The 57671-nt window shown below is 36.5% G+C and carries 52 protein-coding genes and 1 riboswitch (2 of these 53 cut by a window edge); of the genes, 27 read left to right on the top strand and 25 right to left on the bottom strand.

Going from position 1 to position 57671, the window contains the following annotated elements; translation table 11 throughout:
• Both tatC and N9R04_RS00885 read right to left on the bottom strand, forming a co-directional pair.
• Positions 1-524, bottom strand: partial view of a twin-arginine translocase subunit TatC gene (tatC, locus tag N9R04_RS00890; RefSeq protein ID WP_262853716.1) — the 5' portion only. 163 nt of this gene lie to the left of the window's left edge; the window shows 524 of its 687 coding nt (coding positions 1-524); its start codon is at positions 522-524; its stop codon lies beyond the left edge, outside the window.
• 31 nt (positions 525-555) lie between these two features.
• A complete protein-coding gene (locus tag N9R04_RS00885; protein WP_262853657.1) occupies positions 556-780 on the bottom strand; it encodes a twin-arginine translocase TatA/TatE family subunit in 225 nt (74 codons plus the stop codon).
• Positions 781-961: 181 nt separating this feature from the next.
• On the opposite strand from N9R04_RS00885, the gene N9R04_RS00880 reads away from it, so the two are divergent.
• Positions 962-1474, top strand: coding sequence for a GNAT family N-acetyltransferase (locus tag N9R04_RS00880; protein ID WP_262853656.1), 513 nt, complete (start codon positions 962-964; stop codon positions 1472-1474).
• Positions 1475-1843: 369 nt separating this feature from the next.
• Here N9R04_RS00880 and N9R04_RS00875 read toward each other — a convergent pair whose 3' ends face one another.
• Together N9R04_RS00875 and N9R04_RS00870 are read right to left on the bottom strand one after the other, a co-directional pair.
• Positions 1844-3529: a CDP-glycerol glycerophosphotransferase family protein gene (locus N9R04_RS00875; protein ID WP_262853655.1), complete on the bottom strand. Its 1686-nt coding sequence runs from the start codon at positions 3527-3529 to the stop codon at positions 1844-1846.
• Between the two features lie 170 nt (positions 3530-3699).
• Positions 3700-4845: a glycosyltransferase family 4 protein gene (locus tag N9R04_RS00870; RefSeq protein ID WP_262853654.1), complete on the bottom strand. Its 1146-nt coding sequence runs from the start codon at positions 4843-4845 to the stop codon at positions 3700-3702.
• Positions 4846-5205: 360 nt separating this feature from the next.
• On the opposite strand from N9R04_RS00870, the gene mqo reads away from it, so the two are divergent.
• Positions 5206-6687 (top strand): malate dehydrogenase (quinone), encoded by a 1482-nt coding sequence (gene mqo / locus N9R04_RS00865; protein WP_262853653.1) that lies wholly within the window; start codon positions 5206-5208, stop codon positions 6685-6687.
• A gap of 211 nt (positions 6688-6898) precedes the next feature.
• Here mqo and N9R04_RS00860 read toward each other — a convergent pair whose 3' ends face one another.
• Positions 6899-8269 (bottom strand): sensor histidine kinase, encoded by a 1371-nt coding sequence (locus N9R04_RS00860; RefSeq protein ID WP_262853651.1) that lies wholly within the window; start codon positions 8267-8269, stop codon positions 6899-6901.
• Complete coding sequence (locus tag N9R04_RS00855) at positions 8262-8939, bottom strand: response regulator transcription factor (RefSeq protein ID WP_262853648.1); 678 nt, start codon at positions 8937-8939, stop codon at positions 8262-8264. Before N9R04_RS00855 ends, N9R04_RS00860 begins: the two co-directional genes overlap by 8 nt.
• Positions 8940-9085: 146 nt before the next feature.
• Between N9R04_RS00855 and N9R04_RS00850 the strand changes: the two genes are divergently transcribed.
• Positions 9086-10141 (top strand): ABC transporter permease, encoded by a 1056-nt coding sequence (locus tag N9R04_RS00850; protein WP_262853645.1) that lies wholly within the window; start codon positions 9086-9088, stop codon positions 10139-10141.
• A complete protein-coding gene (locus N9R04_RS00845) occupies positions 10138-10809 on the top strand; it encodes an ABC transporter ATP-binding protein (protein ID WP_262853644.1) in 672 nt (223 codons plus the stop codon). The genes N9R04_RS00850 and N9R04_RS00845 overlap by 4 nt, the downstream gene beginning before the upstream one ends.
• A 477-nt stretch (positions 10810-11286) precedes the next feature.
• Here the strand turns inward: N9R04_RS00845 and tcaR are convergent, their stop codons facing one another.
• Positions 11287-11742 (bottom strand): MarR family transcriptional regulator TcaR, encoded by a 456-nt coding sequence (gene tcaR / locus N9R04_RS00840; protein ID WP_262853715.1) that lies wholly within the window; start codon positions 11740-11742, stop codon positions 11287-11289.
• A gap of 223 nt (positions 11743-11965) precedes the next feature.
• On the opposite strand from tcaR, the gene N9R04_RS00835 reads away from it, so the two are divergent.
• Together N9R04_RS00835 and bioB are read left to right on the top strand one after the other, a co-directional pair.
• Positions 11966-12934 carry a YdcF family protein gene (locus tag N9R04_RS00835; protein ID WP_262853642.1) on the top strand — a complete coding sequence of 323 codons (969 nt, stop codon included), beginning with the start codon at positions 11966-11968 and terminating at the stop codon, positions 12932-12934.
• A 434-nt stretch (positions 12935-13368) separates the two neighbouring features.
• Positions 13369-14370, top strand: a complete 1002-nt coding sequence (gene bioB / locus N9R04_RS00830; protein ID WP_262853640.1) for a biotin synthase BioB — start codon at positions 13369-13371, stop codon at positions 14368-14370.
• A gap of 216 nt (positions 14371-14586) precedes the next feature.
• Here the strand turns inward: bioB and N9R04_RS00825 are convergent, their stop codons facing one another.
• Complete coding sequence (locus N9R04_RS00825) at positions 14587-17088, bottom strand: MMPL family transporter (RefSeq protein ID WP_262853638.1); 2502 nt, start codon at positions 17086-17088, stop codon at positions 14587-14589.
• A gap of 731 nt (positions 17089-17819) precedes the next feature.
• On the opposite strand from N9R04_RS00825, the gene tcaA reads away from it, so the two are divergent.
• The 3 genes from tcaA to N9R04_RS00810 all read left to right on the top strand — a co-directional run bounded on the left by tcaA (position 17820) and on the right by N9R04_RS00810 (position 21659).
• On the top strand, positions 17820-19184 hold the full coding sequence (gene tcaA / locus N9R04_RS00820) for a membrane-associated protein TcaA (protein WP_262853636.1): 1365 nt from the start codon (positions 17820-17822) through the stop codon (positions 19182-19184).
• A 219-nt stretch (positions 19185-19403) separates the two neighbouring features.
• Entirely contained in the window at positions 19404-20606 is a 1203-nt protein-coding gene (gene tcaB / locus N9R04_RS00815) for a putative multidrug effflux MFS transporter TcaB (protein WP_262853635.1), read from the top strand.
• A 120-nt stretch (positions 20607-20726) separates the two neighbouring features.
• Positions 20727-21659 carry an ABC transporter substrate-binding protein gene (locus N9R04_RS00810; protein ID WP_262853633.1) on the top strand — a complete coding sequence of 311 codons (933 nt, stop codon included), beginning with the start codon at positions 20727-20729 and terminating at the stop codon, positions 21657-21659.
• A 126-nt stretch (positions 21660-21785) separates the two neighbouring features.
• On the opposite strand, the gene N9R04_RS00805 is transcribed toward N9R04_RS00810, so the two are convergent.
• Positions 21786-22337, bottom strand: coding sequence for a TetR/AcrR family transcriptional regulator (locus N9R04_RS00805; RefSeq protein WP_262853631.1), 552 nt, complete (start codon positions 22335-22337; stop codon positions 21786-21788).
• 129 nt (positions 22338-22466) lie between these two features.
• Here N9R04_RS00805 and N9R04_RS00800 point away from each other — a divergent pair, with 129 nt between their 5' ends.
• A complete protein-coding gene (locus N9R04_RS00800; protein WP_262853630.1) occupies positions 22467-23114 on the top strand; it encodes an HlyD family secretion protein in 648 nt (215 codons plus the stop codon).
• Positions 23115-23126: 12 nt separating this feature from the next.
• On the top strand, positions 23127-25037 hold the full coding sequence (locus N9R04_RS00795; protein ID WP_262853628.1) for a DHA2 family efflux MFS transporter permease subunit: 1911 nt from the start codon (positions 23127-23129) through the stop codon (positions 25035-25037).
• 145 nt (positions 25038-25182) lie between these two features.
• Here N9R04_RS00795 and N9R04_RS00790 read toward each other — a convergent pair whose 3' ends face one another.
• Positions 25183-25839: a hypothetical protein gene (locus N9R04_RS00790; RefSeq protein ID WP_262853627.1), complete on the bottom strand. Its 657-nt coding sequence runs from the start codon at positions 25837-25839 to the stop codon at positions 25183-25185.
• Between the two features lie 229 nt (positions 25840-26068).
• Between N9R04_RS00790 and N9R04_RS00785 the strand changes: the two genes are divergently transcribed.
• Entirely contained in the window at positions 26069-26965 is an 897-nt protein-coding gene (locus N9R04_RS00785; protein ID WP_373316331.1) for an alpha/beta hydrolase fold domain-containing protein, read from the top strand.
• 33 nt (positions 26966-26998) lie between these two features.
• On the opposite strand, the gene N9R04_RS00780 is transcribed toward N9R04_RS00785, so the two are convergent.
• Positions 26999-27466, bottom strand: coding sequence for a thioesterase family protein (locus N9R04_RS00780; RefSeq protein ID WP_262853626.1), 468 nt, complete (start codon positions 27464-27466; stop codon positions 26999-27001).
• Positions 27467-27927: 461 nt separating this feature from the next.
• Between N9R04_RS00780 and fni the strand changes: the two genes are divergently transcribed.
• Entirely contained in the window at positions 27928-28971 is a 1044-nt protein-coding gene (fni, locus tag N9R04_RS00775) for a type 2 isopentenyl-diphosphate Delta-isomerase (RefSeq protein WP_262853624.1), read from the top strand.
• A 223-nt stretch (positions 28972-29194) separates the two neighbouring features.
• On the opposite strand, the gene gltS is transcribed toward fni, so the two are convergent.
• Positions 29195-30403, bottom strand: a complete 1209-nt coding sequence (gene gltS / locus N9R04_RS00770; RefSeq protein WP_262853623.1) for a sodium/glutamate symporter — start codon at positions 30401-30403, stop codon at positions 29195-29197.
• A gap of 402 nt (positions 30404-30805) precedes the next feature.
• Here gltS and N9R04_RS00765 point away from each other — a divergent pair, with 402 nt between their 5' ends.
• Positions 30806-32134 (top strand): Na+/H+ antiporter NhaC family protein, encoded by a 1329-nt coding sequence (locus N9R04_RS00765; RefSeq protein WP_262853622.1) that lies wholly within the window; start codon positions 30806-30808, stop codon positions 32132-32134.
• 83 nt (positions 32135-32217) lie between these two features.
• On the opposite strand, the gene N9R04_RS00760 is transcribed toward N9R04_RS00765, so the two are convergent.
• Complete coding sequence (locus N9R04_RS00760) at positions 32218-32829, bottom strand: DNA-3-methyladenine glycosylase (RefSeq protein ID WP_262853620.1); 612 nt, start codon at positions 32827-32829, stop codon at positions 32218-32220.
• 245 nt (positions 32830-33074) lie between these two features.
• Here N9R04_RS00760 and N9R04_RS00755 point away from each other — a divergent pair, with 245 nt between their 5' ends.
• On the top strand, positions 33075-34085 hold the full coding sequence (locus N9R04_RS00755) for an aldose epimerase family protein (RefSeq protein WP_262853618.1): 1011 nt from the start codon (positions 33075-33077) through the stop codon (positions 34083-34085).
• Between the two features lie 177 nt (positions 34086-34262).
• Positions 34263-34952, top strand: coding sequence for a ribose 5-phosphate isomerase A (locus N9R04_RS00750; RefSeq protein ID WP_262853713.1), 690 nt, complete (start codon positions 34263-34265; stop codon positions 34950-34952).
• Between the two features lie 208 nt (positions 34953-35160).
• On the opposite strand, the gene N9R04_RS00745 is transcribed toward N9R04_RS00750, so the two are convergent.
• Positions 35161-35778 (bottom strand): LysE/ArgO family amino acid transporter, encoded by a 618-nt coding sequence (locus N9R04_RS00745; RefSeq protein ID WP_262853711.1) that lies wholly within the window; start codon positions 35776-35778, stop codon positions 35161-35163.
• A gap of 110 nt (positions 35779-35888) precedes the next feature.
• On the opposite strand from N9R04_RS00745, the gene N9R04_RS00740 reads away from it, so the two are divergent.
• Positions 35889-36092 carry a hypothetical protein gene (locus N9R04_RS00740; protein ID WP_262853617.1) on the top strand — a complete coding sequence of 68 codons (204 nt, stop codon included), beginning with the start codon at positions 35889-35891 and terminating at the stop codon, positions 36090-36092.
• A 3-nt stretch (positions 36093-36095) separates the two neighbouring features.
• Here the strand turns inward: N9R04_RS00740 and sdpC are convergent, their stop codons facing one another.
• Positions 36096-37280 (bottom strand): peptidoglycan release complex CPBP-like subunit SdpC, encoded by a 1185-nt coding sequence (gene sdpC / locus N9R04_RS00735; RefSeq protein ID WP_306439772.1) that lies wholly within the window; start codon positions 37278-37280, stop codon positions 36096-36098.
• Between the two features lie 251 nt (positions 37281-37531).
• Here sdpC and hutG point away from each other — a divergent pair, with 251 nt between their 5' ends.
• Complete coding sequence (hutG, locus tag N9R04_RS00730; protein ID WP_262853616.1) at positions 37532-38467, top strand: formimidoylglutamase; 936 nt, start codon at positions 37532-37534, stop codon at positions 38465-38467.
• A gap of 52 nt (positions 38468-38519) precedes the next feature.
• Here hutG and N9R04_RS00725 read toward each other — a convergent pair whose 3' ends face one another.
• The 3 genes from N9R04_RS00725 to N9R04_RS00715 form a co-directional block, all read right to left on the bottom strand.
• Positions 38520-38825, bottom strand: a complete 306-nt coding sequence (locus N9R04_RS00725; protein WP_262853615.1) for a hypothetical protein — start codon at positions 38823-38825, stop codon at positions 38520-38522.
• Positions 38734-38994: a hypothetical protein gene (locus N9R04_RS00720; protein WP_262853614.1), complete on the bottom strand. Its 261-nt coding sequence runs from the start codon at positions 38992-38994 to the stop codon at positions 38734-38736. The genes N9R04_RS00725 and N9R04_RS00720 overlap by 92 nt, the downstream gene beginning before the upstream one ends.
• A gap of 114 nt (positions 38995-39108) precedes the next feature.
• Complete coding sequence (locus tag N9R04_RS00715; protein WP_262853709.1) at positions 39109-39981, bottom strand: LysR substrate-binding domain-containing protein; 873 nt, start codon at positions 39979-39981, stop codon at positions 39109-39111.
• A gap of 375 nt (positions 39982-40356) precedes the next feature.
• Here N9R04_RS00715 and hutU point away from each other — a divergent pair, with 375 nt between their 5' ends.
• The 4 genes from hutU (at position 40357) to N9R04_RS00695 (ending at position 45741) form a co-directional block, all read left to right on the top strand.
• Positions 40357-42018, top strand: coding sequence for a urocanate hydratase (gene hutU / locus N9R04_RS00710; protein WP_262853613.1), 1662 nt, complete (start codon positions 40357-40359; stop codon positions 42016-42018).
• Complete coding sequence (hutI, locus tag N9R04_RS00705) at positions 42018-43256, top strand: imidazolonepropionase (protein WP_262853612.1); 1239 nt, start codon at positions 42018-42020, stop codon at positions 43254-43256. Before hutU ends, hutI begins: the two co-directional genes overlap by 1 nt.
• A 422-nt stretch (positions 43257-43678) precedes the next feature.
• Positions 43679-44800, top strand: a complete 1122-nt coding sequence (locus tag N9R04_RS00700) for an amidohydrolase (RefSeq protein WP_262853610.1) — start codon at positions 43679-43681, stop codon at positions 44798-44800.
• A 59-nt stretch (positions 44801-44859) separates the two neighbouring features.
• Positions 44860-45741: an SDR family oxidoreductase gene (locus N9R04_RS00695; protein ID WP_262853608.1), complete on the top strand. Its 882-nt coding sequence runs from the start codon at positions 44860-44862 to the stop codon at positions 45739-45741.
• A gap of 117 nt (positions 45742-45858) precedes the next feature.
• On the opposite strand, the gene N9R04_RS00690 is transcribed toward N9R04_RS00695, so the two are convergent.
• Positions 45859-45987 carry a hypothetical protein gene (locus N9R04_RS00690; RefSeq protein WP_262853606.1) on the bottom strand — a complete coding sequence of 43 codons (129 nt, stop codon included), beginning with the start codon at positions 45985-45987 and terminating at the stop codon, positions 45859-45861.
• A gap of 724 nt (positions 45988-46711) precedes the next feature.
• Positions 46712-46811, top strand: a riboswitch (SAM riboswitch).
• Between the two features lie 74 nt (positions 46812-46885).
• Here N9R04_RS00690 and N9R04_RS00685 point away from each other — a divergent pair.
• The gene (locus N9R04_RS00685) at positions 46886-48193 is read left to right on the top strand and encodes a Na+/H+ antiporter NhaC family protein (protein WP_262853604.1); all 1308 of its coding nucleotides are present in this window, start codon (positions 46886-46888) and stop codon (positions 48191-48193) included.
• Positions 48194-48775: 582 nt separating this feature from the next.
• Positions 48776-49282 (top strand): SRPBCC family protein, encoded by a 507-nt coding sequence (locus N9R04_RS00680; protein ID WP_262853603.1) that lies wholly within the window; start codon positions 48776-48778, stop codon positions 49280-49282.
• 282 nt (positions 49283-49564) lie between these two features.
• Here N9R04_RS00680 and N9R04_RS00675 read toward each other — a convergent pair whose 3' ends face one another.
• The gene (locus N9R04_RS00675) at positions 49565-50092 is read right to left on the bottom strand and encodes a hypothetical protein (protein ID WP_262853601.1); all 528 of its coding nucleotides are present in this window, start codon (positions 50090-50092) and stop codon (positions 49565-49567) included.
• Between the two features lie 603 nt (positions 50093-50695).
• Between N9R04_RS00675 and N9R04_RS00670 the strand changes: the two genes are divergently transcribed.
• Together N9R04_RS00670 and N9R04_RS00665 are read left to right on the top strand one after the other, a co-directional pair.
• Positions 50696-51340 (top strand): HAD family hydrolase, encoded by a 645-nt coding sequence (locus N9R04_RS00670; protein WP_262853600.1) that lies wholly within the window; start codon positions 50696-50698, stop codon positions 51338-51340.
• A 2-nt stretch (positions 51341-51342) separates the two neighbouring features.
• Positions 51343-51537, top strand: a complete 195-nt coding sequence (locus N9R04_RS00665) for a hypothetical protein (RefSeq protein ID WP_262853598.1) — start codon at positions 51343-51345, stop codon at positions 51535-51537.
• A gap of 119 nt (positions 51538-51656) precedes the next feature.
• On the opposite strand, the gene N9R04_RS00660 is transcribed toward N9R04_RS00665, so the two are convergent.
• Positions 51657-51842, bottom strand: coding sequence for a hypothetical protein (locus N9R04_RS00660; RefSeq protein ID WP_262853596.1), 186 nt, complete (start codon positions 51840-51842; stop codon positions 51657-51659).
• Complete coding sequence (locus N9R04_RS00655; protein WP_262853594.1) at positions 51839-52198, bottom strand: hypothetical protein; 360 nt, start codon at positions 52196-52198, stop codon at positions 51839-51841. The genes N9R04_RS00660 and N9R04_RS00655 overlap by 4 nt, the downstream gene beginning before the upstream one ends.
• A 524-nt stretch (positions 52199-52722) precedes the next feature.
• Between N9R04_RS00655 and N9R04_RS00650 the strand changes: the two genes are divergently transcribed.
• Complete coding sequence (locus N9R04_RS00650) at positions 52723-54114, top strand: amino acid permease (RefSeq protein WP_262853592.1); 1392 nt, start codon at positions 52723-52725, stop codon at positions 54112-54114.
• Positions 54115-54603: 489 nt separating this feature from the next.
• Here the strand turns inward: N9R04_RS00650 and N9R04_RS00645 are convergent, their stop codons facing one another.
• From N9R04_RS00645 to murQ, 3 genes are all read right to left on the bottom strand, one after another.
• Entirely contained in the window at positions 54604-55479 is an 876-nt protein-coding gene (locus tag N9R04_RS00645) for a MurR/RpiR family transcriptional regulator (RefSeq protein ID WP_262853591.1), read from the bottom strand.
• A gap of 1 nt (position 55480) precedes the next feature.
• Entirely contained in the window at positions 55481-56908 is a 1428-nt protein-coding gene (locus tag N9R04_RS00640) for a PTS transporter subunit EIIC (protein ID WP_262853590.1), read from the bottom strand.
• Positions 56909-57140: 232 nt separating this feature from the next.
• Positions 57141-57671, bottom strand: the 3' portion of a protein-coding gene (gene murQ, locus N9R04_RS00635; RefSeq protein WP_262853589.1) for an N-acetylmuramic acid 6-phosphate etherase. It continues 354 nt past the right edge of the window; 531 of the gene's 885 nt are visible here — the last part of the coding sequence; the start codon falls outside the window, past its right edge; its stop codon occupies positions 57141-57143.

The raw sequence follows: 57671 nt of genomic DNA, 5'->3' as shown, positions 1-57671 counted from the left end.
AGTTGATAAACGTCGATGATTTGAAAGTATGCTAAACCTTTGAAGAGGACAGGCAGTTGAAACAGTACACCGAACGTAAGTAACCATCTTATGAGCTCGTTCAAATATTGTTTTAATCCAATTAAAGGTTGAACGTGCATGATATGTGATAAGTTGTTGGCCCAATTTATGATATATGGATAAACGATGAAAAATGCGCATAGCACACCGATAATAAATAATATCAGAGATGCCACTCCGTATTTTAAAATATAATATCTTTCCTTGCCTTCAAGACCAGGGATGATGAAAGCCCATATATGATAGAAGATGACTGGTGTACATACACATAAGCTTATGAAAAAGATGACTTTAATATAAATTTGTATTAATTCAGTGACACCGAAAGCATGTAAATCGATTGATGGCGGAAGAATGAAATGTAACACATGAGGTAACCACCAATTTGAGAGTAAATATAAGATTACGATAACGATGACTAATGTTCCTGCAATGACAATTAAGCGTTGTCTTAATTCTTCTATATGTTGTGAAAGGGTTAGCTCATCGCGTCGACTAACGTTGCTGCTTTGAGGGTCTACTGGGCGTTTCTAATGAGTCAGTTTTCTCATCGTCTTCATCAGTGAGATGTTTTGTCGCCGATTTAAATTCACGCAATGTTTCTCCAATTGAGCGACCTAGTTGAGGAAGTTTCTTTGGTCCAAAGATAATTAAAGCAATAACACTAATGATGACTAAACTAGTTGGACCGGTCATGCCAAGTATGATTAAATTCTCCATGTTGTATAGTACCTCTTTTCTGAACTATGATCTTTATTAACTATATGTTAATTGATAATTATTATCAACTATAAACACTCCTTTAAAAAAGAATTTGTTATCATATCTTAAGAAAATAAGCGTAGTGGTAACTTTATATTTTTAGTATAATATAGAGAACATGATTTAGGGGGACGATAATATGGGAGAATTTGTGAAAGTTAAAGAAGATGAGGTGGAACAGCTTAGAAAGATAGCCATTGAAACCTTCGACAAAACATTTGGGTATGCTTATACTACTGAAGATCTTCAGCATTATTATGATAGCGAACTCAGTGTGAGTCAATTACTCCAAGAGTTACGCAATGACGATTCATGGATTTATTTCTATAGAGAAGAAGATGAGGTACTCGGGTACTTCAAGTTCAATATTAACGACGCCCAAACTGAACCGATGGGTCAAGCTTACCTACAGGTACAACGTATTTATTTACTTCCTCAAGTTCAACGAGGAGGTATAGGTAAACAGATTATCGACTTTGCAGAACGAGAAGCTCGACGGTTGAACAAAGTGAAAATATGGCTAGGAGTATGGGATCAGAATGATAACGCGATCAGCTTCTACAAGGGACGTGGTTTTATTCACACTGGAACGCATGAGTTCCGCACAGGTAGTGTCATTGATCATGACCTTATTATGGAGAAGGATCTTTAAATAATAGCGATAAGCTAAGTTGAGTTGGGGGCCACGTATATAATAAGCAGTTACTGTTAAGAACATTCATCACTTACATGCGAAAGTGTTTGTACTGAGCAACATAGTCTGTACGCCACCCTCCTTGTGATAATGCCAACTTTATCTCTTTAGGTTAACTACTATGACAATTGTTCGATATCATAGGTTCATAATTAAATTCATAAGTAAAGCTAACAATTCGCTTGCTGCTGTGAAAAAGTAAGGGGGGAGCGGGACAGAAATCTTTTTATTCAAATTAGATTTCTGTTCCGCTCCCTTTTATTTTTACATTTATTATAGCGTTGTTAGCGAACAATTAATGACTGACCACAGTCAAGCGAATCTGCCCTAATTCTTCATTATACTATCAATTAAAGTAGATATCTGTTCATAGGATTGATTATTCGTATTGATAAATGGATTGGATTTTACGGTTGTCATTTGATGACTTATTAAGTCGTTATGCAATGCTTTTTTATCACTATACCGTACGGTAGATAGTGATTGCATCACTTCTTCATATACACCGCGCTGTTGATCAAAGACCTCTTGATTTGGTGTATACTGACAAATTGTTTTATCTGCCGTTAGAGCATCAAATATGAGTGATGAATAATCGGTTAAGACGAAGTCCGCCACTAAGATGAGATCTTGCGTTTCAATGTTACTTGGCGCTGTGATAACTTGTTCAGGTTCAAAAGTACCCTCGTTATCAGGATGAGGTCGATAGATGATATTATATTTCTTAACTAAGCCATCGCTCACTGGTAAGATATCGTCATGATTATCGTGTGTGTGTTTCGTTGGTGCATATAGCAAAGTTTGTTTATTTGGATCGAGTTTCAATTCTTTCTGTATGAATGATAAATAAGGCTTATCGTCGACTTTATCTAACAAATAGCGCACTCTTGGATAACCACAACTTATGAAATCAAGGTGTTTTGACGGAAAGCCTGTTTCGAAATAAGGTTCGCTGGCTTCTGAATCGCAAATAAGATAATCTTGGTGCGCCCATTTATTGAACACCTTAGCGCGTGAAGGTTTGTGATTATCGGATGAGACTTGATCTACTCGATCAAAGAATAAGCGCTTAATAGGTGTACCGTGCCATAGTTGAACAACTTTACCATTAGGATGTAAATGGTCTGGCATCAAATCTTCCAGAATAACGACTTTCGCGCTTTCAATAAGCTCGTTTGTTTCTTTAGTCTCAGGTTCTAAGAAATTAGGCCCTTTAACCTCATCTGTTATGAAGTAAACAGTCGTCTTTGAATAATGTTTCGCCAAATGATTAAATAAATATCTTGAGTTACCTTGAAATCGGTAATGGTGTCCTAAGAACACAATGTGATTCTTTAATTTATTGGGATCCTTATCATAGACGTAGTTATCTTTTTTAAATTGCTTAAGTTCTCGTTTACATTTAGCATTATATAAAAAACGTGGCGCTTTAAAGCGAGTACTTTTTAACCACCTTTGAATAGGTGTGGCTTCTTGAGGTAATTCAATTTGCTTTTTACTATAAGGCAGCGAGTACTGGTGCTCATATGCAAGCACATTGAGTAAGAATTGAGTGGTGTGCTCAAAGTTTAATTCTGTAATTATTTCCCAAAGGCCTGAACTTGTGACGAATGATTGATGAAAGTCATAAACGATATGTCTATCAACGAAGGAATTGCCTTTTAGCAAAGAAAGTAGAGCCAGATCAAATAGGTGATCAACAGTATAATCTTCTAAAATATGTAGCACTGTTTCGATATGGAATATCACGTTTGGATAATGATTAGAATTGTTCATCCACGCTTCAAAAGTTGCTTCATGTTGATTGAAATATTGTGCATCATTTAGATAGGTATTATCAATCGCATAATCTACTATGATCGTTTGAGGCTTTAATTCTACAGCTTCAAGCATATCTTCATCAATAGTAATCGCCTCATTCTCAATAATGAAATGAGTATAGTCTTTTGGTAGTAGTGCTTTAAGTTTGTCCTCTAAAGTTGACCAATCGTCTAATTGAATATTTTTAATCATAACTATCCCTCAAGTCTGTGAGTATTAATGTTATTCTACCATGTGCATGGACCTCGATTAAAGCTAAGCGATAACCTTGATTGCTTAAATGATAAGCCTCGCACCAATATATGGAGAATTTAAACAGTTACTGCTTTACGTCTCTATTTACAAATGAAGGTCGTTCTGGTTTATTCAAGCATTTCTTTGAACTGCTCATAGATGTGACTTGGCGAGTATGACTCAAGAGTTTGATTGCCATTGTCTACAACTTGATCAATTAAAGTTTCATCTTCGGTCATGGATTTAATTTGGTGCGCTAAAGCATCGGTGTTCTCGTAAGGTAAGAGGTAGCCATCATGCTCATGTGTAATGATAGATTCAGGTCCTGACGTGCCCTTGAAACTCACTACAGCACTTTCTTGATTCATTGCTTCTAAGATGACCATGCCGAATCCTTCATTGCGAGAGGGAACGACAGTGATCTTACTTTGAGCTAATTCTTTATTGAGCGATGGAGTCGGAGGGTTAATTTGAACGATATCTGTAAGTTGAAATTGAGCGATCATCTTATTTAAATGCTCTTTCTCCTGTCCATCTCCAAATATTTTAACTTGATAATTACACGTGCGAATGATGGATTGAACTTTATTTATACTTTTTATCAATAGATCAAAGCCTTTTTCATATTCTAATCGTCCAGCTGATACAATTACATTCTGCTTTCGCTGCTTTAACCGGGGCTCAGTGATCATATTAGGTATGACATAGACAGGAGTAGTTAATTGTTTCATGTAAGTTTGTTTATCACTGTATGTAAGTACTGTTATTTTGCTTAAATGTTTATAAGCTTGTATGATCTCTTCTTTATATGCGCTAGGGTATGCTTCGAGATTCATATGCTCCATACCCACTGTCTCTAAATGAGCAGGGGCGTATGTTGCAGTGAGTATGTTATAGCTCGCGCGCGTGCTAATTAATACGTCAGTCTGAACATGCTTGATAGCTTTAATTATTTTCTTCTCAACGTAATGGTTGAATTGGTTGAGTCCAGGCTCATGGTTAGAAATCAGTTTAGGTTGTGATAGGCCTAAATATTTATGTAACCGATTAAATAATAGCGCTTTAGCATTTTGCGGTCTTAGTTGATAGTTGACGAGCACTGTTACTTTAATGCGTTGATCTAAGTCGAAATAGGGCTTCTGTGCAGCACGAAAGACAGAAATTATCTCTATCTTATGGCCTTTTTGAGCTAACGTGTTCGCAAGTTGAGTTACAGCTTTAACTGTACCACCCATAGCATAGATATTGTGCATTAAAAATGTTATAGATTTCATAAACTAACCTCCGATAGAGAAACTGATTAATTTATAGTATAGCACGTTCACAAAATGATTAAGAAATCGAAGAATTATCAGAAAGCTGTGTCAAAGGCGTAGTGACCATCTCTATAGCAACTATGCAAACGTGAGAAAATAGATATTTTTAGAAGAGTTGGTTTAAGCTCTTTTTTAAAGTACAATTAACGTATATAATTAGTATTGAAGATATTTATAAAGTCATACTAATCTATGTAAGTGCTTACATATAGATTAGTAGGTTGTAGTAAGCGTTAAGTTGTAGCTCAAGGACGGGTTTGAGCCATCAATTAACTGAACGTTTCTATAAACATAATTAGAAGGGGGACTGTATTTGTTATGGCTACAAAACATAGCAAAACAGACGTCATCTTAATTGGTGGCGGTATCATGAGCGCAACGTTAGGTACTTTGTTAAAGAAACTAGCTCCAGAAAAAGAAATTCAAATATTTGAACGTTTGAAAGACGCAGCTGAGGAAAGCTCAAATGCCTGGAATAATGCAGGTACTGGTCATTCAGCTCTATGTGAATTGAACTACACTAAAGAACAAAAAGATGGCTCGATCGATATCTCAAAAGCTATAAAAATAAATGAACAATTCCAAATTTCAAAGCAATTTTGGAGTTATTTAGTTAGTAAAGGCGAATTAACTCATCCAGAGAACTTTATTAGACCTGTGCCTCATATGAGTTTCGTGAAAGGTGTGCGCAATGTCGACTTCTTAAAGCGTCGCGTTAAGACTATCTCATCTAGTCCGTTATTTAGTAATATGGAAATTACTGATAATAAAGATAAGATTGCAGAGTGGGCACCGTTGATGATGGAAGGGCGTACGTCTCACATCCCTATGGCTATGACCTATGATAAGACTGGGACAGATGTTAACTTTGGAGCTTTAACACAAAAGCTATTAAGCAATTTGCGTGACAAGTCAGGTGTAAATATCAAGTTTGAGCACGAGGTTATAAGCTTAAAACAACAACGTAATGGTCAGTGGAAAGTTAAAGTCAAAGATTTGAACAACAATGAGACACGCGTTGTTGAATCAAAATTTGTCTTTATCGGTGCAGGTGGGGCGAGCCTCAAATTACTCCAAAACACTGGTATTAAACAATCTAAACATATTGGTGGGTTCCCAGTTAGTGGTATTTTCTTAGTATGTAAAAATGAAGAAATCGCTAAACGTCATAACGCCAAAGTATATGGCAAAGCAGCTGTAGGTGCGCCCCCAATGTCCGTACCACACTTAGATACACGTTATATTGATGGCAAACGTTCTCTACTGTTTGGGCCGTTCGCTGGATTCTCACCTAAATTCTTAAAAACAGGTTCAAATTTAGATTTATTTAAATCTGTTAAACCGAATAATATTATTACTATGTTATCTGCAGGTGTTAAAGAATTCAATCTGACAAAATACCTCGTTTCACAATTAATGCTTTCGCAAGAAGACCGTATGAATGACTTGAGAGAATTTGTACCTAATGCGAAAAGTGAAGACTGGGACGTATGCGTAGCTGGCCAACGCGTTCAAGTGATTAAAGATACTGAAGATTCTCGAGGTAATCTCCAATTTGGTACAGAGGTAGTAACATCAGATGATGGCACATTATCTGCATTGCTAGGAGCCTCTCCTGGTGCATCAACCGCTGTGGACATCATGTTAGATTTACTCAAGCGTTGTTTCAAAGACAGTTTCTCTCAATGGGAACCTGAAATTAAAGAAATGATTCCTTCATATGGTCAGAAACTGACTGAGAACAAAGAGCTTTATGAAAAAATTAACCAAGACGTAAAGAAAAACCTTAAAATAGATTAACTGAATAGAGTCGACTCTTCTGTTTGTTTCTTAATATTTTTCAACGCTAAGACGGGGGTGCTATAAACCTCTCTGTCTTAGCGTTTTCTATGTTTTAGCTTCTCTAACTCAATTGGTAACCCACTTCTATTTTTAGCCTCGTTTATAGATGAAATCGTAGTCGATGGCTGAATGATTAACTTAATTCTCGCATAAGTCTAAATGGATTAATCTATCTTTTTATTGGAAGGACAACTTTAAAGGTAGTGCCTTCGTCCCTTTGACTCTCAACAGTAATTCGTCCCTCATGCAGTTCGACAATTGATTGGGCTATAGCCAATCCTAACCCATTACTATTATCGTGATGATTCACTTTGTAGAACCGTTCAAATAAATGGGTTTGTACTTCCTCAGTGATACCTTCACCATCATCCGATACTGTTATCGTAACCTCGTCATCACAGTGTTTTACTACGATTTCCACCATACCTTCTTCACGCGAATACTTTATGGCATTTGTTACCAAATTCTGCAGTGCTTGGTGTATTAGTTGATGATTACCTTTTAGTGAGACTTCATCTAGTTCGGTAAATACGACAATATTTTTTTGATCGGCGGCAAACTGGTTATGTCGAACGATGTTAGTAATCAGCTCATTTACTCGAACGCTATCATTTAATTTGAGATGATCGCCGTTGTCTAATTCAGCAAGTAACAGTAACTCCTTAGTAAGGTTACTTAATTGCGTGGTAGTACGATAGATCTCGTTGATATAGATATTGCGATCTTCTGGTGAGCTTGCATTTCGTAATTCTGTTAATTGGTGGTGAATGTGCGTTAAAGGTGTCTTGATTTCGTGTGAAACGTTCTGAACGAAATGACTACGCATGTCATCTAATTGTTTTAACGCTATGCGCATCTTTTCAAAGCGATATTGTAAAGTGCCTAATTCGTCTTTACGCGTGCGTTTAATAGGGCGGTTAAAGTTGCCGATCATGAGCTGCTCGGTAGCGCTCTTCAATTGCTGTACAGGCTTAATAATAGCGTACGTTGATGATATAACGAGCAAGATAGAAATCAGCAATAACAACGTAATAAGTATCGCTAGAAAGGTTCGGAATTCACTAAAGGTTTTACCTATATCAGGTCTCATAAATACTGCCATAGTTTGATTCTTACTTTTAAATTGTACTCCTACAGTATTAGAAGTGACATTCTCAAAGAATCCAGTTACAAACAGATGATAAGGCAGGTGTTTAATCCCATGATAGTCGTGCCCGTTCAACACGCGTTGAACATCTTTGTGCGAAATGTTATCTTTTCTAAACTTTTCACCGTAGAAGCGCTTATTACCATCGTAATCTACAGTCATGATTTGGTAGTTCATTTCTCCTAAATGTTTAAAATAAAAATTAAATTTATCGTTATTTAAGGTGGAGTGATATGAACGTGCCTCTTTTAACGTCCGCATAATTTTAGCATCGTTAGAGGATTTCAAATTCACATGATAGTAAATATTAGTGAACAAAAAGCTTACGAGAGCGCTAAAAAGCATGACTGTTATCGTATAGATAGCTATACGTGTGTAGAGTGATTTAAACATGTTGCACCACCTTATATCCGATTCCTCGGACAGTATTAATTGCTACATCTGCACCTAATTTATCTAATCTCTTCCGGAGTCTTTTGATATGTACATCTACAGTCCGCTCATCACCTTCGTAATCAAATCCCCATATTTCCTCAATTAAATCATTCCGGTTAAAAATCTTTTTGGGTTGAGAGGCAAGCATAAATAGCAGTGTAAATTCTTTATTAGGTAAATTCATACGTTTATCGTTGACACGAATTTCAAGGTAGGCTTGATTTAATTGTAAATTTCCGATCTGAATTTCTGTTTCCGCATTTTTGTTATAACGTCGGAGTACTGCGCGAATACGAAACATGAGTTCTTCCACTTCAAACGGTTTAGTAACGTAGTCATCAGTGCCAGTAATGTAAGCACGTTCTTTGTCACTTAAAGCGTCGCGAGCAGTTAACATGATGACTGGTAAAGCCTCATAGTCTTCTTTCAACCTTTGACATAGTTCAAAGCCATCAATGCCACTCATCATGATGTCGACGATTGCAATGTCTACTTGGTGGTCTTCTAGATAGTCTAGGGCGGCTTCACCACTCGATTCGGTGACGACCTTTAGTCCCTGCTTCTTCAAATAAGTTGCTACGTAATGTAATATTTTTGGATCATCATCGACGACTAAACATCTCGTCATATACATGGCTCCTTAATCTGTATTTTATTCTATTCTAAAAGAAACAAGCTCCAAATTACATTGATTTATTTCATAATTGTTCATATTCAGTTCACATACGCGCTTTAAACTATAATTACCAAATCGATAAAAGGAGTGACGGTAGAATGAGTTTAGCGTGGAAAGAGATGAAATATTATAAATTCCGGTTCATCTTAATTATGATGATTATTCTACTCTTAGGTCTAATGGTTCTGTTCATTAGTGGCTTAGCGAAAGGATTAGGAAGAGAAAATATCTCATTATTAGATAATATGAACGCCTCTAATTATGTAATGCAAGAAAAGAAGCAACCTCAACTACAAACTTCTATATTAAATCATCATCAAAGCGATCAAATTGAAGAGGTTGTAAATCAACGACCACTCAAATTAGCTTCAGATAAGATTTATACCAATAAAGATGAAGAAAGTATTATTCTTACAAATACAGTGAAGAACGACAAACCTAAATTGAAAGAGGGTCGTTATCCTAAAGAAGATAAGGAAGTTGCGATCAATGAAAAGCTGACATCGCAGGGTATAAGCGTAGGTGATACGATCAAATTAAAAGGCAATCATAAGGTCAAAGTGAGTGGTATTCTTAACGATACAATGTATTCTCACAGCTCGGTAGTAATGATGAGTGATAACGGGTTTAACAAGCAAGTATCTAAGGCTGCTAAAGTCTACCCTATAAAGAACTTAAGTGAGAAGCAAAAGAATAAATTAAATGCCATAGACGGTGTGAAAGTGTATTCCCAAGATGATATTACCCAGGAAATACCAAGTTATCAAGCAGAACAGGCGCCGTTGAACATGATGATTGTTAGTTTATTTGTCATAACTGCTATCGTATTAAGTGCTTTCTTCTACGTAATGACAATTCAAAAAATATCTCAAATCGGTATATTAAAAGCTATCGGTATCAAAACGAAGCATTTGCTTTTATCATTAGTTACTCAAATTCTAATTACTACTCTCGCAGGTGTGCTCTTAGCAATCATTATAGTGTCAGGGTTATCGATCTTTATGCCAGTCAGTATGCCGTTTCATTTAGAACTTACTAATATTGGATTAGTTATCGTAATCTTTATCATTGTAGGTATTGTTGGCGCCATCTTATCATTTATAAAGCTATTTAGAATAGATCCAATAGAAGCTATCGGAGGTGCTGAAGAATGAGTTTAATTGTTGACCAATTGGAAAAAACATTTGGAGAAGGACAAGCGGAGACTACAGTATTGAAAAATTTAAACTTTGAAGTTTCAGAAGGAGAATTTATCATCTTGACAGGTGCATCTGGCTCTGGAAAGACGACGTTATTAACGATATTAGGTGGGTTGCTTAGCCAGAGTGCCGGAGAAATACGGTTTAATCAACAACCGCTATTTAACAATAGTAAGAAAGCTAGTTCTTTACGCTTAACTGAAATAGGATTTATCTTCCAATCTTCTCATCTCGTACCTTATCTAACAGTTGAGGAGCAGTTAATAACTGTAGGAAAAGAAGCGGGACAGTCTGCGAGAGCAGCTAAGCAAAGAGCTCGAAAACTATTAACTGAAATTGGACTAGAGAAACGCTTAACTGTTTACCCTAACCATCTTTCTGGCGGGGAGAAACAACGTGTAGCAATTATGCGTGCATTTATGAATGATCCCAAAATGATCCTCGCTGACGAACCGACAGCAAGCTTAGATGCTGACCGTGCCACTTATGTCGTCGAAATGCTGCGCAATCATATTAAAAAAGATAACAAGGTAGGTATTATGATAACCCACGATCAAAGATTATTTGATTATGCTGATCGTGTAATCTATTTAGAAGACGGTCAAATTAAAGAAAAGGAATAAGGGTCACATCGTTGAAAGGTAGAAGAAAAATGAATGAAGATTGACTCGGGAGCGGGGCAGAAATCTAATTTGAATAAAAAAGATTTCTGTCCCGCTCCCTCTTTCTCTCTAGTCAAAGACTATTATGTCCCAACCTCAATAAAAAGCAGTAAGGTATTTTCTAATTGAAAATGCTTTTACTGCTTTTTTCTACATACTATACATCGTATTCAATAATTTCGCTGTTTTGGGGTCCATTTCAGCCTATCACCACAAGATCTCCTAAGGTCAGTTCATGCGACTTAAATAGTATAGTTGGTCATCATTTTGTCGAATCGTGATCGTGTCTGTCGACAATCCTGCTTTTGTGTCCGCCGTTAATCAGTTTCTTAGAGCACAGAAACTTTATGTCTCATCCGCTAGATTCGATATTAAAAAGGCCCTATATGAGGAAAGCGGGTTAGCTCTTACTCCGCATATCAAATATATTATTCAACTTTACTTATTTAAATAACGTTTGAGTCGATTATCTATTTTTTCTAATACAGTATGCGCTTGGTGTATTTCATCATCACTTAAATCGCTTAATATTTCACTTACAATATCGGTGATTAAAGTCTTAGATTTCTCGCAGTAATCATGACCCTTTTCAGTCAAAGTTATATACTTAAAGCGTTGATCTGAATTCTCATCATTTTCTCCCCAATCAACTAATTCAGATTGTATGAGCTTTTTGATTCGGCGACTCACTGCAGCTTTGTTAACGCCTTGACGTTCTGTGATTTGAGATAGGGTTAAAGCGCCTTCATTATTTAACATAAGAATAACGTCTTCTTGTTCTTTAGATATATTACAAGAAGCACGCATATCTTTCAGCAATTGTGTAAGCAATTGGTTCGTGTCATCTAGAAATTCACCCATAAAATCAATATGATTTCTTAAGTTTTTTACCATCGTAGCACCTCTAAACAATCTATTAATATTCACTCAGTTATAAGCTAGTAAATTGTATCACATGTATTCTCAGAAACTGCTATAATATAGCTAATTGTTAAGATAATACCAATTTAATATTATCAATAAACTACTCATGTTGAAAGTTTCGTTATTATAATTACGAACGAATAACTCAAAAGAAGTTTCCTATCAATTTGACTATAATGATTGAGGTGTTGTCATGACATTGTTAACCACCATTCTATGTTTGCTCAACTTGATCCTATTTTTAGGAATTTATTGTCATTTTTCTAAATTGATAACGATCAATATTTATATCTTCCAAGTTGTTATTGGCTTCTGTATTATCTTCTATCATCTGGCGACAAAGACTTGGCCGATTGACTTTCTGGTGTTATTACTACTGCAAACGGTGCTATTACATTTAAGGTATCTTTACCTCTTAACTAGTGATGTCGGCCTTAAGTTCGTTAAACGACTCTATCGCATTGTCGGGTGGGCGGTATTATTCACCCTTTCCACATTATACATCAGCTTGTTGCCTATAGGTCTGAACGTTATATTTATGTGGTTATCGTTGATTGGGTTAAGTACACTATATACATTTAACTGTTACGTCACCTTTACTGCTGCTTTTTATAGTAAGAGACAGTTACTAGTGGAACCTGAAATATTCTTAGTGTTAGGCGCGGGTATATTCACAGAAGAGGTAACTCCTATGCTGGCTTCTAGGTTAGATAAGGTTATTCAAGTATGGAGTAAACATCCCAGGGCAAGCATTATAGTCAGCGGTGGCCAAGGGGCGGATGAACCCATTTCAGAAGCGTTAGCTATGAAGCGGTACTTAGTGAAAAATGGTGTACCTGATACAGTTATTATAATGGAAACACAATCTACAAGTACTTTCCAAAACATAGAACAATCATATAAAGTATTAAAGGATAATCAGATGTTATCGAGCACGATAGTATGTATTACAAGTCATTTCCACATCTTGCGCGCGCTTAGATTTGGTCAAAAGTTCGGTCTGAAGATGGAAGGATTGGGTAGTAGCTCGCCCTTAACCTTTTTACATGTGATGATGGAGCGTGATTTTCTCGCTTTGATGTATCAATACCGTCTATTATTAACTATATATTTTGCGCTATTATTTTTTAGTACTCTACTAACGATGTGGTTGATTCCTTAACTATTTTTAATGTACATTAGAAAACATTTATTTTTAAAAGGTAAGCATATTCTGCTTCGTTACTTGGAATAGTTCGTAGTTCTTAGTCAGCTTGTAATATTCTATAACTACAGTATCCCATGCCCCAATGTGCTCACATATGGCTCTCTTAGAGCTTTAGACATAAAGTGGCTGGACTCTGGGAAACCGATTAAGGGCGTTCCAATAGTAGGATTGTCGACAGAGACAACGAGTCGACTAAATTTGGAATACAATTTTACTCATCGTTCGGTTTTGCTCAAATCCTAAATGCTTTTGTCCCGGCTTCTCTCTTGTCTACAATGTAAATATATTTATATATTAAGTTTACATTGTGAGGCGAAAACGCTATGATGAAGAGGTAGGCTTATGTTATAAACGGGTAATTATAAAAACAAGGATGAGGAGTTTTTTTAATGGAACTAGCTGAAAGAATATTGCAAGGGGAAGAAATTTCTAAAGCGGACTTCCTGAATATTTATGAAGATGATTCAATAGATACATTATTATTACTTAATGAAGCTTATAAATTAAGAAAGCACTATTATGGGAAAAAAGTAAAACTTAATATGATTCTTAATGCGAAAAGTGGTATTTGTCCTGAGGACTGCGGTTATTGTGGACAATCTCGTGAAATGAAACAAAAAACACGCTACAGCCTTATTTCTCAACAAGAAATTATGGATGGAGCCGATGTAGCGAGTGAACATAACATTGGAACATATTGTATCGTCATGAGTGGACGTGGGCCGAGTAATAAAGAGGTTACTCATATAAGTGAAACTGTAGAACAAATCAAAGCTAAACACCCACAATTGCGCATTTGTGCTTGTCTTGGTCTAGCTAATGAGGAACAAGCTAAGCAGCTTAAAGATGCAGGTGTGGATCGTTACAACCACAATATTAACACGAGCGAGAATTATCATGGTAATGTCGTTTCCACTCATACTTATAAAGATAGAACGAATACGATAGAGATTATGAAGGAGAATAATATTTCACCTTGTTCAGGCGTTATTTGCGGCATGGGTGAATCAAACCAGGATATTTTAGATATGGCCTTTGCGCTAAAAGAAATGGATGCGGATAGCATACCGATCAATTTCCTCCATCCAATTAAAGGCACGAAGTTTGGTGATATGGATGAGTTAACTCCTATGAAATGCTTGCGTATTATTGCGTTATTTAGGCTAATTAATCCATCGAAGGAAATACGTATAGCAGGAGGGCGTGAAGTTAACTTACGCTCGTTACAACCTTTAGCCTTAAAAGCTGCTAACTCCATATTTGTTGGCGATTACTTAATTACTGGAGGACAGCCGAATCAGTTAGACTTTAAGATGATAGAGGATTTAGGATTCGAAATAGATAGAGATAATTCTGCGCCGACGCCTGTTAAGGAAAACCTTACAGTTTAAAATCATAGAATAGATCATTATTAAAAGCACTCAGATGATTCGTGTAAGCTAACGAAGATCTGAGTGCTTTTCTAGTTTGTTATAGATGTTCAAGTAAAGGACTAACGACAGCAAAGGATTCACTAGATATAGCAACCCCCTTTAAAGCTCTCATTGCTTTAAAGGGGATCGTTTATCATTTAGTTAATAAATATCTTTATTGCTTAAACATTAGTATCAATGATGAGTATTATTTTTATCAAAAGGTGATTTAAACGGCCACCAATTACCTTTGCCAAATGATTTGGCTACGGCTGGTATAAAGAGCGGCAACATAAAGATATTGTAAATGATTAGGCCTAGTATAACTACAGTTGCAATTTCCATGAGTGTCATCGCACCTGAAGTATACAATGCTGCCACAGTACCGATGAGAATGACACATGCTGTCATAATGACGATACCCATCTTACGCATGGCTGTAAGTAATGCTGAATTAATATCTTTACCGCCTTTAACCTCTTCACCAAATCGGTTAACCAAGAAGATGGCGTAATCTACGCCTAAAGCCATAAGTACTACAAAGCTAAAGAACGGCACTACGAGCAACAGACCGCCCATACCTAATACGTTATCAAAGATGAGGTTTGAAATGCCTACAGAAGCATAATACGTAATTAATATAGACGTTATCATATACAGCGGCATGATAATTGAACGTTCAAAGATGAGTAAGACGATGAATAAGAAGATAGTAATGAGCACAATCGCTTTAGTCATATCATTATCTATCGTTGTTTGTAAATCATTGTTTTCAGAGGATTTACCGCCGTATTCTACTGTGCTATCTTTGAATGCTGTATCTTTGACTTGATTATTTACAGTGTGATGGATCGAATCGACTGTATTCATCGCTTTCTTAGAAAATGGATCGTCTGACAATTCGACATTGAGTAGCACGACTTTACCTTTGCCATCGCTGTATTGGTCAATAGCGTCTTTCACTTTTTTGTTTTTCAACATGTCATCGGTAATATACATGCCAGATTTATTTATACTGTCAGCTTTTGACATATCTTTCAAGCGTTGTTGTAATTTCTTCTGACCATCTTGGACTTGTGATATACCGTTTTGAGAACGCTTGAGTCCATCTGACATTTGGCCAGCTTGCTGTGTTACTTTTTGATTAGCTTGTTCGGGAGCTTGACTGCCTTGTTGCATGAGGCCTTGAACTTTACTGCTATCTGTTAGTGGTGAAACTTGAGAATTCATATCTCCCAAGCCATCATTAACTTGTCCTAAGCCTTGATTTGCACTAGTGATTTTTTTCTGCATCTCATTGAGTTGATAGGTTGCTTTAAACTGTTTGATCGGTTCTCCTGTAGGGCGGGTGATAGTATTAACCTTATCTACACCTTTGACTTTCTCAAGTGATTGAGCAAGCGCTTCTAAGTCGTTAATACCTTTATTGGTTGTTAGTTTATGATCATCTTTAATCGCTATTTGAACTGGAAAAGCTTGACCCTCTGAGAACTTATCTTTAATGATGTTAATCGCCTTAATAGAATCATAGTCGTCACTTATCTCATTAGTATTATCGTAAGTGATATTGTTAGGCGTAAACATAATGATAGGTACCATGATAATTAATACAATTACCAGAGCTAAAAATGGTTTAGTAGTAGTGAATTGACCAAATTTACCCCAAATACCACTATCCTTATGAGAGCTAGCTTGTTTACTTGGCCAAAAGGCTTTGTCACCAAGTAAGACTAATAGAGTTGGGAACAAAGTAAAGAGTACGATCATCATACAGAGTACCCCAACTGCGATACCTACTGCTGATCTGAAGAGTTCGAACTTCACAAAGAATAATGCTGCAAAGCCTACTAGTACTGTAACGGCACAAATGAGTATGGTGCGTCCGCCGTTTTTAAAAGTATGATAGACTGCATTAAAGTTTGATTGGTCTTTACCGAGCTCTTCCTTGTATCGATTGAGTAACAGAATGCAGTAATCGGTTCCTATACCAAAGAGTAAGGCCACTAGGAATGGCTGAATATAGATTGATACCGGGAAGTCTGCATACTTCACAAGTAAAGCTAGAACCCCTTGTGAGAATGCGTAGGATAATCCGATTAATACTAACGGTATGAATGGAGTTACTACGGAACGGAAGACTACGACTAAGATAACTAGAATGAGAATAAATGTTACAATTTCAGTCGTCTTCAGTCCATCGTCAACACTTTTATTAATATCGTCGAAGATAACGTCATTTCCAGTAACGTAAGTCCCTTTAAAGTTGTTATCTAAATGCTTGATGTCGTCAGCGGCATCAAGTGTTTTACTTCTATTATCTTTGGTTTCTATAGGGATCATGACTGACTTCTTATCTTTTGAAACCAGTTTATCCTCTACATCTTTATTTTCGAAAGGAGAAATTGTATCCTTTACGCCTTTAATTTTTTCAATTTTATTTATATATGATTTGATGTCTTTCTTACTTGAATTATCAAGTTTATCATTGAGTTGAATAACTGCACTGATACTTTTAGAATCAGCCCCTACATCTTTTAGCTTTTCGTTGTATTGCTGAGAGGTAGTATCTTTTGGTGGAACGATATTACCTTGGTCACTTGCTAGTTTAGATAAATTAGGAGCAAAGATTAAAGTACATGCGACCGCAATGATTACGACAATTGAAATAAGCCATCTGAATTTCAGTATTGTCCTCATATTACCCTCCTTAGAATTTTAATGACATATTAAAATATACTCTCTTAGTTGATATGAGTCAACTAGTTATGGGAAAAATTTTATATAGAGTTAATCGTTGTAGTATAAGTTTTTAAAAGGAGTTGGTAAGTAAGTGGGAGCGGGACAGAAATCTTTTTAGTCAAATTAGATTTCTGTCCCGCTCCCTCTTTCTCTCTAGTCAAAGACCATTATGTCCCAGCTTCAAGTAGGTGGCTTACATAAGAGGAAGAAATTGTGAATATTTATGTTGTAACCTCAATAGTTAAGAAGTATTGATCTAGGTCCAAATACGTATATCAATTTAGTGGAAGAATAACTATAATAACTAATAAAGGAAGTAAAAAAGTCTAGAGCGTTTATTGAACTGTTCTCTAAAATGGTCTTCATTTCTTAATACACTGCTCATAATGATTCTAATAATGACAGTGTTAGCTAATGTAGTAGCGGAGTAGGTGTATATAATCACTTTTATTTATTAAAAGAAATTAGGCTAAATATAATAAAGTATATAGTCAATAAGGGTAGTAGCGATAATTAAGAGAAGTAAAATTCATTTCTATATTTATATCTCATTCAACCTTCTAGTATAAATCATAAAATTAATTAACATTAATAAGATATCGCAGCTTTAAATTATTTCGTGAAGTCTAAATACTTTATATGTTAAAATAACGAAATGACATGTGTTCGGAAGAAGTAGAGGTGATTAAATGCGACAATGTCCGAATTGTGGAAAGCACTGTCAGACAGACGAAGAACGTTGTCCACATTGCGACTATGATATAACACGCGCTTCACGTGTAGAATCGCGTAAGAGAGCGAATATTAAGGTGCGTAAGATCGTGCCCTGGGGCATTGCATTTTTCATCATCGTACTTTTAATAATACTATTCATATTACTTAGAAACTTTAACTCTCCTGAAGCTCAAAGTAACTTGCTTATCAATGCGATGGAAAATGATGATACACAAAAACTTTCCACCATATTAAGTACTAAGGATAATAAAGTGGACGGGTACCAGGCTGAGACTTACATAAAATATGTAAAAAATGAAATAGGGATGAAACGTTTTAAAGAAGCGGTGAATCAAAAGATAGACCAATTAAATCATGATAGTAATGGAGTAAGAGATACAGTTAAATCGCGCAATGGTGATAACCTGTTACAAATCACTAAAAACGGTAGACGTTATCTATTCTTTGACAATATGAACTTTACTGCGCCATCCAAAGAGGCGATAGTTAAACCGAAGATGGATGCCACTTATAAATTTAAATCTAATGATAAGCAAAAAACGGTAGAAGCTGATAAAGATAAAGCTACCTCTCTCGGTAAATTCATCCCGGGGAATTATTCGATCGATGCGAAGAGAGAAACAAACACCGGGCAGTTTACCGGAGAACTCAAATTTAATTTCAAAGATAGCAATTCAGAAACTGTGAATGTTAATGAAGATTTTAACGAAGCATACATTGAGCCTAAAATTGAAGGCGCGAAGGATTTAGATCATAACTCTATCCGCATTCACATTAATGATCATACTTATGACTATAAAAAAGGACAGGCATATGGTCCATATCCTAAGACTAAGGAAGTTACAGTTTCAGCTGAAGGTGCTGTTAAGAAGAAGACATTCAAATCCACATCAACTCAAGTTAAAACAGATAATATGCGTGATTTGACGAACGTGACATTGAAGTTTGACGAAGATGACATCAATAAATATGTAGAAAAGAAAGAAAAAGAAGAGAGCAGCTTTAAAGACAAACTCACTAACTTTTTCTTCAACTACGCGAATGCCTTAAATTCAGCAACCTTACAAAATGATTTCGGCTTAGTTTCAAATTATTTAAAAAAGGATACTACAAACTACAAATCAACGCGGAATGAAGTAAATCGAAAATCATATACGCATTCAGCCACACCTCAAGTGTTAGATGTCATAAAGCAAGGAAAGACCTTTTACGTCACAACGAATCAATATAAATCTGACGGTAGTTATGGCAAAGTGGATTATGAATTAGAAGGTAATAATGAGGGGGAAGATTTAAAGATAGTAAGTAGTTCAGACTAAGTGCTGCCTTTTAACCCTACACTAATTAAAGACAACAATTAAAGTGAATAGTTAAATGAACTCTGGAAATTTATTGTGAAGAAGTGAGACTCAAACCTAGCAGACATACTAGCTTGAATTGAGTCTCACTTTTTTAGTATCAACTCATACTTAATGTTGATGTTTCAGCGCTACTTAGGTAGCATTAAAATAAATATTTCACTGTGGAAAGGAGTTCATATGGAAAATCAAACACAATCTATTCGCCTTGTTTCTATCATTATATTAGGGGCGCTTACAGCTATAGGAGCTATGTCGATTGATATGTTTCTACCAGGGTTACCTGAAGTCAAACGTGACTTTGATACAACGACAAGTCATACACAGCTTACTTTGGGGCTCTTCATGGTTGGTCTTGCGGTTGGCAATTTATTTACAGGGCCTTTATCAGATACATATGGACGTGTTAAACCGTTACTTATAGCTATGTTAATGTTTACAATCGCGAGTATAGGAATTATATTTGCTCCACATATTTGGGTGATGATCATTCTCAGATTTATTCAAGGCTTTTGTGGGGGAGCAGGAGCCGTACTGTCAAGATCAATAGCTAGTGATATGTACCAAGGTAAAGCGCTCACTCAATTTATGGCAATGTTAATGTTGGTAAATGGGATTGCTCCAGTAATAGCACCTGCCATAGGAGGCATTATCATTACGATCTCACATTGGCAGATGGTGTTTATCGTTCTCACTGTCTTTGGTTTAAGCTTATTTGTAGGAAGTTTAGTTAAGATAGAAGAAACTTTATCATCTAATCAAAGAGAAGTTCTTGCACTCGGCTCCATCTTTAGAAACTTTAAATCTTTACTTATTAAACCTCAATTTCTCATTCCAATGCTGATACAAGGATTTGCTTTTGTAATACTATTTAGCTATATTTCAGCATCGTCATTCATTACCCAAGAAATATATCATTTATCTGCTTTTCAGTTTAGTTTAGCCTTTGCATTTGTCGGTTTAACATTAATTGGTATGAGTCAAGTTACTCAGAAGATGGTTGAATCGTATAGTGAGTCTACGCTTTTAAGGTTAATGATAAGTATGCAGATGATTGGCATTCTCTGTGTGAGTTTGATTCTCCTCTTACATTGGCACGTTCTGTTACTCATAATGAGTTTTGCGATACTGGTATCCCCAGTACCTGCCATTGCGACTCTATCATTTTCCATTGCTATGTCAGAAACGACCAAGGGGCGAGGTAGTGCATCAAGCCTTATTGGTTTAGTGCAATATTTATTTGGTGGTATAGTGACGCCACTTGTTGGGATACGTGGAGATACGCATATTGAACCCTATGTTCTCATCATTATCATTACCGGTATAATTTTGCTGATCTTACTCTTTATCTACAATAAGACTTTTAACAGTAGCAAAGAATAATTTAATATTCAGTTAGTTATTGTTAAAATTTTAAAAATATTGGTTGACAATAGAAGTCCCTCGGATATAATTGAGAATGAGTATCAATTAAAGTGCGCTTGAGCAGAAAGAGGGAAGGTTATGAAAAAAATATTACCGATTGTCATTGTATTGGTGTTATTACTTTCGGCTTGTGGTTCACATAGAAAAGATAAAGCTAGTGACAGCAACAAGCATGAAGTGAAACACGCGATGGGGATGACTAAAGTGCCTACTCATCCTAAGCGAATTGTCGTCTTAACACATGAAGGAACTGAGGCATTAGTAGCTATGGGGGTTAAACCTGTAGGTGCTGTTAACTCTTCAAATGGTGACCCTTGGTATCCTCATTTGAAAGATAAGTTTGAAGGAATTAAACCAGTCGGAGATGAACTTAATGTCAATTTAGAGAAAATCTCTAAATTGAAACCAGATCTTATCATCGGCAATAAATTTAGACATGAAGCACAATATAAGAAATTATCTAAAATCGCTCCAACCGTTTATTCTAAAGAGTTACGTGGAGATTGGAAAGAGAACTTTAAACTCTATGCTAAAGCAATTAATAAAGAGGAGAAAGGAAACGAAGTACTAAAAGATTACGATAATCATGTTAAAAAGGCTAGCAAAGAATTAGGCGATAAGAAGAACCAAACTGTTTCGATGGTGCGTTTCATGCCAGGCGATGTACGTATATATCACCAAAGAACATTCAGCGGACAAATCTTAAAGCAACTTGGTATTAAGCGCCCTGAGGGTCAAGACAAAGATGACTTTGTAGAAAAAGGCTTAACGAAAGAAAGAATTAAAGCAATGGATGGCGACTATCTATTCTACTTTACTTATCAAGATGGAAAGAAAGAGGTTTCTCAATTAGAAAAAGAATGGATCGAAGCGCCACAATTTAAGAAACTCAAAGCTTCTAAAGAAGGACATGTGTTTAAAGTGAATGATGACGTGTGGAATACTTCAGGCGGAGTGCTTTCAGCCAAACAAATGGTAGATGAATTAAAAGATAAAATGTTAAACCATTAACATTGTAAATATAAATTAAATAGAGCGGATTACTGAGACGGGAGCGGGACAGAAATCTTTTTATTCAAATTAGATTTCTGTCCCGCTCTATTCATATAGGTTGTAGTTATACCGTGAATAAAAGATTTAGTGTTGTAGCTTTAATGTATTCGCTAGGAGTATTTGAGCTAATTGCTCAGGTGGCTCAATACAATTCTCTCTTATCCAAAAATAGATAATCCCCATTTGTCCACCTAAAGAATAAGTCACGAAATACTTTTTATTAACAACACTGTTTGAATAATTTTCTAATATTAGATTATAAGTTTCACGTGTTACAGCGATGTACTCTTGAAATAATGAGCGATTAGGGAATTTGATAAGAATAGCATGAAAGAACTTAAAATTGCGTCGAATGTAACGGAGTAATATATTAAAAAATTTGAAGATGCAAGTTTTGTTTGTCTTTGTTTCAGCTACAGCCCCATAGAGGGCATTTAGTAATTTTTTATACTTATCTAGATGATAACTTTGTATAGAGTGTAATAGATCATATTTATCAAAAAAGTAATCGTAAAAAGTGGAACGATTAACTCCGCTATAAGCACATATCATTTTAGTTGTAATATTTTCAAAAGGATATTCTTCAAGAAGTAATACTGTATGATGTATAATTTTTTCTTTTGCTTTTTGTTTCACATTATCACCTATATATAGACATGACTTTATTAAAATCCGACACATTTAGATAAGTTGTCGGTGTTTTTTCGATATACATCTATCTATAATATACAATGTGAATTTTAAAAGCAAATAGGAGGAAGTAATATGAAGAAATTGGTATTAATCAATGTCATTACTATCGTAGTGCTTGTCATTATTGGTATCGTCGGTTTCCACTTCTACCATCAAGCAACGAGCTACGTAAGTACTGACAATGCCAAAGTTGATGGTCAACAAATTAAAATAGCAGCGCCAGCTTCTGGTGAAATTAAATCATTTGATGCAAAAGAGAATGATAATCTCAAAAAAGGCGATAAAGTAGCATCAATTGCTGCTAAAGGTGACAACGGCCAGTCTCACAACGTGGATATCAAAATGCCTCAAGACGGCACAATAGTGAAGACTGATTCAATGAAAGGTGCAATGGCTCAAGCTGGTTCACCTATCGCATATGCTTATAATTTAGATGATTTATATGTAACAGCCAACGTAGACGAAAAAGATATTAAAGATGTAGAAGAAGGTAAAGATGTAGATGTTTCTATTGATGGTGAGAAAGCTAATGTGAAAGGTAAAGTAGATCAAGTAGGTAAAGCGACAGCTTCAAGCTTCTCTATGATGCCTTCATCAAATAGTGATGGCAACTACACTAAAGTATCTCAAGTTGTACCAGTTAAGATTAAATTAGATTCTAAACCATCTAGTAACATTGTTCCAGGAATGAACGCAGAAGTTAAAATCCATAAAAATTAAGGGGGTCTTTGTATGACTACGGCCTTCATTATTATATATGTTGTTATCGCGGTCATTCTGCTTGCTCTCATTAACCTAATAGTAGTTAAAAAGAAAAGTAAGCAGAAGCAGCAACTGGAACAATCTAAGCATCAAACTGGTTCTTCTGAGGAATCATATCAATCTAAATTTAGTATAAGAGATGATGAATCAACGCGCTCATCTGACGAAGAGGATCGTCAATCATCATCAGTCGAAACAGACACTGAGGAGCACAGATCTTCTAATTACACTGAAGACAAGTCTACTGACGAAAAGACAGATAAAGACTTAAATGACACGTCTTCTTCTGAAGATGATAATCACGAAGCGATCAATCCAAATTCAGAAGAAGCCATCGTTAATGAGAAATTAAAAGAAAAAAATAATTCGTTTATGTTTGGTAAAGGTGCTTCACAAGGTAAAGTCCTTGTGGCTATGGTCTTCGGTATGTTCATTGCTATTCTTAACCAAACGTTACTCAACGTAGCACTACCGAAGATAAATACTGATTTTAATATTTCAGCTAATACAGGACAATGGCTCATGACAGGCTTTATGTTAGTTAACGGTATATTGATCCCTGTCAGTGCGTTCTTATTCAATAAATATTCCTATCGCAAGCTATTCCTCATAGCCATGTCACTCTTTACTTTAGGATCACTTATCTGTGGATTATCCGGCTCATTTACGATTATGATGGTTGGACGTGTCTTCCAAGCTATAGGTGCTGGTGTGCTCATGCCATTAGGTACGAACGTCTTTATGACAATTTTCCCACCTCATAAACGCGGTGCTGCTATGGGTGTCCTAGGTATCGCTATGATCGTAGCACCTGCCATAGGTCCAACTTTATCGGGTTATATTGTGGAAAATTATCATTGGAACGTGATGTTCTACGGTATGTTCATTATAGGATTGATCTCTTTAGGAATAGCATTTTTATGGTTTAAAGTGTATCAACAAACGACTAATCCTAAAGCAGATATCCTTGGTATCATCTTCAGTACTATTGGCTTTGGAGCACTATTGTATGGCTTCAGTGAAGCGGGCAATAATACTTGGAGTTCGCCTCAAGTAGTTATTTCCCTTGTTATTGGTGTTATCTTTATTATTGCGTTCTTCATTAGAGAAATTACGATGCGCGTACCAATGTTAAATATGGAAGTTCTTAAATACTCCGGTTTCACACTTCCTACTGTAATCAACATGATCGTTATGATGAGCTTATTTGGCGGAATGATTCTCTTACCACTTTACCTACAGAACTTAAGAGATTTCACACCTGTTCAATCCGGTTTACTCTTACTTCCAGGTGCACTTATCATGGGAGTGATGGGACCGATTGCTGGTAAACTACTCGATACAATTGGTATAAAGCCTTTAGCTATTATCGGTACAGGTATCATGACGTATGCAACATGGGAACTAACGAAACTTAACATGAATACAACTTATGGTCATATCATGTTAATCTATATCATTCGTTCCTTTGGTATGAGTTTCATCATGATGCCGATTATGACTGCTAGTATCAATGCTTTACCACAACGTCTTATCCCGCACGGTAACGCTCTATCAAATACTTTGCGTCAACTTGCTGGGTCTATCGGAACGGCATTACTCGTGACAGTAATGTCTACGCAAACGACTCAACATATTGCTTCATATAGTCAAGATTTAGATAAGACTAACCCGTATATCAAAGATACGTTACAACAGTTAGCAACTCAGATGGGCGATAAAGATATGGGCACGCAACAAATTCTTCAGTTTGTTCAACAACTCGCATCTATTAATGGTGTAAATAGTGCATTTATAGTGGCAACAATTATTAGTTTAATCGCCTTTATTCTAAGCTTATTCTTAAAAGGTAAAGATCACTATGTTTCTAAGGAGAATTAAAGTTCTACCTCTCACATTATTGAATTGAATATTAATAAAAAAGTACACCTCAAAAGTGGATTTGGTTCCATGCTTTTGAGGTGTTTTTTTAAGTAAGGTGTAGACTATATAATTAATATGTTTCATGGCTCATATTATTTAAATATTAAAATACTTTTCGACGTTTATTTCTGAAGAAGAAACTGATAAAGATTAAAGCTAAGCTGCATCCTAATAGTATGAGTGCATTATGGACAGCATCTGCCTGTGTTAGGATTTGATCTGGTTTAACACTTAAGTAAGCTGAACTAAATTTCTTAGCTATTTGTGAAGCTACATCGTCCACTAAATAAGAGAATCCAAAAGTCATAACAAGCATAGCTGCTACGAGTATAAAGTTAAGAATCTTCAATATAGTACGATTAAAAGCAATAGTAAATAATGTCAGAATCAAGCTTATTGCGCATAGAGCAAAGAATACATAGAATAAAGTAATTAAATGATTTAAATTTGTTTGAAATTCCTCAAGATTATTCAAGTTAATAGGTAAGTTTTTGAGCTCATCCATTTGACTTATATTATGTAAGTTATCTTTAAACTCGGAAAGTTGACCAAAGTTTACGGGTTTATGTAAGAATTGTAAGTTAAATAGTGGTTCCTTGAATATGCTATATCCTGAAATAGCTGTTAGGACGAGAACGATAATGTGAATGATAAGGCTTACCCATGATCGGCGTTTCTTACCTATGCGATGCCCTCTATGTAATTCCTCTTGAGATAGTGTGCGTTCAAAATTTTGATGATATGCTTGACGGTTATCCATTTTAAGCTCCTCTCAATTTATAGCTAATAATGTGTATAAGATGATTTCTATCTACGGTTTGTTATACTTATCATAAATATGACTGCCACATAGCCATATCGAAGCTAACATTTGCTTCTATTATAGCGCAATTAAATTAATGATGACACTATTTCTTAGAAGCATTAGGGGGAAAGTGACGCTAAATAGCTTTAGTATGATTTATAATGATAGGACAGGTGAGGGAGCAATGAAAAAGAAGTTCATTAGTAAAATAATAAATAAATACGTTTTACCACATCGCTCTTTATATTTTAAAAATGATGAAGAATTTGAAAAATTTATAGATAAACAGCACTATAAGAATTTAAAACCTCATCGTCAACCAGAAATGTTGAATATTAAATCTAATTTAGAAAAGCAACAGCATGGTCATATGCAAGTATTTAGAGCTAACTTTCATCACAAATTGACTACAAAGATATTATATATTCACGGCGGATATAATATTCTACAACCGTCAGTCTTTCATTGGCGCTGGATCGATAAACTAGCTTTGAATACTTTATGCGAAGTGGTCATGCCGATCTACCCTAAAGCACCTAGTTACTCGGCAATAGATACATATGAAGCACTCCATAGCATGTATCAGCAGCTGTTAAGCGAAGTTGGTGCAGAAGACATCATAGTGATGGGAGATGGCAGTGGAGGTGGTTTAGCCTTAAGCCTTGTGCAACAGCTTATCGCAGCAGGCCAACCACTTCCAAATCAATTATATTTAATCTCTCCATTACTTGATGGGACTTTCTCTAACTCGGCAATAACTTCTGAGCTTGAAGTTAAGGATTTGCTAAATAATAAAGAAGGAATTCAGAAGGTATTGCAATTATGGGCAGGCAACTTAACTCAGACTGATCCTTGGGTCTCTCCAATTTATGGGAATATGACTCATCTACCGCCCACTTACATGTTCGGTGGCACTGAGGAATTGTATTATCCAGATATGGTAAAGCTAGGCGATTTATATGAGCGAAATCAGAATACAATTCACTTTCACCAGTTCTATCGCATGATTCATGACTTTCCTTTATTTCCTTTACATGAATCTCATCGGGTGTTGAAGGAGATCTGCCAAACAATCCAGTGATACCGAGTGCGTTGAATCGTTGTAGTCAGGTCGTTATTTCGTGATGCCGAGGCATGTTCCAATTTGTTTAGGCCATTGTACTTGCGGTTGTTGTGCATAATAAACTTTAAGTTCCTTCAAATACGATTCAGGAAATGGAGCAGTGCGTTCGATAGCTGTGTTGATTCCTAGCATCATTGTTTCATTTGTAGCAGCTAACGTACCATCTTCTTTGTATAGTAATAAAACGAAATGGATTCTTTTAACATCGTAGTTATAGATGTACACATATACTTTAAATGGGTCGTTCTCTTTCAATTGAGCTAGATAAGCGGTGTGTTCTTCAGCAGTAAATAAAGTGTATTGGTATTGTTCTCGCTCCTTTAAAGACAGTCCGTGGTTATAGTTAAATTCATTGATAACTTCACTAAAGACAACATTATAGTAAGCATCATGCATGTGATGATTATGATCAATATACGTCTTTGGGACAGAACGTGATACTGTAAAAATCTCTGACACGATAACACCTCGTTTGCGATTATGATAGTGTTAACATCATAACATACTATTTGAAATTTCATGATAGAATAAAGTCGAACAAGCGAATTTTCCCGCTGATGATGTATTATTACCGTGCTCAATCCACCTTTAGAAAGTCATCTATTCCACAGAGTCACTTTGCGCTACAAAGTTTATCGTAACGTGACGACGTTTAATTAGATGAGCCGATACACAAAAGATACTCGCCCGCTTTGTTAACCTACCTATATAAATTTCTTGCTCTTTAATCATACTGCGATTGATGATACAGTAAGTGGGAATACAAGCGTCGGCAATCTAGCAATTGGTAGGGTATTGCTGAAAAAATAAATCCTTGTAGAGTAAGTCAATTTTTCTATCCTTGAATATAAATATTTATATTACTAACAAATACGTTTAAAGAAAGTATGTTGTATCATGTTTAAGAAAGTAGGACAATAATGAGCGATAAAAAGAGAGAACAACGAAAAAATGAACACGTAGAAATTGCAATGGCGCAACAAGATTTACCACAATCTGACTTTGATAAGATGCGCTTCGTACATCATTCCATCCCTTCTATCGACGTTAATGAGGTAGATCTCACATGTGAACTTGACGACTTTACGCTAAGTTCACCTCTCTACATAAACGCTATGACGGGCGGAAGTGATTGGACAAAGCAAATTAATCAAAAGTTAGCACAAATAGCTGAAGCAACAGGACTAGCTATGGCAGTGGGATCGACACATGCAGCATTGCGTAACCAAGATATGGCTCCGTCATTTGAAATTGTGCGCGAAGTTAATCCTGACGGTATTATCTTCAGTAATGTAGGGGCAGACGTCCCTGTAGAGAAAGCTCAAGAAGCCGTTAAACTGCTCGATGCTAATGCATTGCAAGTACATGTTAATGCACCGCAAGAGCTTGTTATGCCTGAAGGGAACCGTACATTCTCAACTTGGTTAGCAAATCTTAAGGACATTGTAGAGACTATCGATGTGCCTGTTATAGTCAAAGAAGTTGGATTTGGTATGAGTAAAGAAACGCTCAATCAATTATACGATATAGGTGTGAAATATGTAGATGTGAGTGGTCGTGGAGGTACGAATTTTGTCAATATAGAGAATGAACGACGGGACTTGAAAGACATGAGTTATCTATCGCAATGGGGTCAATCTACTATAGAATCGCTGCTCGAAAGTATAGGGTTTCAAGCAGATATGAATATTTTCGCTAGTGGAGGTGTGCGCTCGCCCTTAGATGTAGTTAAATCGCTGGCTTTAGGCGCTAAAGCAGTAGGTATGTCACGCCCATTCTTAAATCAAGTTGAAGAGCATGGTGTAGAGGCGACGATTGAATACGTAAACGCGTTTCATAAGCAATTGAAGAAGATTATGACGATGCTAAATGCTAAAAATTTAGACGATGTAGTAAAAGCACAGAAAGTATTTAACCATGATTTGATTTCATGGATAAAACAACGCGAATTAAACGTTCAATAGATAAATGTGTGGAAAGTCTTAACATTACATTATTTACAGTAACGGTTTAAGGGAGCGGGACAGAAATCTTTTTATTCAAATTAGATTTCTGTCCCGCTCCCTATTTTATGGGATGCATCTTCCAGGTTAGTAATATTATTTGTGATTTTGTATCTTCTTGTTGTTCACCTTTTACCAATGCAAGTTAGAATAGTAACTGAATGCAATTAGCAGTTAAGACTCATTAATGCACTAAATTGATGAAGCCCATAATGATCGGCATGGCCAGTAAATCGATGAGAAAAGCCCCTACAATAGGAACGACTAAGTAAGCTTTAGGTGAAGCACCAAACTTTTTAGTAATGACGTCTAAGTTCGCCATAGCATTCGGAGTAGCACCTAGTCCATGACCTATAAAGCCACCAATCATTACTGCTGCATCGTAGTCTTTACCCAGACCTCTAAAGACGACAAGGACAGAGAAAAGCACGATAAAGATGACTTGAACGATTACGATGATGACTAAAGGAATAGCGAGATAATAGATTTCCGTAAGCTTTATACTCATCAGAGCGATTGATAAAAATAGACCTAAAGAAACATTTCCAATGTAGTCGACAATCTTCATGTCTATAATCTTAATATTACTGAATTCTGATAGGTTACGGATAATAACTGCAATAATCATCGCTCCGACATAGACGGGGATATTCTGAGAAGTAAGATCTGTAAATAAATTTCCTATATAAGAACCAATTGCCATACACACGGCTACGATCGTAAATTGTAAGAAAAAGACATTAGTCGTACTCATCTTAGAATGTAAAGCTTCATTATACTCTACTTCTCCATAATCTTTAGTTGTCTCCTGAGCGTGTGCCGGCTTTAAATTATAGCGTTGAATTAAAAATTTAACGACAGGGCCGCCGATTAAGCCACCGGCCACAAGTCCTAATGTTGCTGCAGCGAGCGCCGCTGTAATAGCATTATTCACACCCATATCTTGGAGTGTTTGACTGTATGCTGCTGCATTGCCATGTCCACCTTCCATTGACATAGATCCAGCAGTTAAACCGAGTAAAGCAGGAATATGTAATACTTTTGCTAGTCCTACACTGATCAGGTTTTGACAGATAGCCATAACACCGCAAAATAAAAAATAATATATAAGTATCTTACCACCTAGCTTTAGAAGCTTTACTGAAGCACCTAAACCGATGGTTGTAAAGAATGCAAGCATGAAGAAATTCTGAATGAAATCAGAGTCGAGCTTAATTGTAACGATATGTAAGGATTGAAAGATAGCTACTATGACAGCAAACATCAAGCCCCCTATAACAGGTGCAGGAATACATAGTCGCTGCAATATTGAAACATGATTTACTATGAAAATTCCAATCAAATATAAGACAGCTGCAATTGCGAGTGTCGTAATTGGATCAAGTTCGATCATGATTTCTTCCCCCTTTATTTTAAGTTTAAATTGCTAAAGACAAACATTTGTCATAACTAAGAAGTATATAAACTTCGATATTATAACGTTTAAGTATGTACAAATCCCCATGATAGCCATTATACATATTTTTTGTACATATATCTACTTTGTATTTAATAAAGAAAAATTTGTTTAGAAACATAGCTTATATTTAAAAAAGATAAACAGTTTATATTTTTTAAATAAATTAGCTCTATACAATGGGATCGGGACAGAAACCTAATTTGAATAAAAAGATTTCTGTCCCGCTCCCCCTATCAGTTATATTCATTTAATCTGAGTGGAATAGTAAGCTTAAATAATGAATTATAGAATAGTTTTAGTTAGAATAGGGTCAATTCATGTAAGGGAGGCTAGGTAATGGAAGTAGGAACGGATTCGCGCAGCCACAAACAGTACGGGGCATTAGCACTCTTACCACTCGTTATATTTCTTGTGCTTTATATTAGTGTTGGCATCACATTTACTGCATTGGGAAAGAAAGATGCTTTTGATATGCTGCCAAGGCATGTAGCTATCTTTATTGGTATTATCATTGCATGGACTTGTTATGATCGTCGAACTAAATTTAATAAGAAAGTTGAAATATTTGCTCGACAAGCCGGGAACTCAAGTATAGTCAATTTAGGGCTTATTCTCTTGCTTGCTGGCGCTTTCTCAACGGTTACTACTGCGATGGGTGGTAAAGAAGCTATGGTTCATTTAGGTTTGTCTATCATTCCACCTAGCCTATTAATTCCAGGCATATTTGTTATGAGTGGTCTTGCCGCTCTTACTTTAGGCACATCTTCTGGAGCACAAGCTGCTTTCATACCAGTGGGTGTAGCGGTAGCTCAAGCCGCTGACTTGAATGTAGCTGCTGCAGGCGCCGCAGTGATAGCAGGTGCTTATTTTGGAGATAATTTATCTATCATCTCTGATACCACAATTGCAGCTACGAATGGTGTAGGAGCTAAAATGAAAGATAAGTTTAAAATGAATGTTTATGTCGCCATTCCGGCTGCAGTTATTACTGCTGTGATCTACGCGATAATAGGCGGTACAGGTAAAGTGCAAGGTGACTTAAGTTTCAACTTTGTAGATATCTTACCGTACTTATTTGTATTAATAGCAGCTATAGTTGGGTTAGATGTTATTCTCGTTCTTATCATTGGGATTGGTATTGCGGGAGTCATAGGTCTGGTGCAAGGTCATCTAGGCTTATTTGAATTTACGAAATCCATAGGTGACGGAATGGAGAGCATGTTTATGATCTTCCTCGTCGCTTTTCTAGTAAGTGGTCTCGTGGCTTTAATACGTTATTATGGTGGTATAGATTGGATTATAGCAACGATGAAGAAGAAAGCAAAAGGAAGAAAAAGTGCCGAATATGTAATTAGCTTGATGTCGGGTATCTTATCAGCCGCCCTGTCACATAACACTTTAGCTATTATTATCTCAGCGCCAATAGCTAAAGAAATCGGCGACGAGTATAAGGTACCACCGAAACGCATGGCGAGTTTACTCGATATTTTTGCCTGTTGCGCATTGATGGTATTGCCCCATGATAGCGGCATGCTAATGGCTGAAAAGTACGGGCATGTGAGTTACATTGAGGTCTTACAATATTCCATTTACCCAGTTATTTTTGTGGTTTGCGCATTATTGACTATTCAATTTGGATTATTAGTTAAACAATCAAAGAAATAGTAACTTCCATTTTGATAAGCGATGACTTTTAACGCAGGTAAATGACACATTTACTCGACGTTAAGGTTGCATCGCTTATTAATTTATGACATCCAAGTATCATCAGGATTTAACATTGCTGATTTACGCATACGTGACACGAAAGGGTTACCTTTCACTGAAAAACGCAATGGTTTGTGCGTCCATTCACCCTTATTAGGTATGCCTATCCTGCTATCTTCGACAATTTCTCGAGGTCGTTTACGTTGCTTAATATTAATCTGTAATCGACCGCTATTTAATAGCGTACCATCTAAGTGTCTCGGCAGGTGAAAAGCTTGGGTCCATTTACCAGGACCATTAGTTAAGTCGTAGCCATCTTTATTACGGTTGATACGCATCGCTTCAATTCCTTCTAATGGTTCAACTGCACGAATGAGTACGCCTTCTGGTACATCAATTTCGCGAGTGACAAAATTGATGAGGAGATGCGTATGCATTACATGCGCATAAATAGTGCCACCTTTTTTATACAAAGATTCTACTTTAGGAGTGCGCTTACCTTGATAGCCATGTGCTGCACGGTCTTGATAACCAAGATAAGCTTCTGTTTCAACAATATATCCACTATAAATTTGCTCACCATCTGTATAAATGACTTTAACTCCTAATAAATCTTTAGCGGTTTGAACCGTATCATTTTCAACAAAGTCCATAATTATCACCTTACATATTTATTAAAAGACTCTATGCAAATTTTAATCGCTATAACTTCGCACTGCAACACTATCTCCAAGAGAGTTAAGTGCAAATTATAGTAAAACATCATATACTCTCTCAATTATCCATAAAAATAACCTAGTCATAAATTTATATCAATTGTTACAATAATGTTGGATGTAAGTAAAATTTAGAAGTAAATTAAGAAGTTTGAAGTGTTATGTTGAAAGGAAGTAAGAAGATGTTTGCTGACATTGAGGAACAAAGTAATGGTTTAGTTCTTATTAAAGTGAATAGTGACGAAGACAAAATTGTCTTTACTAATTATGGAGCACGTATAGTTTCATGGAAATATGATGACAACAATATCGTATTAGGCAATGCAGTTGAAGCGGATGAATTCTATCAAGCTAATCCGTTTAAGTTTGGTGCTACAGTGGGACGTTATGGTGGTAGAATTGAGAATGCTCGATTTGATTTACAAGGGCAATGTTATCAACTTGAAAAGAACGATGGATCTCATCACCTTCATGGAGGAAGCCGAGCACTTGATACTAAATATTTCGATTATGAAGTTAAGGAAGAAGCCAATAGAGTAAAGATTATTTTTACTACGCAATTAAAGAGTGAAGAAGATGGCTATCCTGGAGATATAGATGTAAAAGTGATACATACCTATGATATGGAACATCGTTGGACGATCGAGTATAAAGCAGTGGCTTCAGCAACGACATTATTTAATCCTTTAAATCACGTCTACTTTAATTTAAATAAAGATAATAATATGATTAATAATCATTCCATAGTAAGTGATCAATTAAGTATGTATCCTCTTAACAAATCACATATGATTGCGTCTCAGGCACCGCTTAATCTCTCTGAGGTGTTTGAAGATAATGAGATAGCTTTTGACTCTATTTTTAAAAGTAATCATACAATTATCAAAGAGCAAATTCAGCAATTTAATGGACTTGACCACCCATTTATTCTAGATAAAGGTAAAATGACAGTTGAAAACAAGAATTTTTCTTTAACGGTAACCTCTGATATGCCCAATGTAGTTATTTATACATTAAATGATAGTAAAGTGTGGAAACACGACTTTAACATCTATAAACCTCATTCTGGGTTTACGCTTGAAACGCAATTCTTACCGAATGATATCAATATGTATGGAAATAAGGCTAAAAGTATTCTAGAGGCAGAAAAGCCATTCTACTCTAAAACAACTTATCAAATATTAAAAAAATAAGAAGCAATTTAGTAGTGGGGCATGCGCTTTGATGCGAACAAATGCACTCATTCTTATATAACGCAATCTTAAAAGTAAAAGATGGTAAGTGATGTTATGAAACTTGCATTTTAGCTAGGACTTTGAACGCAACTTGTGTACAATAATAGTAAAAGAACGCATTGTAAAGGGGACAACATTATGGACATAAAGCAATTAAAGATGAGCACGTTTGACGATGCGTTGAACCATATCACAGATAATATTGTACTTGGAATAGGTTCAGGTTCAACAATTGAGTTGCTCGTGCCTAAAATTGCAGAGAAGGTTAGAGCTGAGAAACTCAATATTATTGGCGTTTGCACGTCGACAAAGACGGCTTTTATTGCTAAAGAACATGGATTAAAGATCGTTGATATCAATGATGTTGATCACGTCGATATAGCAATAGATGGAGCTGATGAAGTAGATTCAAATCTGAATTTAATAAAAGGTGGCGGCGGTGCTTTATTTCGTGAAAAAGTCATAGATACTATGGCAGAAAAATTTATAGTTATTGTGGATGAAACGAAAGAGGTTGCTCATTTAGGTGATAAATTCAAGCTTCCAGTAGAAGTGGATAAATTTAATTGGCTCTTGTTAGCGCGTAAGATAGAGCAAGATCAACCTGTGATAGCGATGCGACGCATGGCTGATGATGTGCCATTTATTACGGATAATGGTAATTACATCTTAGATTTAGAATTAAAGGAGCGTCTGGATCCTTATCAGTTACATGAATATTTAATTCACCTTATCGGGGTATTAGAAACGGGTTACTTTCTCGACACAACCGAAGCAGTCATCTTTGGGACACAAGACGGAGTAAAGATTAAACAACGCTCTTAATTAGCAACTGATGAGCCCCGAGACGTGACTCAATTATATATTTCGGCAGGGTGTAAAAGTGTTGTATAAAGGGATAAAATCATTACAGTAAATTTGTAGGATAAAGAAGTGCAGCTAGAAGTTCTTTCATTAGAATATATCTAGCTGCTGTTATGTTAAGTGAAGACTGTAGATAAATGTTTACTTAATTGCCTCCAACTTGTGGTAACTACAATATTAGATTTATTATATTCTTTAAGATAATGATACTGACTATAATTACGATAATACTCGATACCTTGTTTAGTAATATGATGTACTTACCCGTCTTATCTACTGATCCTAAAATGTTTCCTAATATTGCTAGAATTATGAACCATAACCAAGAAACAGCAATAGCTGAAACGCTGAATAATAATTTATCCATTCCAGAATAAATAGAAGCGCTTGTACCAATAACCCCTATAGTATCCATAATAGCGTGTGGATTTAATAATGAGACAGATAATGCAAACCCGATTTGTTTCTTTGCACTCATAGAGTCGATATTCTTTAAATGATTTGGCTCTTCTTTCCATAGTGACCATGCCATATATATTAAAAATATAAAGCCAATAATATAAACGATCAATTGTAAAATGGGCAAAGTCATCAGGATTAAGGAAACACCTAATATTGCAAGAACGATCAATAAAGTGTCGCATAAGCCAGCAGTTATTATAACGGGTAAAGCTCCTGATAATTTCTTATGATTAGCTCCTTGGTTAAATACAAAAACATTTTGCGCTCCTAAAGGTAAAATAAGACCTAAAGCTAACAAAAAACCATGAATTATAGGTTGCAACATGACTAGAATCCTTTCATATGTATAGAGTTCAATCTCCATAATCAGAGTAATTTTTTGTAATTTTCTCACTTCTTTCTATATAAAGCAAGACAATCAGTTAAAAAAGTTAAGTGGGGCCCCAACACAGAGAAACTGGTAAACCAGTTTCCACAAGCAATGCAAGTTGGGGTGGCCCAACACAGAGGGAGCGGGACAGAAATCTTTTTATTCAAATTAGATTTCTGTCCCGCTCCCCCCTCAATTTAACGCATCAGTCCTATTTGTTGGGGGATATACGTGCGGAACTGATTAAGGCGTTCTGTACATTGATTTGAATCTTATCTTCGATGAGGATGGTCATTATCAGTCTCGAATGGTGTCCGTTGATCTGAGGACGTAACTGTATTTTTATTTCGTTCAGTCTTCTCGCTTGATCCGCTCTTTTCCTCATCCTTACTATGTTCGACTGAAAACTGAGCTCGCTCAAAGGCTGAATCTTCAGTTTGGTTATTAGTGTTATTTTCTGTTTCTATCTCATTCGGTGCTTCTTCTTTGTCGGAAGTCTTTTCCACATCATCTTTATACTTTTGAGAAGCATCTTCACTTACCGAATCATTTTTTATATCACTATTATCCTGTGATGGTTTAGCAAGACTGGATGATGAATGAGTTTCAGATAATTCGCTCTCCTCATTCACATGATCTAAGTAGTTATTAGCTTCAACCTCATCCAAATTTTTACGCGTGAAGAGATAGGCTATGCCACGAATGATGAGGGTTAATACAATATAACCTAAAGCGACTCCAGACGTTGATAACGCGATGACCTTCATTGCAAATATATTACCAAGTTCCTCATTAAATAAAAGGACTAAACCGAAGGACATGGCAGTATGGAAGATAGTTGCAATATAAATAGTGCGGCCATTTGTGGCGCGAATCAGCTCGCCAACAATCATTGAGAAAGCAAACCAATAGAGCACGTTATATAAAGTGAATGTGAAACTGTATTCTAGGTTAATATTGAAGATAGCGTATAGAACACCTACCGCTATAGAAGCAAAGAGTGTATTTAATTTAGTTTCTAAAATATTTTGTAAATATGAACGAAATCCTAACTCAATGAGAAAAGCCATTATGAGTTGACCAATAAGAATTGTAAATATAGAGACTGATAGGTCATCACCTTGTAATAAGACAAAACTATCTGCAAAGGTGTTAAAGCTCAACATGCACAAGATAAAGATCAGCACAGGCAAGATCAATGCGAGTAGCATACGTTCAATTACTTTTAAATTAATGGTAAATTTCATGCTCTGTAATTGCAGTGTTCGATGTTTGAATACAATAATGCAGAGAATAAATGCAATGAACGGTGCTAAAGCTCGTACATCGAAGATAAACCGTTTGAGATGAATTTTTTCTTGATAATCTCCTAAAATCATATGTAATACTTCAGCAATGATAAAGAAGATAAACACCATCATTGCCCATTGGAAACCTGAAAAGCGTATTTGTTTCATTAGGTACCCTCCAGTAAGGTCTTCAAAAAATCATTTATAGTCAATTATACATATAAGCTTTAAATAATTAAAATGTAATCGTAGATTTATCATTGAACTGTAACAGTTTTAATATTTTTTTACATAAATGAAATATTTAACTATTTGATAGCTAGAGAAGCGTTTAGCTAAAATTTTGCTGGGAAAATAGAAATTGTAAACGAGTTCATCTCAACGTATACTAATAGTAATTAGCTTAAAGGGGGAGCACGATGTATAGAGAAGCACAAGAAGATTTATGGACGGGTCGATTAGACAGTGAAACTGATGAAAGACACTTCCGACATTTTCAAACTGTGAACTTTGATAATCTGAATGATACGGATGATACTGCCAAGCGTAATGGTGTAGGTATGCTAGGTTATGCAGTAGACTATGGTGTGAAGTTAAATAAAGGGCGCATTGGCGCTAAAGAAGGTCCAGACGCTATACGTAAAGCTTTCGCCTCATTACCTATGGTAGGTTCTACAGAAGTTACAGACTATGGTAATGTTGAGCATGAAGATGATCGCCCGCTTGAAGAAACGCAACAAGAGTACGCAAATCTCGTGTCTAAATCAATTAAGCGTCACAAGCAGACATTCTTACTTGGTGGAGGACACGATATAGCTTATGCACAGTATCTTGGAGTAAGAGACGCTTATCCTGATAAATCGATAGGTGTCATTAACATTGACGCCCATTTTGATACGCGTAAAGAGGAAGGTTCTACTTCCGGTACAAGCTTTAGGCAAATACTTGAACAAGATGACAATGCTGATTATTTTGTTCTTGGTATTCAACAGAGCAGCAATACGCAAGGGTTATTCGACTACGCTGATGAACAAGGCGTGAGCTATGTCTTTGTAGATGAGCTATATCATCAAGTTTCACCACCAATTAAAGATAAACTTGAACGTTATATTCATGATCACGACGTCATTATGTTCACTATATGTATGGATGTAGTGGATAGCGCATTTGCACCTGGCGTCAGTGCAGCAGCGGTCTTAGGATTACATCCTCACATAGTGCTCGACCTAGCGAAGCGCATCGTTCCGAGTGATAAAGTTTCTACAATTAGTATTGCAGAAACTAATCCGACGTACGATGTTGATAGCCGTACTGCTAAATTGACTGCTAACTTTTTCCATCACTTTATTAAATAAAAAATCTTCCACCAAACGAATTTTAAGAATTTATTTTAAAGCGGGGGTAAGGCTACGATTGAGTAGTATTACTCCCGCTAATTGTGTGGTATAGACTTTGAAAGTTTTCTGATCGATAATCAACTGTTAAAAGTGAAAGGTTTGGGACATAAAGCTTTTGTGCTCTGGGAGCGGGACAGAAATCTAATTTGAACAAAAAAGAGTTCGTAGTCCCGCTCCCTCTTTGTTGGGGCCCACCCCAACTTGCATAGCTTGTGGAAACTGATTTACCAGTTTCTCCGTGTTGGGGCCCCACCCCAACTTGCATAGCTTGTGGAAACTGATTTACCAGTTTCTCCGTGTTGGGGCCCCACCCCAACTTGCATAGCTTGTGGAAACTGGTTTGCCAGTTTCTCTTTGTTGGGGCCCCACCCCAACTCTCTGTGCTTGTTGAAACTGGTTAACCAGTTTCTCTTTGTTGGGGCCCCCTGCTCAAACCTTAAACGTTTTTGTCCCGACCTCGTGTTCTTCTTAAAAACTTCTAGCATGTTTTAATTAATTAGGTTTAATAATCTTTGAGTTGATTGGAACATAACTAGAAGAAGTGTTTGTTGGCAAGGGTATAACTGAAGGCCAAAGCTAACGAATGATAATCTCATGTGTTATGAGATATCCCAATAATTTAGACACTCGTCTATTAGAGTTTGGACATTAGAAGCATATTGACGTTTCATAAGGTAATTTATATATAAGTGACGGCTCATCTTAGGGCGAATTTCATAGGCATCTAGATCTCTTGCGTTATAGGACTGGTAGTACACACGGGGGAGCACAGCGTAGCCCATGCCTCTATGGACGTAGTTAAGAGCAGTTTCAAATCGGTCTGATTCAACTATGATGTTAGGGTGAATGCCGATGCGTGTGCAGTAATCTTCTAAGTGTTTGCGTACTTGCGAGCCTTTGTTAGGAACAATGAGAGGCAAGTTCTCGATTGAAATCGATTGCTTGTTGTTAAACGTATCCTTAGGAGTGAGGAGGACGTATGACTCTCTGTAAAGCGGAATAGATGAGATGAGTTCGTGTTTAATTTCCTCATTAGAAATTGCGAAATGATAGTTAAAGTTAAGTAAATCTTCAACTACTTGATTCATGTCATGGCGTTCTGCAATCATATAGCGTTGATTATGATGTGTCTTACTATGGCGAGATAGGACCTGAGACATCCACTGACTAGTAGATTCTAAGATGGCAATTTTGATCTTTGGAGTTGAACTGAGGTTTAAATCGTGCATTTTCTCCATCGTTTGCGAATAAGTGTGAACGAGGTTGATAGCGTAATGATAGAACTGTATTCCTTTTTCGGTAATTTGGATTTGTTTAGTAGTTCGATAAAATAAGTCATATCCAAGTCGTTCTTCCATTTTCTTTATAGTAGCTGTCAAAGAAGGTTGGCTAATATGTAAGAAGTCTGCTGCCTTTGTAAAGCTATTGTGATCTACTACTGCAATGAAATATTCTAATTGAATAATTTTTATCATATCCAACTTCTCCTATTTATAGTTTATTGTTATAAATGATTAGTTTATTTATATTGGTAGTCTATATCTAATTGAGCTATAATTGAAGTGTGACGCATTGAAAAAATAGAAATAAGAATATTTCAATGGTTTCGATAACAACGTCGAGTATTTAGGCATCAAGTTATTGTAAACAAGTACGTGTGAAAGGTAGGGGTAGTCACTTCTATTTTTTAGTGTTAATTACATCAATCTGAGACAATTAACCCTTCTAGTTGTTTCAGCTATGCGGCGTAGTTAGCACTGCGCAATGATAAGAGCGTACATCTCTAATGTCCTTTCACATCAATCAAAACGAAGGGTAAATCATAGTATGATGAGGAGTGTATTTTGATGAGAAATATTCAAGCAAAGAAAGGTTTAGACATCGAGTGTAAAGATTGGGAACAAGAAGCAGTATTAAGGATGTTATATAATAACTTAGATCCAGAGGTGGCTGAAAGACCTGAAGACCTCGTTGTTTACGGCGGTATCGGGAAAGCAGCTCGTAACTGGGAAGCCTTTGAAGCTATTGAAGAAACGCTAAGAAATTTAGAAAAAGACGAAACGATGTTAGTGCAATCTGGTAAACCTGTGGCAGTATTCAAAACGCATGATGAAGCGCCTCGTGTGTTATTATCAAACTCTGTGCTTGTGCCAGAATGGGCAAACTGGGATCACTTTAACGAGTTAGATAAAAAAGGCTTAATGATGTACGGCCAAATGACTGCAGGAAGCTGGATTTATATCGGTTCACAAGGTATCGTTCAAGGTACTTACGAAACTTTCGGTGAATTAGCTAATCAACATTACGATGGCAAATTGAACGGAACGATCACTTTAACTGCTGGTTTAGGTGGAATGGGCGGTGCTCAGCCACTAGCTGTCACTATGAACGGCGGAGTTGTAATAGCAGTGGATGTTGACGAAACTCGCATAGACAAACGTATTCAAACATGTTATTGCGATGTGAAGACAGAAAGCTTAGATGAAGCTTTACGTTTAGCTGAAGAAGCTAAAGAAAAAGGTGAACCTTTATCTATCGCGCTTGTAGGTAATGCAGTAGATGTTTATGAAAAAATTCTTGAAAGAGATTTCAAAATTGATATCATTACAGACCAAACAAGTGCTCATGACCCATTAAATGGCTATGTACCACAAGGTTATAGCGTTGAGGAAGCGAATCAATATCGTAAAGAAAATCCTAAGAACTACGTTAAAGAATCTGAAGCATCCATGGCTAAACATGTTGAATATATGCTTGAGTTTAAAAACCGTGGTGCGATAGCATTTGATTATGGTAATAACATTCGTCAAGTTGCTTATAACAACGGCGTAGAGAATGCATTTGACTTCCCTGGATTCGTTCCAGCATATATTCGCCCGCTGTTCTGTGAAGGTAAAGGACCTTTCCGCTTTGCTGCATTAAGTGGTGACCCTAAAGATATAGAACGTGCAGACGAAGAAATGAAAAAATTATTCCCTGACAATGAAAAGCTTAACCGTTGGCTTGATTTAGCATCAGAAAAAATTTCTTACCAAGGTTTACCATCTCGTATCGCATGGTTAGGTTATGGTGAACGTGCTAAAATGGGTAAAGCTTTAAACCGCTTAGTACGTGACGGTGAAATTTCTGCACCTATCGTCATCGGACGTGACCATTTAGATTCTGGTTCAGTCGCTAGTCCAAACCGTGAAACTGAATCGATGAAAGATGGCTCTGATGCTGTAGGTGACTGGGCTATTCTTAATGCTTTAATCAACACAGCAGCTGGCGGTTCTTGGATTTCATTCCACCACGGTGGCGGCGTTGGAATGGGTTACTCACTTCATGCTGGTATGGTTGTGGTTGCAGACGGCTCTGAAAAAGCTGAACGTCGCTTAGAACGTGTATTAACTACAGATCCGGGTATGGGTGTAGTACGACATGCAGATGCAGGATATGAAAAAGCAATTGAAGTTGCTAAAGAAAAAGGTATTAACATTCCAACTATTACAAACAAGGGTGATAAATAATGAACGATTTAGTAATACAAAATATCGGTCAACTTATTCTACCTAAATCTACGGACAGACCATTAAAAGGAAAAGAGTTAGACGAATTAGAAATCGTTGAGAATGGTACTGTTGTTGTGAAAGATGGTAAAGTTGTATACTCTGGTCCTCATACAGAAGAATATGAGGCTAATGAAACGATTGATGCGCAAGGTAAAGTAGTTTCTCCTGCGCTAGTTGAAGCTCATACCCACCTCGTTCATGGTGGTTCACGCGAACATGAAATGTCATTAAAGCGTCAAGGCAAGTCTTATCTTGAAATCCTTGAACAAGGCGGCGGCATCTTATCTACCGTCGAAGCTACTCGTAATGCTTCTGAAGATGAGTTGTTCGAGAAAGCAGAAAAAGACATTTTAACAATGGTAAAATATGGTGTCTTAACTATCGAATGTAAGAGCGGTTACGGTTTAGACCGTGAGAACGAATTAAAACAATTACGTGTGGCACATCGTTTAGCAGAAAAATACGGTTTACGTATTAAACATACCTTCTTAGGACCACACGCTGTTCCTAAAGAAGCTGAATCTAATGAAGCTTTCTTACAAGAAATGATCGACTTACTTCCAGAAATGAAAGAATATGCGGATTTCGCAGATATATTCTGTGAAACTGGAGTATTCTCAGTTGAGGAATCTAAGAAATATATGGAAGCCGCTAAAGAGCAAGGTTTCAAAGTGAAAATTCATGCTGATGAGATCGATCCTCTAGGTGGTTTAGGACTAGCTATCGACGAGAATGCTATCTCTGGTGATCACTTAGTAGCTTCTAGTGATGAAGATAAAGCTAAACTTAATGATAGTAATACTGTAGCAGTACTATTACCAGGTACGACGTTCTACCTAGGTAAAGAAGAGTATGCAGACGCACGCGGTATGATTGATAACAACGGTGCTATAGCTATTGCTACTGACTTCAATCCTGGTAGTTGTGTGACGAATAACTTACAACTCGTTATGTCTATCGCCGCGTTGAAACTTAAATTATCACCTAATGAAATATGGAATGCCGTAACAGTCAACGCTGCTAAGGCTATCGATGCTGATGCAGGTACAATTAATGAAGGTGACACTGCGGATATCGTAATTTGGGACGCGCCAAATCATGAGTATATTCCATATCACTACGGTATCAATCATGCTCAAAAAGTTATACAAAATGGTAAAGTTATCGTAGATAATTCATTTAGCTTAGATCAATAAAGGTAACATGAGGTTGATGTGGCAAAGTGATGACCTCATTGGGAATAGGTTTAACTATGAGAGATCTTAATTTTAAGTAGCGATTCGTAGAGACGATGCTAACTTTACTTTCATTTCAAACCTTAAATCACTATAGAGGGAGCGGGACAGAAATCTTTTTATTCAAATTAGATTTCTGTCCCGCCCCTTTTTCTATAGCAATTAATATTTAGAGAGGTAAAACCATTGCTAGTGGATAGTCATAATAATTAAGGAAGAGTATATATGAGGAGAGCAGGGTAGCTATCAAATCCGAATTGCACAAAAATTTTGACAATAGTGTTATGATAGTTATATAAGTATTGAGATTGCGCTAAATTTTTTCGTAATGAAATTATCTAAAGTATTACTTTTTATAAAAAGAGATTGGAGAGTGAAACGTAATGCCACAATATGAGGATTACGTCAATTGGAGAAGAACATTTCATCAGTATCCAGAGGTATCTGAACAAGAGGTAGAGACAACTAAGCGCTTAAAGCATATTCTAGAAAATTATGATATTAAAATCTTAGATCTACCTTTAAAAACAGGACTTGTTGCTGAAATTGGATCAGGAGAAGATTTCGTTGCAATTCGAACCGATATCGATGCTTTACCTATTAACGAACAAGTTAAACATGAGTTTATTTCAACAAATCAAGGCGTTATGCATGCTTGTGGTCACGACATTCACATGGCTACTATTCTAGCCGCTACTACAAGCTTAAAGACTCAAGAGGACACACTTCACGGTCGTGTTCGAATTATCTTTCAGCCCGCTGAAGAACTTGGATATGGTGCGTCATATATAACAGAAACTCAAGTATTGGATGGTGCTAAAGCTATTCTCGGCTTCCACAACTATCCTTCTTTAGAAGTGGGTGAATTTGCTATTAAACCAGGCGTCTTGACTTCTGCAGTTGATCGCTTTGAATTCAAGATCTACGGTAAAGGTGCGCATGCAGCGACCCCTGATCAAGGTAAGGACCCTGTCATTGTTCTAGGACAGTTAATCAATAGTATACAATCCATAGTGAGTCGCAATCTATCAGCATTTGATTGTGCTGTTGTCACTATTGGTGAGGTATCAAGTGGTAGTACATGGAACGTGATTGCAGATGAAGCGTATGTTCAGGGTACTGTTAGAACATTTGACGAGAACGTAAGAGATCAAATACAACAACGTCTTGACGCTATTTCTCAAGGATTAGCTCAAGCGTTTGATGTAGACATCGACCTTAACTATGAACGTTTACCAGGCGCAGTGGTAAACGATGAGGAATTAACAGATAAAGCTATTGAAGTTGCCAAAAAAGTCGGTTATAAAGTTGAAATGTTAGAACAACCATTAACTATAGGAGAAGATTTCTCAGGTTATTCTAAGTACTATCCTAGTGTGTTCGCCTTAATTGGTTCTCAGAGCGAATACGATTTACATCATCCACTCTACGATCCGGATGAACGAATCTTAGAAAAAGCACCAGAATACTTCGTAAATTTTGTAAAACAATTGTTGAATAATTAAAAATTAAAAAACATGGGTAAGTAATTAGAGAGTTAGTATTTAATAAAGGAGTGTTGAATATGACAGCTCAAGATCCTAGAACTAAATTCTCTAGTGAAAAAATACCTAAACAAGAACAACCACTTCCTGGTTTACAAACCAAATTGGATCCTAAACCAGATTGTGGCGAAGAAACTTATCAGGGTTATGGTCGTCTAACAGATTATAAAATGTTAGTTACTGGCGGTGATTCTGCAATTGGCCGCGCAGCAGCGATTGCCTACGCTAAAGAAGGAGCAGATGTAGCCATCAATTATCTTCCAGCGGAGGAAGAGGATGCAGAAGAAGTTAAAAATGTTATTGAAGCTGCGGGACGTAAAGCAGTGCTTATTCCTGGAGATTTAAGAGACGAGCAATTCAACTATGAGCTCGTTGAGAAAGCTTATAATGAGCTCGGTGGTTTAGACAACGTAACGCTTGTCGCAGGACATCAGCAATATCATGATGACATTAAAGGCTTTACTACTGAAGCATTTGTTGAAACATTTGAAACGAATGTTTATCCTATCTTCTGGACAGTGCAGAAAGCACTAGACTATCTACAACCTGGAGCTACAATTACGACTACGTCATCAATACAAGGTTACAAGCCTAATCCAATCCTCCATGATTATGCTGCTTCTAAAGCTGCTATTATTTCGCTTACTAAAAGCCTTTCAGAAGAGCTTGCAGATAAAGGAATTCGCGTGAATTGTGTAGCACCAGGACCTTTCTGGTCACCACTACAAATTTCAGGAGGTCAACCTACGTCTAAGATACCTGAATTTGGTCAAAACACGCCGCTAGGTCGACCTGGTCAACCTGTTGAATTATCAGGTATTTATGTACATTTAGCGGCTGAAGAATCTAGCTATACGACAGGTCAAGTGTATGGCGTTACAGGTGGCGGCCAAATTAACTAGTTCATGGCGAAATAGATAATAGTTAGTGCGGCTGGGCTATCTCTTAGGTCTAAGTCATATTCACAAGGTGTTATCAGTTGTAGCTTCACTTAGTTAAAAAATGATAACTCTTGTTGGTTATGCTGCTCTTTCAGCCATGTATATATAGGTAGCAAGAGTTAGTAATATAAATATGTCAGTAGTTAAGAAGTGAGCGGGACAGAAATCTAATTTGAATAAAAAGATTTCGTAGTCCCGCCCCGGCAAGGATGACTAGAATTGAAAAAAGCTTGATACAAGCGCATTTTCAAATCAGTCATCTACTGCCAACATGTTGAAAGAGGCTGAGACATTACATTATGTCCCAGCCTCTTTCTCTCTAGTCAAAGACCATTATGTCCCAGCCTCTTTGGTTCAAATGTGATATTGAGTCATACAACGTGCTAGTCATTACTATAAATTTATACTAGAATGACGAACTCGACCTTGTGTTCTAGCTCTTAGAGTCCGCGTACCGACATTTCGTTGAACTCGAAGTAGCGTTTAGCAACCCAAAGGCTGGGTCTACATCCATTCGTCTTTATTTATAGGCCTTTTGCGTTTTAGCTTAAAAGGTTATGAGTAAGTTGAGATTTAATTCGTTTTTCATAGTGAATGATTACATGTTGATACGGTGCATGGTAATAAAAAGGGCTAATAATGATAGTAGTAAGTTAGTAACAAGAGTATCTATACAAAGACATAACGGTTTACTCCTGATATTCTCGGCTCTATTCTAACATGTAGGAGCTCAATAACTGTGTGATTATTAGGAGTAGAAGAGGCACGCTTTACGATCTTTTATTTAGAGTATAGTAAAGCGAATTTTAAATTAACAACTTATATTAGTTAGATAGATTTAGTTTAGCTATTTATATTAAGAGAATTAATTTATTTGCGGTCATGAGTTGACGCTTTAACTCATTTCATGTATTGTGAAACTAAATTTAATATCTTATCAAGAGAAGTGGAGGGACTGGCCCTGTGAAACTTCGGCAACATGTATAAGCGTGTGCCAATTCCAGAAGCATTGCATTGCTTGAAGATAAGATGTACGAGGTAACTATTTACTCTTTTCTTCTTGTAAGAAAAGAGTTTTTTTACTACATAAGGAAAGTGGGATAATATGCAAGAAGAGAAGAAAGGAAATTTATGGGCCCTATCACCGCTCATACTATTTATAATTTTATTCTTAGGCGTAGGAATTGCGACTGGAGATTTCACTATTATGCCGTTAAATGTAGCTGTTATGATAGCGGCTATATTTGGCTTGGTCATCCATCGCAAGGTTTCGTTCAATAAAAAGGTTGAAGTATTTACTAAAGGTGCAGGGCATTCTAATATACTTCTTATGGTCTTGATATATTTACTTGCTGGGGCTTTTTCTCAAGCCACTGAGGATATGGGTGGAGTTAAATCAACAGTTAATTTAGGTTTAACATTAATTCCTGAAAATTTCTTAATTGTTGGACTATTTATTATCTGTATGTTCGTCTCTATCTCTATGGGGACATCAGTGGGAACTGTAGCAGCTATAGCTCCTGTAGGTTTCGGTTTAACACAAGCGACAGACGTCTCATCGGCAGTAACAATGGCTACTGTAGTTGGAGGTGCAATGTTTGGAGATAACTTATCAATGATCTCCGACACTACAATAGCTGCTGTGCGCACACAACATACCAAGATGGGAGATAAGTTCAGAGTTAACTTTAAGATTGTGTTGCCAGGTGCCATATTAACGATGATTATTCTGTGGATTATGACTCATGGTGTTCACGTTTCTCATACTAAAAGTTATCATTTTGATATTATTAAGGTCATTCCATATATTCTAGTACTGGTACTGGCTATCATTGGCCTTAATGTTATAGTCGTCTTAATTGGTGGAACGATCTTATCAGCAGTCATTGGTTTAATTGATGGCTCCTATGGTTGGACAGGCTTACTTAAGTCGTTAGCTAAAGGTATTGAAGGTATGGAAGACATTGCTATACTTGCTATTTTAATAGGTGGCTTGGTGTCGATTATAGAATATTACGGTGGAATTCGTTGGTTGCTCAACTTTGTGCGTAGCAAAGTGAAATCTAAACGTGGGGCTGAATATGGTATCGCTACTTTAGTCAGTGCTGCAGATATTTCCACAGCTAATAACACGATATCCATTCTGATGTCTGGACCATTAGCTAAAGACATTGCGGATGAATATGAGGTTGATCCACGCAAATCAGCTAGTATTCTTGATATATTTGGTGGTTGCTTCCAAGGACTCTTACCCTATAGCCCTCAGCTCATCGCTGCAGCAGGTGTAGCAGGCTTATCACCTGTAGAGTTAGTACCGTATTGTATTTATCCTATATTGTTAGGCATCAGCGGTTTAGTAGCTATATTCTTTAAGTTTCCACGCTTAGATAAGAAGAGTCACGCGTCCCATTAGACGGAATAATCGCTTATTTAGACGCTGATCAGTATTAAACGAAAAGAATTTCGGAGATTGATGATAGAAATCTACTTTTAATAGTAGAACTTGATTGAGTTTATAAGCAGTATGACACGCGCTTTTAATATGTACATACTCCTTCCATATCGAAATTATTCCTGTAAGGTAAATATTTGCGGTAGGGTAGTCTCTCTGTTAAGCAGAGGCGGGGACATAATGGTCTTTGACTAGGGAGAAAAAGGCTGGGACATAATGTAATGTCTCAGCCTTTTTCAGCATCTTTGCCGGGGCGGGACTACGAAATCTTTTTATTCAAATTAGATTTCTGTCCCGCTCCCAACTTAACGGGGAGTTTCTTCTAATTTTAAGAACAAGTTGTAAAGTAAACGAGAAAGGTGCATACAGTTATTTCAAAAAGTTACTATTCGATTAGTAGACATCGGATTAGAATTGAGCTTTTAACATACGTTGACGTTTATCACGTTTTAAATGTAAAATGAATAAGTTGAATGATTTACTTATTAATCTTAGCTTTAGAAATAAGCTAAGATAGTAGGAACAAGAAAGCGGGTGAAACGAGTGGCGAAATATAATGTAGAAAATGAAAATGTAGAGATAGAAATTGAACGATTGTTTAAAGTAGATCCTGAACTTGCATATCAGGCGTGGGTCGACAAGGACTTCCTGATACATTGGTTTATGACGACTGAGCGTACGAATCAAACGTTAACTGTTAATGCTGAGCCAGAGGGACGTTATGAAATAATTGACGAGCGTAAAGGCAAGAGGAATTATGTAAAAGGTTCTTACATCGCCTTAGAACCGAATGGATGGATAGAAATGACGGTAGGTATGCCAGAATTGAGTGATTCTGAAGATCATATTACTGTAGAATTTCTAGAGAGAGAACCTGGTAAGACACACATGATCTTTACGTACACAGCATATGTACCTAAAGAGCGCCGTTTAACAACGCTTGAATATAAACAATTGAAGAAAGAATATCACGATTCTACAGCTCACGGTTTTGAATTAATGTTTGATCGTTTGCATGAACTGTTAGCAGATTATGAATCAAACGATTAAGTGTGTGAATAATTATTAGCTGTTTACGTCGTTGACTGGTGGAGGATAAGGAAGGCTCGATTATCAAAGTTAAAGCCTATTTCAATAGTGTATATCAAGTAACTGCGTAGTAGCTATTTGACTGTATCACTATAATTAAAGGGAGCGGGACTACGAAATCTTTTTATTCAAATTAGATTTCTGTCCCGCTCCCTTTTCATATTGCTAATAGTATTTTATTAATAGTGGTCGTTATTTATTAATTTTATAAAAGTTATGTGTAGGATAACAGTTTGCTTCTAACTATGAAATACGCTTAACTGCAACGCGAGGGCAATATTCCGCTCCATGTATATCAATGTGATGTGTAGCCATCTGATAAATGAGTTTCGCAAATACTTGAGCCGTACAGCACACGTCGATACGATGTTTGGTGAAGGTGTATGTGAGATGTTCGGTATTATCTAGCATCGTCATAATATCTATAATCTTATCTTTAACATAGGCATCGTGTAATCCATCCACATTTAGCTCAAAACGTTTAGATGAATGCATGAGCTTATTTGAGTCTAATAATTCTTTGTGATGGCATGCAATGACAATTTGATAAATAGAGTAATTATGGAAACTCAAAAAGCTAATAATATAGGGTAGTTGACGTTTAGGAATGTGTATTTCCAAAGCGAAAACATGATCCTCTTTAATGATGTTGAATTGGAATGGGTCACAAAATTGAACTTGTTGACAAAGTCTAGTCAATTGTTTTCGTGCACGACGTTTATTTAATTCGCCAATATTGATAACGAACGTTTCAGTTTTATCTAGAAACATAGTAACCTCCTCATCTGAGCTATTAGAGTAATTTTTCAAAAGTTTTTAAGCCATCCCAATATATTTGAGGTTATCTAAGACGCGACTTGCTGGGGATGAGCGTTACTTTATTCTACTAAATTGTATCACTGTAATTAGATTATAGCACTAGGTCTTTAGAATGAAGTTAAATAATAATTACAAAACAATTAAATAGTAGTTTAACTCTAATAACGATATGAAAACTTTGGAGGTAAAATAAAAGAGCTCAGATTGTCACACTAGAAGTTGAATGTTAACCAGAATAACGACCTTCATTAGTGAATTAATTGAGCTGAACGTTTACTAAGCTTTGGTAACTTCCCATCCTCCTCAAGGTAACGGGTAATGAATTGGAAAATAGAGTTTTGATCCATCCACCACTGATCTGAACAGACCTCTAAGCACTACTATAATATTTATTATGTTGTTATGTTACACTTTGAGTTATACGATATCGAGTTAATGAAGTGATTTAAATCATGGGAGTTCCGCTTATGTCTATAGTTGTAAAAACGCGAAACTCAGTAAATCATTTTATGAAGACAACTTGGTTTACAACAGACTAGCAAGGAGTAAATTAGAATGTATAGAGCAGTAATCTTTGACTTTGATGGTACTATTATTGATACAGAACAACACATCTACGAAACGATTAATCACTATCTAGAAGAGCAAGATGAAGCTTTAATATCCCGCTCTTATTACAGTGAAACAATCGGTGGGTCTGATGATCAACTGCGGTCGTATTTAGCAGAAACAATCGGGGAAGAGGAACAGACTCGTTTATACGAAGACATTCATCGATCTAGTGCTTCTCTACCTATAAGGCCTGAAATAAAAGAGATCATGACTATGCTCAAACAACGTCATATCCCTATGGCTGTAGCAACGAGTAGTTATAGAAAAGATATAGAGGAAGCCTATAATCATTTGGAACTTGGAGACTTTATTGATGTCGTTGTAGGGAAGGAAGATGTGGAGGAGGTTAAACCCAGTCCTGAGTTATATTTGAGAGCGGTTCAAGCTCTAAACTATAACCCTGTGAATTGCCTAGCTATTGAGGATTCATTAAACGGCGCTGAATCAGCAACCACGGCTGGGTTAGATGTAGTTATAAATACTAATAATCTTACTAAGCACCACGACTTCAGTTCAATTAACTATACAGATAAAGATATCACAGCTGAGCAATTGATTGAGCGTTATTTCGATAGAGGAGAGAAATAGATATGGGTTATCTCCTATTATTCTTTCTAGGCGGTCCAGTAGTATTAGCTATAGGAAATTTAGTTTTAGGTCCCATTTTTAATAAAAAAGTTCCACTTAGAATACATTTCCGTTCATTTATAGTTGCTACAGCTATCTATTTGATATGTGCGGGTTTATTTTATTATTTTATATTATCCCATTATTTCCACTTTTGATTAGAAATTAATAATATTATTCAGAAGAGCCCTCAAACATATGTGACTAGATTCTGAACACATAGTGAGGGTTTCTCTTATGTTTATAAATGAAACTGATTACAAACAAATCGCTTAATTTAGAGAATGAATTGGAAGATGAATGCGATTGAAACTAAGACGAGCAAAATAACATCTACACCGAGAATAATTTTAAACCGTGTGGCATGTTGACCACTTGCTTGAGCTGCCTTTAAACCTTTGTAATTAGCTACTGTACTGCCGATTAATAATATGATTAATATAATTCCTATTATCGCTTTCATCGTTTACCTCCGTTGCTTTGATGAGATGAAATAAATTCCCAGATGTATGCTGCTAAAACCCCTACAATCAGTCCTACTATAATACCTATTTTGAGAGCTCCTAGCACAGCACCAATAATGATTGCTAAAAGCATACAAATGGGGATAGTAACACCAAATTTAATCTTTCTTTCTGGTGTGTTCATCAACGCAAATAGAGTATAGTAGAGCAAGCCAAAGACTAATGCAGCAAGAATCGACTTGCCGATAACCATCCCTATAGAGCTTTCATGTTTGTTAAATAAATTAATGAGTAGGAAAATTATGCCAAACGCACAGGCAATGACGATAGAACGCGCCATGAGATTTTTAGACATAGCTAACTTATAAACTCCTTTATTAAGATTATAAAGATTATATCATATATTAATAAATTTTAAGAGTGACCTCCATTTGCATCAAATATATGGTAAAATAGTTGTATTCTATTTGTGGTGTATATGTGTATTTCTGAAAAATACAGTTTCTAACTTTTTTTGAGTAAATCTTAGTTTTATTAAAATGGTTAGAAAGGCTAAGTAAAGCAAGATTAAGTAGACTTAAAAAAGTAATCATACATAATATTGTGAAGATTCTTTGAAATAAACTTTGCATTTTAAACGTAAATCACATAGAATAAATAAAAAGAATGTAAGCCCTTACATTATCGTCAAAATAGCACTTTAATCTTATTGCGGAACCCGTTTCTTATTATAGAATTACTTTGTGTACATAGAGGGAGAACAATTCGTATAGTAATAGTGGAATCCGTTCACAGATGACAGATAATACTAGGTCTTACAGAACTTAGAAGAAATTTAAACTTTCTTCATTAGACTTTTAAAGAATTGGGGTTTGAATTATGGCAGAGAACAATGAATTACAAAGGGGTCTGAGTGCACGTCAAATGCGAATGATTGCACTCGGTGGAACGATAGGCGTAGGTCTCTTTATGGGGGCAACGAGCACAATTAAATGGACGGGGCCTTCAGTTATCTTCGCATACTTAATCGCCGGACTATTTTTATTCTTAGTCATGCGAGCAATGGGAGAAATGATTTATCTCAATCCAACAACAGGATCTTTTGCACACTTTGCAAGTGAGTATATACATCCTGTCGCTGGTTACATCACTGCATGGAGTAATATATTCCAGTGGATTGTTGTAGGTATGAGTGAGGTCATTGCAGTGGGTCAATATATGAACTATTGGTTCCCTGACTTACCGCAGTGGATTCCAGGAGTTATAGTAGTCTTCTTATTAGCGGCAGCCAACTTAACTTCAGTAAAAGCGTTTGGTGAATTTGAATTCTGGTTTGCAATGATTAAAGTTGTAACAATTATTTTAATGATTATTGCAGGTTTCGGTTTAATCTTCTTCGGGTTTGGTGCAGGTGGACATGCTTCAGGTTTGTCTAACTTATGGGCACATGGTGGATTTATGCCGAATGGTTGGGTAGGCTTCTTCTTTGCTCTATCCATTGTCATCGGTTCATATCAAGGTGTGGAATTGATAGGTATCACTGCAGGTGAGACGAAAGATCCGCAGAAGAATATTAAATCAGCGGTCAATGGTGTTATTTGGCGTATCCTCATCTTTTATCTTGGTGCTATCTTCGTCATTGTAACAGTTTATCCATGGGATCAGTTAGGAGAGATCGGTAGTCCTTTCGTTGCAACCTTTGCTAAAGTAGGTATCACATTCGCTGCCGGTTTAATTAACTTCGTTGTCTTAACAGCAGCAATGTCAGGTTGTAACTCAGGTATTTTCAGTGCGAGTCGTATGATTTATACATTGGCTCAAAAAGGCCAAATGCCTAAATCATTCTTAAAAGTTATGAAAAATGGTGTGCCTTTATTTGCAGTTATGGCGATTTCAGTGGGGATTTTAATAGGTGCGTTATTAAATGTTGTATTACCTAAGATTATCCCAGGTGCTGGAAATATATTCGTATACGTTTATAGTGCTTCTATTCTACCAGGGATGATCCCTTGGTTTATGATACTTATTAGTCACTTGAGATTTAGAAAGTTACACCCTGAGCAAGTAGAGGGTCATCCGTTTAAAATGCCAGGAGGTATGGTTGGTAGTTATATCACTATCGTGTTCTTCCTCATGGTCTTAATCGGAATGCTATTCAATAAAGAAACGGTTGTATCTGTAGTTATTGGTATTGTATTCCTAGCACTTATGACAGCATTTTATTTCATAAAGGGTTACCATAAACTAAGTAAGAAAGAACAAGAGTTTTAATAAAAAAGCAGAACAACCTTGAGTATACTTTCGTTAACTCTAAAGGATAATGTTAATTTAGTAATTATTTGATGTGTAATGTAAATTAAACAAAGCGAATGGTTATTAATATCATTTAAGAACTTTAATTAAGGATAAGGCTTTGAAATCACAATGATTTCGGTCTTATCCTTTTTTGTTCACGACCGGTGTGCAACATGTTAAAAAGTGCAGATGGTTGTTAGCATCATGAATAGATTTGTAGGGGGAGGTTGTGAACTTTATAAGCTTTTAGTTATATCATCATTACAGTATCTCATCTATCTCTTTTCGGTAAGATAAAAAAGCCAGCACTCAGTCTCGTGTTTGTGAGAGAAGCAATCTAGAAAGATACTTCTGAAACACTCATAAACACACAAGACTTTCAAGTGCTAGCTGGATTTAAAGAATCAAAATGATTGGTGAAATTAAGGTCTATCGTCTTTATCACAATCATTTTTAGACGTCCGATTAATGTTTAAAGTGAATATTTGAAATATGTTTACGGTAATTATCTAATGCCATCTTGGATTGCGTTATTGAATCCAGTGAATTTTGGTAATTTAAAGCGATGTAACGATAATACAACACATCTACTGTAAAGAGTTGGGCAAATAGTGAAGTGGTAGCTGCCATTCGTAATTCATTTTCATCTGTTTGCCCGTAAGTTAATGTATGGTCTGAGATTTGTGCAACTGGGTTATCTTTCGTACTTGAAATCGTAATGATAGAAACGTGGTGATCTGCAGCTACTTTCGCCATGGCTTGTAACTCGCTGTGACTGCCGTGATTGGTAATAAATACCACACAATCGCGATAGTCATGTGTAGCTAGTGTAGAAGTCAGTTGATGCGTTTCTGTGATAAAGCGTACATTTAAGCCTATGCGTGAGAATTTTTGGAACAAGTCAGTAGCTATCACATATGAAGCACCATAACCGAATAGAAACACTGTACGAGCTCTCTTAAATTGATCACAAATAGCACCAATATCACGCTCATTTAAATGTATCGAAACATCATTTAGCGTTTCTTTAGCACGGGTTAATAACTTATTTGAAATACTAGCAATTGATTCATTATCCACTAATTCCAGTAAATTATTTTTCTTAGTGTCATCAGGAAGAAAACGAGAAATAGATAACTTTAAATCTTGAAATCCTCCCTCAGCTACTTTTTTACTAAAACGCACAATAGAAGCAGTACTGGTGCCTATTTCACTAGCAAATTGCTGAACAGACATCTTAACGAGATAATGTGGTCGGTTTAAAACGTAATCTGCAATTTTCTTTTCACTTTTAGTTAATTTATTATATACTTTTTCTATTTTAATAAGTACGTTGGTCATATTAATCACCTAATGTATCCGAGTTTCTCATTGATTTCGTAGTTCCGAATAAGTATGTGAATACGAAACCTCCTGCATATGCTGCAAAGAGACCCGCAATATAACCTAAATACATATGATCTGAAATTAACGGTAGAAGCGACCAACCACTTGGTCCTACTGCTTTAGCACCGATATGACCAATGCCGCCAATTACTGCGCCACCAATGCCACCACCGAGACAGGCTGTGAAGAATGGTCTCCCTAATGGAAGCGTAACACCGTAGATAAGTGGTTCGCCAATACCTAATACACCTACGGGAAGCGCGCCTTTGAGCGTATCCCTAAGCGTTTTGTTATGTCGGCAGCGAACCCATAGTGCTAGAGCTGCACCTACTTGGCCTGCTCCAGCCATCGCAGCGATAGGCAAGAGGTAAGTTGCGCCCGTCTTATTTATCATCTCAATATGGATAGGTGTAAATATATGATGTAAGCCTAACATAACCAATGGTAAGAAGAAGGCACCAATGATAAAGCCGCTAAATATACCGCCCACATTAATAATCCAATTAATGACGCCTACTAAACCATCTGATACGAATCCTGCTAAAGGCATAATAATAAATATAGTGAGTAAGCCGATGATAAGGAGAGTAATCGTTGGTGTAATGATGACATCTACTTCATCAGGAATGACTTTGTGTAATCGTTTTTCAATGAGGCTTAAGAGCCAGACTGCAAAGATGACACCGATGATGCCTCCTTGTCCTGCTTGCAAATGATCGCCAGTAAACAGGTTAGTAATGGCTTTATTATCATCTAATCCTGTTAATAAGGTCGTACCGCCAATCACGCCACCTAAACCAGGAGTAGCGCCAAACTCCTTAGCAGCATTGATACCTGTAAAGATTGCAAGGTAGGCTAGCATACCATCTTTAATGACACCGAATATTGTAACTAATTGAGTAAAAAAGGCGCCTGAAATATAATGAGCAGTTAACAAATTCTCAATAACGGCACCTATTCCTCCGATTAATCCGGCTCCAATAAAAGCTGGAATTAAAGGAATGAAAATATTGGCAATAGTCTTAAAGAACTTGCTCATTGGTCCGTTCTTCTGCAGGGAAGAGTATGCTTGCATATTTTTCTGTGCTTTAGCTTCTGCAGCTTGCTTATAAGTTTGGTCTGAATGGGTCGGAGAGGCTCCGCTCACTTCAGACATTTGATTCGCTACTTTGCTTGCTTTTCCTGGGCCAACAACGATTTGTAAACGGTCGTCTTGGACCACGCCTAAGACGCCATCAATAGCTTTGAGTTGATCGTAATTGATGTTCGATTCGTCATGTACTTTTACGCGAACTCGTGTCATACAATTAATAACGTTATCAACATTGTCTATGCCACCAATGGCTTCGATAATCTCATCTGTTAATTCTTGAATAGTTGCCATATGAATAACCTCCTCGTGTTCAATATGGTTTGGGCTAAGACAAGAGTTAAATTTTATTAAAAATATTGTGATAGAAATATGGAAATTAATATCAATTTTATTAATTTATGAGAACAGTTATTAAGTATTGCAACTAAATGTTAATAAATTTAGAGCGTAGTAAGCTCGCTCAATAAATCAGAGTTAAGTTAGGCATTTCTTTTCTATTCTTAATAAACAGTGTTGTGGATGACTAAATTAACGCTTTCTTAATCTGTCCATTATTAGCTTCTAAACGTTTAGTAGCTATCTCGTACGAACATTGTGCAAGGTGCATGACTACTGCAGGCTTTAAATGATAGTGTGCCTCTTTGTATAGCGCTTCCGCTTCTTCGAGATTTAAATCGCATATATCTTGAATGATACCAACAGAACGTTGGATTAATTTTTGGTTTGTCGCTTGAAGATCTACCATTAAGTTTCCATAAACCTTACCTAAACCGACCATCGTCATGGTAGAGATCATATTTAATATTAATTTTTGGGCTGTACCTGCTTTTAAACGAGTGGAACCAGTTAATACCTCAGGTCCAACGTTAATTTCGATAGGGTGGCTTGCAATATCACTGATAGGCGTATTAATGTTGCATGAGATAGCGACTGTAGTAGCACCTACATGATTTGCATATTCAAGTCCGCCTACTACGTAAGGTGTCTTTCCACTAGCTGCGATCCCAATAACTACATCTTTTTCGCTTAACGAAAGTGCTTTTAAATCTTGAGT

It is taken from the genome of Staphylococcus marylandisciuri (assembly GCF_025519785.1).
GTDB classification, from domain to species: Bacteria; Bacillota; Bacilli; order Staphylococcales; family Staphylococcaceae; genus Staphylococcus; species Staphylococcus marylandisciuri.
This window is presented reverse-complemented; position numbering and strand designations above follow the sequence as displayed.

Coding starts and splice junctions, on each gene's coding strand:
- N9R04_RS00670 (WP_262853600.1), top strand. CDS start 50,696: ATGTATAGAGCAGTAATCTTTGACTTTGATGGTACTATTATTGATACA.
- N9R04_RS00790 (WP_262853627.1), bottom strand. CDS start 25,839: ATGGATAACCGTCAAGCATATCATCAAAATTTTGAACGCACACTATCT.
- N9R04_RS00665 (WP_262853598.1), top strand. CDS start 51,343: ATGGGTTATCTCCTATTATTCTTTCTAGGCGGTCCAGTAGTATTAGCT.
- N9R04_RS00695 (WP_262853608.1), top strand. CDS start 44,860: ATGACAGCTCAAGATCCTAGAACTAAATTCTCTAGTGAAAAAATACCT.
- tcaR (WP_262853715.1), bottom strand. CDS start 11,742: ATGGTAAAAAACTTAAGAAATCATATTGATTTTATGGGTGAATTTCTA.
- N9R04_RS00745 (WP_262853711.1), bottom strand. CDS start 35,778: ATGTTGCAACCTATAATTCATGGTTTTTTGTTAGCTTTAGGTCTTATT.
- hutU (WP_262853613.1), top strand. CDS start 40,357: ATGAGAAATATTCAAGCAAAGAAAGGTTTAGACATCGAGTGTAAAGAT.
- gltS (WP_262853623.1), bottom strand. CDS start 30,403: ATGATCGAACTTGATCCAATTACGACACTCGCAATTGCAGCTGTCTTA.
- N9R04_RS00825 (WP_262853638.1), bottom strand. CDS start 17,088: ATGAGGACAATACTGAAATTCAGATGGCTTATTTCAATTGTCGTAATC.
- N9R04_RS00720 (WP_262853614.1), bottom strand. CDS start 38,994: ATGCTAGAAGTTTTTAAGAAGAACACGAGGTCGGGACAAAAACGTTTA.
- N9R04_RS00660 (WP_262853596.1), bottom strand. CDS start 51,842: ATGAAAGCGATAATAGGAATTATATTAATCATATTATTAATCGGCAGT.
- N9R04_RS00785 (WP_373316331.1), top strand. CDS start 26,069: ATGAAAAAGAAGTTCATTAGTAAAATAATAAATAAATACGTTTTACCA.
- hutI (WP_262853612.1), top strand. CDS start 42,018: ATGAACGATTTAGTAATACAAAATATCGGTCAACTTATTCTACCTAAA.
- N9R04_RS00855 (WP_262853648.1), bottom strand. CDS start 8,939: ATGACGAGATGTTTAGTCGTCGATGATGATCCAAAAATATTACATTAC.
- N9R04_RS00795 (WP_262853628.1), top strand. CDS start 23,127: ATGACTACGGCCTTCATTATTATATATGTTGTTATCGCGGTCATTCTG.
- N9R04_RS00755 (WP_262853618.1), top strand. CDS start 33,075: ATGTTTGCTGACATTGAGGAACAAAGTAATGGTTTAGTTCTTATTAAA.
- N9R04_RS00885 (WP_262853657.1), bottom strand. CDS start 780: ATGGAGAATTTAATCATACTTGGCATGACCGGTCCAACTAGTTTAGTC.
- N9R04_RS00765 (WP_262853622.1), top strand. CDS start 30,806: ATGGAAGTAGGAACGGATTCGCGCAGCCACAAACAGTACGGGGCATTA.
- N9R04_RS00835 (WP_262853642.1), top strand. CDS start 11,966: ATGACATTGTTAACCACCATTCTATGTTTGCTCAACTTGATCCTATTT.
- hutG (WP_262853616.1), top strand. CDS start 37,532: ATGTATAGAGAAGCACAAGAAGATTTATGGACGGGTCGATTAGACAGT.
- N9R04_RS00685 (WP_262853604.1), top strand. CDS start 46,886: ATGCAAGAAGAGAAGAAAGGAAATTTATGGGCCCTATCACCGCTCATA.
- N9R04_RS00760 (WP_262853620.1), bottom strand. CDS start 32,829: ATGGACTTTGTTGAAAATGATACGGTTCAAACCGCTAAAGATTTATTA.
- tcaB (WP_262853635.1), top strand. CDS start 19,404: ATGGAAAATCAAACACAATCTATTCGCCTTGTTTCTATCATTATATTA.
- N9R04_RS00700 (WP_262853610.1), top strand. CDS start 43,679: ATGCCACAATATGAGGATTACGTCAATTGGAGAAGAACATTTCATCAG.
- sdpC (WP_306439772.1), bottom strand. CDS start 37,280: ATGAAACAAATACGCTTTTCAGGTTTCCAATGGGCAATGATGGTGTTT.
- N9R04_RS00800 (WP_262853630.1), top strand. CDS start 22,467: ATGAAGAAATTGGTATTAATCAATGTCATTACTATCGTAGTGCTTGTC.
- N9R04_RS00655 (WP_262853594.1), bottom strand. CDS start 52,198: ATGTCTAAAAATCTCATGGCGCGTTCTATCGTCATTGCCTGTGCGTTT.
- bioB (WP_262853640.1), top strand. CDS start 13,369: ATGGAACTAGCTGAAAGAATATTGCAAGGGGAAGAAATTTCTAAAGCG.
- N9R04_RS00810 (WP_262853633.1), top strand. CDS start 20,727: ATGAAAAAAATATTACCGATTGTCATTGTATTGGTGTTATTACTTTCG.
- fni (WP_262853624.1), top strand. CDS start 27,928: ATGAGCGATAAAAAGAGAGAACAACGAAAAAATGAACACGTAGAAATT.
- N9R04_RS00875 (WP_262853655.1), bottom strand. CDS start 3,529: ATGATTAAAAATATTCAATTAGACGATTGGTCAACTTTAGAGGACAAA.
- N9R04_RS00870 (WP_262853654.1), bottom strand. CDS start 4,845: ATGAAATCTATAACATTTTTAATGCACAATATCTATGCTATGGGTGGT.
- N9R04_RS00675 (WP_262853601.1), bottom strand. CDS start 50,092: ATGTTTCTAGATAAAACTGAAACGTTCGTTATCAATATTGGCGAATTA.
- N9R04_RS00845 (WP_262853644.1), top strand. CDS start 10,138: ATGAGTTTAATTGTTGACCAATTGGAAAAAACATTTGGAGAAGGACAA.
- N9R04_RS00640 (WP_262853590.1), bottom strand. CDS start 56,908: ATGGCAACTATTCAAGAATTAACAGATGAGATTATCGAAGCCATTGGT.
- N9R04_RS00860 (WP_262853651.1), bottom strand. CDS start 8,269: ATGTTTAAATCACTCTACACACGTATAGCTATCTATACGATAACAGTC.
- N9R04_RS00650 (WP_262853592.1), top strand. CDS start 52,723: ATGGCAGAGAACAATGAATTACAAAGGGGTCTGAGTGCACGTCAAATG.
- N9R04_RS00880 (WP_262853656.1), top strand. CDS start 962: ATGGGAGAATTTGTGAAAGTTAAAGAAGATGAGGTGGAACAGCTTAGA.
- tcaA (WP_262853636.1), top strand. CDS start 17,820: ATGCGACAATGTCCGAATTGTGGAAAGCACTGTCAGACAGACGAAGAA.
- mqo (WP_262853653.1), top strand. CDS start 5,206: ATGGCTACAAAACATAGCAAAACAGACGTCATCTTAATTGGTGGCGGT.
- N9R04_RS00850 (WP_262853645.1), top strand. CDS start 9,086: ATGAGTTTAGCGTGGAAAGAGATGAAATATTATAAATTCCGGTTCATC.
- N9R04_RS00645 (WP_262853591.1), bottom strand. CDS start 55,479: ATGACCAACGTACTTATTAAAATAGAAAAAGTATATAATAAATTAACT.